This window comes from Kitasatospora sp. NPDC051170 (assembly GCF_044455705.1).
In the GTDB taxonomy this organism is placed as follows: Bacteria; Actinomycetota; Actinomycetes; order Streptomycetales; family Streptomycetaceae; genus Kitasatospora.
Genome location: NZ_JBITFA010000011.1, coordinates 240679 through 296814 on the forward strand (window position 1 = coordinate 240679; position 56136 = coordinate 296814).

Consider the following 56136-nt stretch of genomic DNA (forward strand, 5'->3'; position numbering starts at 1 on the left):
GCCTACCACCACCCACAACTCAATGTTGGACAGCACGTAATAGGCCGCCTCCCCCGGGCCTATCAGGGGGCCCGGGGGGGGTTGCCCTGGGGGGGGGGCCCCCCCCCCCGCCGGGGGGGGGGGGGCCCCACGTCCGTACGTCAAGATCCGAAAGTGAGGACCTAGGCCGCCAGCAGCGAGGTGAGCCGCCCGGCCAGCAGGTCCCAGCGCCAGGAGCGCTCCACCCAGCGCCGCCCGGCCTCGCCCATCCGCCGGCGCAGCTCCTCGTCCTTCAGCAGCCGCACGATCCGCTCCGCCGAGGCCGCCGCCGAGCCGCCGGGCACCACGTACCCGGTCTCGCCCTCCAGGACCGCGTCCGGCGCCCCGCCGGAGTCCCCCGCGACCACCGGCAGGCCCGTGGCCGAAGCCTCCAGGTAGACGATCCCCAGGCCCTCGACGTCCAGGCCCCCGCGCCGCGTCCGGCAGGGCATCGCGAAGACGTCCCCGGCGCCGTAGTGGGCGGGCAGCTCCTCCCAGGGCACCGAGCCGGTGAAGCGCACCGCGTCCCGTACGCCCCTGGCGTCCGCCAGCTTCTCCAGGTCCGCCCGGTACGGGCCGCCGCCCACGATCAGCAGCACGGCGTCCGGCACGTCGGCGAGGATCTGCGGCATCGCCTCGATCAGGGTGTCCTGGCCCTTGCGCGGCACCAGCCGGGAGACGCAGACCACCACGGGCCGCTCCGCCAGCCCGAGGCGGCGGCGCACCTCGGCGCCCCCGGAGCCCGGGTGGAAGGCCGTCTCGTCCACGCCCGGCGGCAGCTGCACCATCCTGGCCGCGGCCCGCGGCCCCACGGCGGAGGCGATCCGCGAGCGGGTGTACTCCCCCAGGTACGTCAGCACGTCGGTGCCCGCGCCGATCCGGCGCAGCAGCTGCCGGGAGCCGGGCAGCTGCGCCCAGGCGGCCTCGTGCCCGTGGGTCATGCCGAGCAGCCGCCCGGCCCCGGCGCGGCGCAGCGTGGGCGCCATCAGGCCCAGCGGGGCGGCGGCGCCGAACCAGACCGAGTCACACTTCTCGGCGCGCAGGATCTCGGCGGCCCGCCGGGTGACCCGCGGTGTGGGAACCATCACCTTCGTACGGTCCCGGATCACCGGGAACGGCTGCTCCGCGTCGAAGGCCCGGACCTCACTGCCGTCACGCCAGGTGGAGGCGTAGACCACGATGCTCCCGGCGGGCTGACGCACCGCCATGTTGTGTACGAACGCCTGGATGCCTCCCGGGCGCGGCGGGAAGTCGTTGGTGACGATCAAGGTTCTGTGCATCGGGCCACGGCTCGCTCGGTCGGGGGGTGCTCGGCGCACCGCTGGGTGATCCGTACGATAGGTCAACACCATGGCCCGCCGGGAACGGAACCGCACACGGCAACCGTTTGACCCCCGGGTCAGTCCTAGTACCTAGGCCGTCCTCGAGCTTTCGGGGCGCGGCCCGGGCGTCCGTCCTTACGACGCCTCCGGTGGGGACGTCGAGACGAACGAGGGAGCGCAGTGGAATTGGCCCCGGCCACCGAGCCCGGTTCTTCGCGCGGCCGACTCGGCCGCCCGCTCGGGGCCCTGGCGGCGCTCGGCGCGACCTGGGTCGCGGGCCGGACGCTGCTGGTCCTGCTGATGACCGGCGTGCTCAAGGCGCCCGGCGGGGACGTCACCGCCGACGTCTGGATGATCTACCACGCCTGGTACGGCGTGCTGCACACCGGCACCTTCCCCTTCGACGACGTCACCTGGCAGTACCCGCCGGGCGCCGCCCTGATCATCCTGCTGCCGGGCCTGCTGCCCTGGTCGTACCTGGTCTCCTTCTGGGTGATCGCCGGCATCGCCGACGCCGTCGCGCTCACCGTGCTGGTGCGCACGGGCCTGCGCAAGGGGCGCGCGCTGACCGGCGCCTGGCTCTGGGTGGTGGCCGTGCCGCTGCTCGGCCCGATGATCTACAACCGCTTCGACATCATCGTCACGGCCCTCGCGGTGGCCGGCCTGCTGGCGCTGGTCCGGCGCCCGTCGGTCGGCGGGCTGCTGCTGGGCCTGGGCGGCATCGTCAAGATCTGGCCGCTGCTGGGCCTGATCGGCACCCCGTCCGGCCGGCGCACCCGCCGGGCCTGGACCCTGGCGGCGGCCACCGCCGTCTCGGTGGGCTTCCTGCTCGCGGCCGGCATGAACGGCGCCTTCGGCTTCCTGGCCTTCCAGGGGGCCCGCGGCATCGAGGTGGAGTCGGTCGGCGCGCTGCCGCTGCACTACGCCCGGCTGGCCGGCGCCTGGGATGGCAAGGTCACCATGAACTACGGCTCCCCCGAGATGCTCGGGCCGTGGGTGCCGGTGATCAGCAAGGTGATGATGGCCTGCACGGTGCTGGGCTTCGCCTGGCTGCTGTTCTGGCGCTACACCGCCAAGCGCCGCAACGCGGCCACCATGTACGACGCGGCGCTGTGCGCGCTGCTGATCTTCATCGTGACCAGCCGGGTGATCAGCCCGCAGTACCTGGTCTGGCTGGTCGGCGTCGCGGCGGTCTGCCTGACGGTGCGCGGCACCAGCCAGCGGCCGGTGGCCCTGCTGATCCTGCTGGCCTGCCCGCTGACGGTGCTGGAGTTCCCGACGCTGTTCACCCAGGTCCTGGGCAGCGACGCACTGGCGATCACCGTGCTGAGCCTGCGCAACCTGCTGCTGGTGGCCGCCACCGTGCTCTCCTGCCTCCGCCTCTGGCGCTCCACCCGCGCCGCGGCCCCGCTGCCGGCCACGGTGGTGCTGGAGCAGGCCGAGCCGGTCCCGGCCGCCCCTGCCGGCCATGCCTGGCCGGTGCGTCCGGGCATCGCGTACGAGCAGGACCTGCTGGACGGCATCGAGCAGCCGGGCGCCCCCGCCAACCGGAGCTGATCAGGGCGCGGCCAGCGCCGCCACCTCGTCCCGCCAGAGCCGGGTGAACTCGGCCAGCCCGAGGCCCAGTTCGGCCCTGAGCAGCCGGTCGATGCGGTGGTCGCGATCCTCGCCCCGCCCGTCCTCGGCGCCGACCGCGCGGTAGAAGGAGACCAGCTTCGCGGGGCCGTGACGGCGGGCGATCAGGGCACAGGCGAGCCAGGACTGCTCGTACGCCTGGGAGATGCCCTCGGCCCCGGCGGCGAAGGCCCGGTCGGCGGGCAGTGCGGCGGGCAGGCGGCCGGCGGCGACGTCCCTGGTCAGCTCGGGGGCGATCTGCTGCGGGGTGCGGCCGGAGTCCCGGTAGGCCGTCCAGTCGGCGGCGCCCTCGGAGAGCCACAGCGGGGTCCAGGCGCGGGTGTCGGCCCTGGTCGCGACGTGGGTGGTCTCGTGGGTGATCACGACCTGCCGGCCGAAGTCGCTGAGCCTCCCGTAGGTGTCGGGGTTGACGACGACCCGGTCCGCCGGGGCGTGCCAGGGGGCGCCGGGGGCGGCGACGGTGACGGCCGCCATGCCCGCCCAGCTCGCCGGGTCGGACTCCATCAGCTGGGCGAACTGGTCCTGGGTGGCGGGCAGTTCGAAAAGCACCCGGCCCGGCCAGGCCGTGCCCCAGACCTCCCCGACGGACGCGACGGCGCGGTCCCCGAACGCGGTCACGGCCGCCATGACCTCCACGAGGCCGGGCACGGCGTCGAGGGCGAGGATCCGGCAGTGCGCGCCGGAGGCGGTCCGTACGGTGCCCAGGTCCCACAGGGGCGGGGGGCCGCCCGCCCTCTCCTCGCGTTCGACGCTCCAGCCGTCCCCGGCCCGGGCCACCTCGAGCCGGCGCGGGTACACCACCGGCTGCTCGTCGTACCCGTCGATCCGCACGGCCAGGTCGGCCGAGACGCTGAACCGCTGGGCGCGGTCCGCCTGAGCCCCGTCCGTCGCCGAGAGCACGATCCCGCGGTACTCCGCCGTCGCCCCGGGCACCGGCAGCGCCGACGCCCGGCCCCTCAGCAGCAGCTCCACGTCGGCCCGCCGGTCGTCCTCGGGAGGGGCGGGCGCCGCCGGGGAGGCGGGCGGCAGGGAGAGCTGGGCCAGCCCCGCGGCGGCGAGGAGCAGGGCCCCGCGCCGGGTGAGGGTGCCGCCGGCTATGGCGGACGGGTCGGAGGGCGGCGCGCTCAGAGCCGTACCACCCCGGAGACGGGCATCGCGTTGACGCTCTCGTACCGCACCCGGGCCCCGGGGTACGGCGCGTGCACGATCACCCCGCCGCCGGCGTACATGCCGACGTGGTGCATGTCCCGATAGAAGATCACCAGGTCTCCCGGCCGCGCTTCGGAGAGACTGATCCGCTGCCCGGCGTACGCCTGGGCCTGCGAGGTCCTCGGCAGGGTCACTCCGGCCTGCCGCCAGCTGTAGTACATCAGACCGGAGCAGTCGAACGCACGGGGCCCTGTGGAGCCGTAGACGTACGGGGAGCCGATCATCCGCACCGCGGCGGCCAGCGCGGCCGCCCCGCGCTCGGAGGCGGCCGGGGCGTCGCCCAGGTCGAGCCGGTCGGTGCCCCGGGTGGCGCGCTGCTCGGCGTCCCTGGCGTCCTGGGCGGTCATCCTGGCGCGCTCGGAGGCGCTCAGGCCGTTGAGCAGCTTCTGCGCCTTGGCCAGGCGCTGCTGGATGTCCTGCTTGCTGTCGGCCAGGGCGCGGCGGGTCTGCTCCAGCGCGTCGAGCTTGCCCGCCGCCTCGGCGCGGCGCTGGTCGAGCCGGCGCTGACGGGTGACCACCTCGTGCAGCGTCTCCTGCTGGCGGGTGGCGGCCTGGTCGAGCGTGCGGGCCCGGGCGAGGTAGCCCTCCGGGTCGCTGGAGAGCATCAGCTGGGCAGTCCTGGCCATCCCGCCGCCGCGGTACTCGGCGCCGGCCACGGCGGCGAGGTCCCCGCGCAGGTCGTTGAGCTGGTCCTGCGCGGTGGCGATCTCGCCCTGGAGGACGGTGGTCTCGCCCTGGAGCCGCTTCTGGGACTCCTGGGCGGCGTTGTACTTCTCCGAAGCCTGCTCGGCCTCGTCGTACAGCTGCTCCACCTGCGTCTTGACGTCCTTGCGGCTGGGCGCGTCCGGGCCACCGGGCGCGGCCTGGGCGCTGCCGCCGGTGGGGACGCCGATGGCGGTGGTGGCGGCCGCGGTCAGCACCAGCGCACGGGCGAGCAGTCGGGAACGGCGGTGCACGGGCATGGCGGCTGCGACTCCGATCCTGCGGCGCGGGCTCTCGCCGCCGCACCGGAACGGGCGGTCCTGGAGCGGGAGTCCGGTGGCAGACGTTAGCGAGTCCGGGCAATCGAGTCCAAACCCCCGCCGACCCGAATATTCGCCCCCTAATCGGACATCAGGACGACTGCCCGGCAAAGCCGCAGGCCCGGCCTCCCGCGAGGGGAGGCCGGGCCTGGAGGAGCCGGACGGGATCAGACCCGCACGACGGACACGAGCGGCATGTTGGAGACCGCCTCGTAGCGCACCGAGGCGCCCGGCTTGGGCGCGTGCAGCACCATGCCGTTGCCGGCGTAGATGCCGACGTGGTGGGCGTCGGTGTAGAAGATCAGGAGGTCGCCGGGCTGCGCCCCGGAGAGGTCGCCGCCGATCCGGGTGCCGGCGTGGGCCTGCTCCTGCGAGGTGCGCGGCAGCGAGACGTTGGCCTGGTTGAACGCCCAGACCATCAGGCCCGAGCAGTCGAAGGTGTCCGGGCCGCTGGCGCCGTAGACGTACGGGCTGCCGATCTTGGAGGCCGCGTACTGCAGGGCCGCGGCGCCGCGCGAGCTGCCGGGGGCGATCACGGGGGCCGCGGCGGCCGGGGCCGCCGGGTCCGTACGGGCGCTGTCGCGCGAGGCGCGCGAGGGCGCCGGCTGCGCGGCGTCGGCCTTGGCCTTGGCGTCGGCGGCGGCCTTCGCCTCGGCGGCGGCCATCTGCTGGCGCTCCTGCTCCGTCAGCGTGGCGAGGAGGTCCTGAGCCGCCTTCAGCTTGCCCTGGAGCGTTTCCTTGTCGGCCTTGAGCTGCTTGGTGGTGTTCTCCAGCTCGGTGAGCTTGCCCTGGGCCTCGCCCCGGTCCTGGTCGAGCTTGCGCTGCTCGGCCTGGAGCTCCTTGAGCTGGTTCTTCTGCGAGCCGCCGACCTGGTTCAGGGTGCCGGCCTGGTTCAGGAAGGTGTCCGGGCTGGAGTTGAACATCAGCTGGACGGTCGGGGATATGCCCCCGTTGCGGTACTGCTCGCCGGCGACCTCGGCGAGGCCGCTCTGGAGGTCGGTGACCTGGGACTGCTGCCGGGCGATCTTGTCCTGGAGGCCGGTGACCTGCTTCTGCAGCGTCTGCTGCTTCTCCTGCGAGGCGTTGAGCTTCTCGCTCGCCTGCTCGGCCTGCTCGTGGAGCTGGTCGACCTGCTCCTTGACCTGGTCCTTGCTCGGCGCCGGGTCGGCGTGGGCGCCGGACTGCGCGGAGAGGGCCACGGCCGCGGCGGCGACACCGGTCATGATCGAGACGCGGGCCCGACCGGCGGGCTTGGGACGACGATGGGACGCCACGAAGGCGGGCTCCTTCTTCACGTCCGCCTACCGGGTGAGCTGACGGGTTCGGGCCGGAAGCTGCCCTACGACGCCTCACGGCCGTTCCATTGGCCGACCTGGCGCCGATTCACCCCGGAGGAACGTGGTTCCCCGGCTCCGTTCCACAGCGCCCCCGACTACTGGGCTCCCCTGTCGGACAGTCGTGGTGACCTGCCCCGCTGCTTCGCGAACTCGGCGGGAACCACCGCCGCCACCCAGGCTGGGCGATCGACAGTGCGGTGGTCCGGGGCACGACCCTAGTAACTGAACCGTGATCGGTTCAAATCCTTGTCAGAAAAAAGACGGAAGATTACCCAAGTTCCTTTGTGAAAATGACCGATCGTGATCACGCCCACACGCATAGCTGATCTGATTTCATGAATCAGCCATCGGACGGTCGAAAACGAACACCACCCCCCGGAGCCGGGAGGTGGTGGACGTCACGGGATGGCGGGGCGTCAGAGCGCGCCAGAGCGCGCCAGACCGCGTCAGACCCGGCGGATGGTGTTGATCGACATCGCGTCGGCCTTCATCACCTTCACCACGTCACCGGTGTGCGGCGCGTGGACGACCATGCCGTTGCCGATGTACATCCCGACGTGGTGCCGGTCGGGGCCGTAGATCACCAGGTCGCCCGGCTGGGCCTGGTCCAGCGAGGGCACCCGGGTGCCGACGTTGCCCTGCTCCTGCGAGGTGCGCGGCAGCGAGATGCCGGCCTGGCCGTACGCCCAGACCATCAGGCCCGAGCAGTCGAAGTTCTTCGGGCCGGTCGCGCCCCACACGTACGGCGAGCCCTGCTTGCTCATCGCCATGTTGACCGCGACGCCCGCGTAGCCGCTCGCCTGCGGCAGCGGGCCGAGGTCCGCGCGGTCCGAGCCGCGCGAGGCGCGGTCGGCGGCGGCCTGCTGGGCCTTCAGCGCGGCGCGGTCGGAGGCGCTGAGGGAGTTCAGCAGGTCCTGCGCGGCCTTGAGCTTGGTGTTGACGTCCGCCTTGGCCTGGTTGAGGTCCTTGGTGGTGGTGTCCAGCGAGGTCAGCACGGCGGCCGCCTCGGACTTCTCCTGGTCCAGCTTGCGCTGCTGCTCCAGCAGCCCCTTGAGCGCCTCGCTCTGGCTGGCGCTGGCCTGCTGGACGCTGGACGCCTTCTGCAGGTACCCGGACGGGTCGGAGGAGAGCATCAGCTGGACGGACGGGTCGATGCCGCCGGTGCGGTACTGCTCGCCCGCCACGCCGGCCAGGCCGGTCTGCAGCTGCGTCATCTGCTCCTGGCTACGGGCCACCTGGTCCTGAAGCGTCGCGGCCTGCTTGCGCAGCTGGTCGGCCCGCTCCTTGGCGCCGTTGTACTTCTCGGCCGCCTGCTCCTGCTCCTCCTGGAGCTTGTCGATCTGCGTCTTGACGTCTTCCTTGTTCGGCTGGGGCGCGGCGTGCGCGGCCACCTGGGCCGAGAGGGCGACCGCGGTCGCAGCGGCAGCAGTGAACACGGAGACCCGCGCGCGACTCGGCTGCTTGGGACGGCGGTGGGAGGCCAAGAGACCTGCTCCTTCTTCCATCGAACTCACCACTCACCTGAACGAGTGAGAATCCGGAAAATAGGTTTGACGCCAGACCCTAGTAGACGATCGAAGCGTTCCGCCACTCCCCCGAAGGCGTGAACTCCGCTTCTCTCCCTGACTTCACCAGATCCGCACACCCGCGACCACCCGCGGCTGACCAGCGGTCATTGCGCCCGGCGGCCGGTCAGGGCCGCGCCAGCCGGTTCAGCAGCAGCACCGAGGCCACCGGGCGCGCGCCCGCCTTGCGCACGCCGTCCGCGACCTCCCGGTCGGCCGAGACCACCACCACCGGACGGCCCTGCGGCTCGGCCCGCACCAGACGCCGGATCAGCTCGTCCGCCGTCTCCCCGGTCCGGCTGAACCGCACCCGGACCCCGCGCGGAGGCGCCATCATCACCGGCACGTCCAGGTCCTGCCCGTCGAACACACAGGTGACCTCCGCCTGCGTGCGCTGCGCCAGCATCGCCAGCCCGCCCAGCAGCCGGATGCGCTGCTGCTCCAGTGGCAGCGTCGGGTACCCGGTCTTGGTCACGTTGTAGCCGTCCACCACCAGGTGCACCTGCGGGATCGCCAGCAGCTGGTCCAGCAGCGCCGGATCGTCCTCCGCCAGCCCGCGCCGGGCCACGTCGTGCGGCGAGGCCGCCCCGGGCACCACCGCCTCCACCAGGTCCGCCGGGCGGATCTGGGAGACGGGCAGCGCCAGCTCCCGCTGCAGGCCCTGCGCCGACTGCAGCACGGTGTCCAGCAGCAGCCGCAGCCTCATGTCCTCGACGCTGCGCCCCTCGCGGGCCGAGCGGCGGCCCTGCTCGGCGGCGGTCTCCAGCTCCGAGACCCGGTGCCGCAGCCGCCGCGCCTCGCTCTCGGCGGCGCTGCGCTCGGCCAGCGCCTGCGCCTTCGCCGCCTCCAGCTCCGCGGCCAGCTTGCGCGTCTCGGCCTGCGCCCGGCGGGTGTCGCTCTCCAGCGAGCGCACCTTCTTGCGCAGCGACTCCGTCTCCCGCCGGACCTCCTCGGCGTCGGCCCGCTGGCGGTCCAGGTCCGCCCGGGCCCCGGCCCGCAGCTCCGACAGCTCGGCCTGCAGCTTCTCCACCAGCCGGGAAGCCTCCGCGGCCGCGCCCTCGGCACCGGCCCGCTCGGCCTCCTCCCCCGCCTCGGCGACCAGCCGGCTCCAGCCGGCCGAGCGCACCAGGTAGGCGGCGGCGGCGACGTCCATCGGATCGGCGGCCCCGGGCACGGAACCGGACTCCAGCGCCTTCACCAGGTCCGGCTGCCCCAGCCGCAGCCTCTCCGCTATCCGCACCCGGAAGGCCGGCTCCGACTCCAGCGCGGCCGCCAGCGCGGTGGCCGCGTACTTGGCCCGCCGCGCGGGGGTGAACTTGGCGTACTGGCGCAGGCTCTGCGGCAGCTCGGCCGCCGGCAGCCCGCCGAGCGCGTCCGAGGCCAGACCGACGACGCGTCGGCGCACCCCCTCGGGCAGCGGCCGCTCCAGCTTCTCGACGGCCCGCTCCGCCTCGGCCCCGGACGGCTCGACCCCGGACGCCCCGGACTGCTCGACCCCGGACGGCTCGGACGGTGCGCGCTCGGACGGCTCCTGCCCCGCCCCCGGCACCCGCTCCGGCGCAGCGGGCCGAAGCCCCTGCTCTTCGCCGGGCTCCTTCGCTGCGTCCACCACGTCCTCGGCTCCGATCCTGGTCCTGCGGGGCGCGACCTCGGCCGCCCTGTCGTCACGCTCCGTGCGTCTTGTTCTGTATTGTCCCGTGCGGCGGACGGGCGTGCCGCACACCGCCCGCCGCACCGGCGGGGCTCAGCCCTGCGCGTCCCCGGCGGCGTCCGCCACGGCGTCCTCGGCACCCGGACGGGCCACCAGTTCGACCTGGTCCACGGCGTTGCACCAGCGGCACCGCACCGACTCGATCGTCTCGCTGTGGACCTGCGTCTCCTCGACCTTGGATTCGCCGGCCAGGTCGAAGTGCAGGAACTCGGTCACCCGCGCGGTGCGGGTCACGTCGAAGCGGGTGAGGTTGCCGCACAGCGTGCAGCGCCAGTGCGTCTCGGGCGTCAGGGCGGGGACGGTCATCGGGGGTCCTCTCGGGTGGTCCCTGGGTGGGCGCAGGCGCTCCCCCCGGAGCCCCGGCGTCGGCGGCGGGAGGCGGGATTGCCCGCCCCAAGCCTATTGCCTGGGGCAACCACCGGGGCCACCGGTTCAGGGGATGGAAAACGTTGCTCCACCTGCCGTACCCGACGGCGTCACCCCCCGCGCCGGGAGGGAGGCTTAGGGGCGTGTCTGACAATTCCCGCCGGGCGGTCGCCGCTCCCCCAGCCTTCGGCCGGGAGGTACCCCCAGGGCACAAGCGCACCTCGCCGGCTTCTCGTCAGTCGCCAATGCTCCGCAGTGGCTCCCTCCTCGGCGCCGCCGATGCACGCACCCCAACGACGCCCGCTGATCCGACGTGAGCCGAAAGACACGCCCCAGTCCCATGGCGCTCACGGCCCCCGACCACACCGGTGCCGCGGCCGGCCGCCCGGCCGTGCCCGTCCCGGCGGTCAGTTACGCCCTGATCGCGCTCAACACCCTGGTGTTCCTGATCGGCCCGGCGGCCGGGCTCAACCCGCTGTACGGCACCGGCCAGGCCCGGGTCTGCGCCGAGCAGCGCTACGAGCAGCGCTGGGGCGCCGTCCCGGCGGAGCTGCTGGCGGGCCGGCCGCTGAGCTCCGCCCAGCTCGCCGAGGCCCCCGACCCCGTGCCCGGCTGCCCGGCCTCGCCGACCCCGGGCAAGCATGCGGCGCTGTCGGTGCTCACCGGGCTCTTCCTCCACGCGGGCTGGCTGCACCTGCTGGGCAACCTGCTCTTCCTGCACGTGTTCGGCCCGACCGTCGAACAGCGCCTCGGCCGCGCCCGGTTCGCCCTCTTCTACCTGGCCGCCGGCAGCCTGGCCACGTACGGCTTCGCGCTCGCCGAGGCGCACTCGCCCGACTCCACCCGCGTCCTGATCGGCGCCTCGGGCGCGATCTCCGCCGTGCTCGGCGCCTACCTGCGCCTGCACCCCCGGGCCCGGGTGACGACGCTCGTGCCGCTGCTGCTGTTCCTGCCGCTGCGGTTCCCGGCCTGGCTGGTGCTCGGCCTCTGGTTCACCCTCCAGTGGTGGTCGGTGCACTCGGCCGGGCCGGGGGTGGCGTACCTGGTCCACGTCATCGGCTTCTCGGCGGGCTTCCTCTACGCCTGCACCGTCGTCGGCCACCCCCCGCGACGCCCCGGCTGACGCCCGATACGCTGGCGGCACCTCACGAAGGAGCCGAACAGTGATCACCGCCATCGTCCTGATCAAGACCAGCGTCGACCGCATCCCGGAGATCGCCGAGGCCATCGCCGCCCTCGAAGGCGTCAGCGAGGTGTACTCCGTGACGGGTGGCTACGACCTGGTGGCGATGGTCCGCGTCCGCCGGCACGACGACCTGGCCGACGTCATCCCCGGCCGGCTCAACAAGGTCCCGGGCGTGGCGCACACCGAGACCCAGATCGCCTTCCGCACCTACTCCCAGCACGACCTGGACGCGGCCTTCGCCCTGGGCCTGGACGAGTAGCGGTAGTAAGAGGTCTCAGCCGCGACGGGTGTCGGCGACGCAACGCCCGCCCTCGTTGCGGTAGTTCCAGGCCGCGCCGTCCGTGACCAGCTCGCGGACGGCGGTCAGGAACCGCTCGACGTGCTCGTCCGGAGTCCCCGCCCCGAAGCTCACCCGGATCGCGTTGAGGCTGCGCTCGCCCGGCAGCGAGGGCTCCGGTGCCCCGCACTCGGAGGGCGCCACGTCCTCGTCCCCGAGGAGGGTGCGCACCAGCGGGTGGGCGCAGAACAGCCCGTCGCGCACCCCGATGCCGTACTCGGCGGACAGCGCGGCCGAGAAGTGCGAGCTGTTCCAGCCCTGGACCACGAAGGACAGCACGCCCACCCGGGCCGAGCCCTCACCGAACAGGTTCAGCACCCGCACCTGCGGGATCTCCGCCAGCCCGTCCGTCAGCCGCTCCACCAGCTGCCGCTCGCGGGCCTCCAGCGCGTCAAAGCCGGCCTCGGTCAGCGCCCGGCAGGCCGAGGCGATGGCGTAGGCGCCGATGACGTTCGGCGAGCCGGCCTCGTGCCGCGCCGGGCCGGTGTGCCACTGGACGGCCACCGAGCCGTCCACCTCCCGGGCCACCGTCCGGGTCGCGCCGCCGCCGGCCAGGTACGGCTCGGCCGCGTCCAGCCAGTCCGCCCGGCCGGCCAGCACGCCGGCGCCGAACGGCGCGTAGATCTTGTGGCCGGAGAAGGCGATCCAGTCCACGTCCAGCTCGCTCACCGACACCCGGTGGTGCGGGGCCAGCTGCGCGGCGTCCAGCACGACCCGGGCGCCGTGCCGGTGCGCGGTCCCGGTCAGCTCGGCGACCGGCCACAGCTCGCCGGTGACGTTGGAGGCGCCGGTGACGCAGAGCAGCTTGGGGCCCTCGGGGGCCTCGGCGAGCGCGGCGTCCAGCGCGGCCACCGCCTCGGCGCGGGAGCGCGGCGCCCGCAGGTAGCTGACGTCCAGTCCGGCGTGCGCCCACGGCAGCAGTGAGGCGTGGTGCTCGGTCTCGAAGGCGAACACCCGGGTGCCGGCGGGCAGGGCCGAGGCCAGCAGGTTGAGGGAGTCGGTGGTGGCGCGGGTGAAGACCACCTGGTCGCCCTCGCGCAGGCCGAGGAACTCGGCGACGGTGCGCCGGCTCTGCTCGAACAGGTCGGTGGACAGCTGCGAGAGGTACCCGGCGCCGCGGTGCACGCTGCCGTAGTACGGCGCGTACGCGGCGACGTCGTCCCACACCCGCTGGAGCGCCGGGGAGCTGGCCGCGTAGTCCAGCGCCGCGTAGCCGACCTTCTCACCGCTGGCGAGCGGGACCTGGACGTCGGCGCCGAGGACGGCGAGGGGGGCGCAGATTTCGGTGGCAATCGACATGAGGATGCACTCCTTCTACGGGTGAGGGACCCCGGGAGTGCTAGTCGTCCGGTGTCCGCGCTTGCCGCACGGACGATGCGCCGTACGACCCGGTCCTCACCCAGGGCACCCCGCCACGGACGGAGGGTTGCCGGACAGCAAGCTGGGGCTTGACGCTGTCACTCATGACCTGGCGAAGACTCTAGGTCGCGTACGTCGAGTGGTCAAACGAAGGTCCACCATCCGGACACACCGGGGGCCCGTGCCGGCGCACCGGCACGGGCCCCCAACTCCCCTCTCAGATCCGGGTGGTGGCCGCCGACCAGCGGCGCAGCTTCTCCTCCGCCGCGCCCGAGTCGATCGCCTCCGCGGCCCGCGCCATGCCCGCCGCCAGCTGTTCGGTGAGCGGCGCCTCGCCCAGGTCGAGCGCCACCAGCGCCGAGGCGGTGTTCAGCAGGACGGCGTCCCGCACCGGCCCGCGCTCCCCGGCGAGCAGCCGGCGCGCGACCTCGGCGTTGAACGACGGGTCCCCGCCGCGCAGTGCCTCGATGCCGACCAGCTCGATGCCCAGGTCCCGGGGGTCGAGGGTCATCTCGGTGACGCCGCCGTCGCGCACGATCCACACCCGCGAGGTGGTGCTGATGGTCAGCTCGTCCAGGCCGTCGTCGCCGCGGAAGACCAGCGCGGTGGAGCCGCGCCGGGCGAGCACCCCGGCGATCAGCCCGGAGAGCCGGGTGTCGAAGCAGCCGATGGCGTGCGCGGTGACCTTCGCCGGGTTGGTCAGCGGGCCGAGGATGTTGAAGGAGGTCGGCACCCCCAGCCCGCTGCGGGCGGGGGCGGCGTGCCGCATCGAGGGGTGGAACCTGGCCGCGAAGGCGAAGGTGAGCCCGACCTCCTCGGCCACCTCGGCCACCCGGCGGGAGGAGAGGTCGAGCCTGACCCCGAGCTTCTCCAGCACGTCCGAGGACCCGCTCGCCGAGGAGGCGGACCGGTTGCCGTGCTTGACCACCTTCGCGCCCGCGGCGGCCGCGACGATCGCGGACATGGTGGAGATGTTGACGGTCTTCGCCCGGTCCCCGCCGGTGCCGACGATGTCCACCGCCGGCCCGGGGATCTCCAGCGGCTCGGCGTGCGCGTACATCGCGTCGACCAGACCGGTGATCTCGTCGACGGTCTCGCCCTTGGCCCGCAGCGCGACCATGAAGCCGGCCACCTGGACCGGGGTGGCCTCGCCGCTCATGATCCGGTCCATCGCCCACGCGGTGGCCGAGCGGTCGAGGTCCTCCCCGTTCAGCAGCGCCGACAGGAGGTCCGGCCAGGTGCGGACCACCTGCGCGGGGTCGCTACCGCCGTTCGCAGGGTTCACGTTCACCATGGCTGACTCCAACTGTCATCGGTTCCCCCTCCGCGGGGGACGTCCGTTCGGTTGAAGTCAGCCTATCGAGCGGCGGGTCGCCCGCGACGGTGTCTTCTCCAGTACTGAGACGGCTCTGGAAACAGGGCTGGCGCCGGGGCGCGCTCAGCGCGCGGCCGGGGTCCTCTTCGCCACCCGGGCCCGCAGCAGCACGGAGGCCGCCTCGGCCAGCGCCACCGGGTCCACCGGGCGGGAGATCGCCGCGTCGGCCCGGCTCCAGGCGGCCAGCCAGGAGTCCTGCGGCCGGCCGATCAGCACCAGCACCGGCGGGCAGCCGTAGATCTCGTCCTTCAGCTGCCGCGCGAGCCCCAGCCCGCCGGCCGGCACGGCCTCGCCGTCCAGCACGCAGAGGTCCACCCCGCCCTTCTCCAGCGCCTTGAGCACCGCGGGGGTGGTCGCGCACTCCAGGTAGGAGATCTCCGGAAGATCCTCGGCGGGCCGGCGGCCGAGTGCCGTCAGCACCTGCTCACGGGTGTTGCGGTCGTCGCTGTAGACCAGGACGGTGAGCGTCTCGGAGGTCGTGTACGCCATGGGACCCTGCTCCCTCAAGATGTGATCCGGACCACGTTCGCCTGATCCGGATGCTACTCCGCTTTACCTCCTCACCGACTCCCCCGCGCACACCTTCCTCCTCAGCCCGCCGCGCCCGCCGCTCGCCCGCCTGGAGGACACCCCGTCACCCGCCCCGGCCCGGTCCACCCGAACGGTGCAACGACCCCTGCGAGGAACCGTCAGAAAAGGGACACCCGCCTGCTCAGCCGCCGTCGGCACCCCCCGCGCACCCCCGGTTCACCCTCAAGCGGGCATACCGCACGCACCGGACACTCCGAGGGACACCCCCCGGCGTGAAGACGGAATAAGGGACCGACATAATGTCCGTCGTGGCGACAGCAACAGCAACAGAAACCGGGCACGCGCATGGATCGGTCAATCGACCGAACATGGTCAGCGTCGGAACGATCGTCTGGCTCAGTTCCGAGCTGATGTTCTTCGCGGCCCTCTTCGCGATGTACTTCACGCTCCGCTCCGTCAAGGGGGCCGAGTTCTGGACCGAGAAGGCCCACGCCCTCAACGTCCCCTTCTCCGCGGGAAACACCACGATCCTGGTGCTCTCCTCGCTGACCTGCCAGCTCGGCGTGTTCGCCGCCGAGCGCGGGGACGTGAAGAAGCTCCGCGCGTGGTTCATCCTGACGTTCTTCATGGGCGCGATCTTCATCGGCGGTCAGATCTTCGAGTACACCGAGCTGGTGAAGAAGGACGGCCTCTCGCTGTCCTCCGACCCGTACGGCACGGTGTTCTACCTGACCACCGGCTTCCACGGTCTTCACGTGACGGGCGGTCTGATCGCGTTCCTGCTGGTCCTGGGACGGACGTACGCAGCCAAGCGCTTCACGCACGAGCAGGCCACCGCGGCGATCGTCGTGTCGTACTACTGGCACTTCGTCGACGTCGTGTGGATCGGCCTGTTCGCGACCATCTACCTGATCAAGTAACCAGCTGATCAGGTCGCTGGCCACCGGCTGCGGCCCCCGCCCTCACCGGCGCAGGGCCGCTTCTGCCGGTGCCGACGCTCCCACCGACCGACCGCGCGCGCAGCCCTAGAGAGGCAGCCTCGTGCCGGCCAGACCGGCCGCCGGGTGCACCCACCAGTCGACCAGATCCTGACACCGGGGTTATTCCGTGAAAAAGCTCTCCGCACGACGGCGCCACCCATTGGCGGCGCTGGTCGTCCTACTCTTCGCCCTGGCGGCAACCGGGGGGCTGTACGCCGCGTTCGCGCCCGCCGACAAGGCGCAGGCCGAGGTCGCCGCGCAGTCGCTCGACATCGAAGAGGGCAAGAAGCTCTTCGCCGTCGGCTGCTCCTCCTGCCACGGTCTGAACGGCCAGGGCAGCAGCGACGGCCCGAGCCTGGTCGGCGTCGGCACCGCCTCCGTCGACTTCCAGGTCGGCACCGGCCGCATGCCCGCCCAGCAGCCCGGCGCCCAGGTGCCGCGCAAGAAGAACATCTACTCGCAGGCCGAGATCGACCAGCTCGCCGCGTTCATCGGCTCGCTCGGCCCCGGCCCGGTCACGCCGAAGCCGGCGCAGTACAACTCGACCAACCCGGAGGACATCTCCAAGGGTGGCGAGCTGTTCCGCACCAACTGCGCCCAGTGCCACAACTTCGCGGGCCAGGGCGGTGCCCTGACCAAGGGCAAGTACGCGCCGTCGCTCGAGGGCGTGGACGCCAAGCACATCTACGAGGCCATGCAGACCGGCCCGCAGAACATGCCGTCGTTCCCGGACACCACCATGCCCGAGGAGCAGAAGAAGCAGATCGTGGCCTTCGTCCGCCACACCACCAGCGAGGAGCCCAACCCCGGTGGTCTCACGCTCGGCAGCCTCGGTCCGGTGACCGAGGGTCTGTTCGGCTGGATCTTCGGGCTCGGCACGCTCATCGCGGTCGCGATCTGGGTCGCCGCCCACACCACCAAGGCCAAGAAGTCATGAGCCACGACATGTCAGAAGAGAACCTGCCGGAGTCCCACGGCTCCGCCGGCGAGGTCGCCGAGCACGGCAACCCGTTCGCCGACCCGGGCCTGCCGGCCCACGAGCCGCGCCGCACGGACATCGACGAGAAGGCGGCCTCGCGCGCCGAGCGCCAGGTCTCGCTGATGTTCCTGGTGTCGATGGTCGCCACCGTCGGTTTCATCGTCTCGTACGTGGCCATCGACCCGGACAAGATCGTCTACATCTTCCCGCTGGGTCACGTCAGCGCGCTGAACTTCGCGCTGGGCCTGACCCTGGGCGTCGCGCTGTTCATGATCGGCGCCGGTGCGGTCCACTGGGCCCGCACCCTGATGTCGGACGTCGAGATCCCGGCCGAGCGCCACCCGATCGAGGCCGACGACGAGGTCCGCGCGGACGTCATCGGGCAGTTCAGGACCGGTGCCGCGGAGTCCGGCTTCGGCCGCCGCAAGATGATCCGCAACACCCTCATCGGCTCGATGGCGCTGGTCCCGCTCTCCGGTGTGGTCCTGCTGCGCGACCTGGGCCCGCTGCCCGAGAAGAAGCTGGCCGAGACCGGCTGGAAGAAGGCCACCGAGGCCCAGCCGCTGGCGCTCGTCAACATGAGCACCATGCAGCCGCTGAAGCCCGAGGACATCACCGTCGGCTCGCTGACCTTCGCCATGCCGAAGGGTCTGACCACGCACGACGAGGACTTCCAGCAGCGGATCGCCAAGGACGCCCTGATGCTGGTGCGCATCGCGCCCGAGGACATCAAGGACGAGAAGTCCAAGGGCCTCGGCTTCGAGGGCATCCTCGCCTACTCGAAGATCTGCACCCACGTCGGCTGCCCGATCAGCCTCTACGAGCAGCAGACCCACCACGCGCTCTGCCCCTGCCACCAGTCGACCTTCGACCTGGCGGACGGCGCGCGCGTCATCTTCGGCCCGGCCGGCCACCCGCTGCCGCAGCTGAAGATCACCACTGACGAGAAGGGCAACCTGGTCGCCACCGGCGACTTCGCTGAGCCCGTCGGCCCGAGCTACTGGGAGCGTGCTCGATGAGTAGCGCGAGCAGCACCACGACCGGTGCCGCCAAGCCCTCCAGCACGCGCGAAAAGCCCGCCAACAAGTGGGAAGCCGCAGCTGACTGGACGGACGGCCGGCTGGGGATCTACTCCCTCGCCAAGGCCAACCTGCGCAAGATCTTCCCGGACCACTGGTCCTTCATGCTGGGCGAGATCTGCCTCTACACCTTCATCATCATCATCCTGACCGGCGTCTACCTGACGCTGTTCTTCAAGCCGTCGATGGCCGAGGTCGTCTACAACGGCTCGTACGTGCCCCTCAAGGGCATCGGGATGTCCGAGGCGTACAAGTCGACGGTCGACATCAGCTTCGAGATCCGCGGCGGCCTGCTGATCCGTCAGATCCACCACTGGGCCGCGCTGGTCTTCGTGGCCGCGATGCTCGTGCACATGATGCGCGTGTTCTTCACCGGCGCGTTCCGCAAGCCGCGTGAGATCAACTGGGTCTTCGGCTTCCTGCTGCTGGTCCTGGGCATGTTCGACGGCTTCTTCGGCTACTCGCTGCCGGACGACCTGCTGTCGGGCACCGGTATCCGCTTCATGGAGGGCGCGGTCCTCGCGACCCCGCTGATCGGCACCTACGTCCAGATGTTCCTGTTCGGGGGCGAGTTCCCCGGCACCGACATCGTGCCGCGGTTCTTCACGATCCACGTGCTGCTGATCCCGGGCATCATGCTGGGCCTGCTGGTGGCGCACCTGATCCTGGTCTTCTACCACAAGCACACCCAGTGGGCGGGCCCGGGCAAGACCGAGAAGAACGTCGTCGGCATGCCGCTGATGCCGGTCTACATGGCCAAGGCCGGTGGCTTCTTCTTCCTGGTGTTCGGCATCATCGCCGCCATGTCGGCGATCGCCTCGATCAACCCGATCTGGGCGTACGGCCCGTACCGCCCCGACCAGGTGTCCACCGACGCCCAGCCGGACTGGTACATGGGCTTCTCCGAGGGCCTGATCCGTGTCATGCCGGGCTGGGAGATCAGCGTCTGGGGTGGCCACACCCTGAACCTGGGCGTCTTCATCCCGCTGATGGTGGTCTTCCCGCTGGTCCTGGTCTCGATCGCGCTCTACCCGTTCATCGAGGGCTGGATCACCGGCGACAAGCGCGAGCACCACATCCTGGACCGCCCGCGCAACGCCCCGGTCCGCACGGCCCTGGGCGCCGCCTGGATCAGCCTGTACCTGGTGCTGCTGGTCGGTGGTGGCAACGACCTGTTCGCCACCCACCTGCACCTGTCGCTGAACACCATCACCTACTTCGTCCGCGCCGGCTTCTTCGTCGTCCCGGTCGTCACCTTCATCGTCACCAAGCGCTGGTGCCTCGGCCTTCAGCGCCGTGACAAGGAGAAGGTGCTGCACGGCCGCGAGACGGGCGTCATCAAGCGCCTGCCGCACGGCGAGTTCGTCGAGGTGCACGCCCAGCTGCCGCAGGGCGACCTGCACAAGCTCACCGCCCACGAGCAGATCGAGCCGGTCCTGCTCCCGGCCCAGACGGACGAGAACGGCGTGGCCCGCAAGGCCGGCATCCTCACCCGTACCCGGGCCAAGCTCTCCCGCGGCTTCTACGGCGAGGGCAGCCAGATCCCCAAGCCGACCGCCGAGGAGCACCACGAGATCACCAGCGGCCACGGCCACCACTGATCCCGTACGCGCCACAGCGTCACCCCGAGGGCCGCTGACCAGAGTTCATCTGGTCGGCGGCCCTCGGGCCTTTCCGTCCCCGCACCGTGTCTGGAGGCCCCCGTGCAGCTGTCCGTCGACCCCGCCGCCGCCACTCCCCCGTACGAGCAGATCCGCGCCCAGATCGCCGACCGGGCGCGCTCCGGCGAGCTGCCCACCGGGCTGAGGCTGCCGACCGTACGGGCCCTCGCCGAGGAGCTGGGCCTGGCCGCCGGGACGGTCGCCCGGGCCTACAAGGAGCTGGAGGCGGACGGGGTGGTGGAGACCCACGGGCGGCGCGGGACGCTGATCGCCGCCACCGGGGACACCGCGCACCGGCTGGCCGCCGCGGCCGCCGCCGAGTTCGCCGAGCGGGCCGCCCGGCTGGGGCTCACCCGGGCCGAGGCCCTGGCCGCGGTGGACGGCGCCCTGCGGGCGGCCCTGCCGGGGGCCTAGGAGGGCGCAGGAGGGCGCAGGAGGGCCGGAGAAGCCCCGTCAGACCTCGGGGCGGATCATCCCGGCGGCCGGGGCCTGGGCGGCGGGTCCCGTGGTGCTGAGGGGCTCGCCCAGGGCGCTGTGCTTGACCCAGGACGCCCAGGCGACGTTCCAGTCCCCGAAGCCGTTGCCGAAGGGCTCCATCGTGGCGCCGTGGCTGTTGACCACCGTCACCAGGTCCCCCACCCGGGTGTTGTCGTAGAACCACTTGGCGTTGTCGGTGCTCATGCCCGTACAGCCGTGGCTGACGTTCTCGTAGCCCTGCGCGTCCACCGACCAGGGCGCCGCATGGACGTACTCCCCGCTCCACGTCACCCGGGTGGCCCACAGGACGTCGAGGTCGTAGGACTCGGTGCTGCCGGCGGCTATGCCGATCGTCTCGCCGTTCATCCGGACGGAGCGTTCCTGGCCGAGCACCACCTTGACGCCGTTGCGGGTGTCGAAGCCGGGCTTGCCGGTGGTGACCGGGATCGTCCGGACCACCTCGCCGTCGCGCTTGAGGGTGAGCTCGTGGGTGGCCGCGTCGACCACCGACTCGACGCGCTCGCCGATCCTCAGCCGCAGCGCGCCGCGGTCGCCGCCGTACAGCCCGTCGGAGATCCGGCTGCCGGTGCCCTCGAAGGCCAGGGAGACGGTCGTCCCGGCGGGCCAGTACTCCTCGGGCCGGAAGTGCAGGTCCTTGTCGTCCACCCAGTACCAGGCGCCCGTGACGGCCGGCTGGGAGGTGACGCTGAGGGCCCGCTCGACCTCCTGACGGGCCTGCGGGTCCTTGACGGCCTCGGAGAGCTGCACGGTGAGCGGCTGGCCCACGCCGTAGACGCCGCTGCCGGAGGAGTCCGGGCCGAGCTTGGCGGTGAGCAGGCGCTGGGCGGCGAGGGTGGTGAACTTCGCGGTGGTGTCGCCGCGGCCGTTCCTCCCGTCGTCGGCGGAGATCCGCACGGCGTACGCGGTGCCGGCCTTGAGGTGGCCGGTGGTCTGCCAGCTGCGCTGGTCCTCGGCGAGCTTCCCGGCGACCACCCGGCCGTCCGGGCCGACCACGGTGACGTCGGTGAGCCTGCTGCCGTCCACGGCGGTCACGGTGACCGGCTTGGACGGGTCGGCCTTGCCCTCGGCCGAGAGGTGCACCAGCGGGGCCGCGTCGATCCGGTGCGGCGCGCTGGGATCGTCCTCGCCGCCGGAGGAGCAGGCGGCCAGCGGGGTCAGCAGTGCCAGGGCCAGCGAGATGCCGCCGATACCCGCTATTGCGCGCTTGTCGGCCATGACCGCCTCCGAGGGTTCGCACGATTGATCAGATCGTAGGAACATCCCTCGGTCGAGCGACATCCGAGCGTCCCCTCGTTCGCCCGGGCGGGTGAGTCCCTCACTCCCGGGAGCGCACGGGAACGCACGGGAACGCACGGAAACGCCGAAGGGCCGGCCCTCCCGTGCGGGAGGGCCGGCCCTCGTGGGGTGAGCCGGAACCTACTGGTTCTGGTTCTCGCCCCGGTAGAACTCGAAGACCCATCCGAAGATGCCGATCAGGATGATCGGGGCGGCCCAGAACATCAGCCACCAGCCGAAGATCACGCCCAGGAAGGCGAGGGCGCCACCGAGCGCCAGCGAGAGCGGCTGCCAGCTGTGCGGGGCGAAGAAGCCCAGCTCGCCGGAGTCGTCCGCGACCTCGGCCTCGGGGTTGTCACCCGCGCCGCTGTCCACCCGGCGGGCGGTGAAGGCGAGGTAGTACCCGATGAACGCGCACAGCGAGAAGGCCAGGAACAGCGCGGTCGTACCGGCTGCCTCGATGCCCGTGTCGGAGTTGTTCGTCCACAGGCCGTAGGTGATGGCCATGGCCAGGACGAAGACCGACAGGCCCAGGAAGATCTTTCCCTGTTCCTTCATCAGACGTCACCCTCCGTCTTGCCCTTGCCCAGCTTCGGGGCGTCGTACTTCGCGGGGGTCACACCGGCGAGGTGCTTGGCCGGCTCACCGTGGTTCTCCAGGTAGTCCAGCGCGGCGATCTCCGGGTGGTGGAGGTCGAAGGCCGGGGATTCGGAGCGGATGCGCGGCAGCGTGAGGAAGTTGTGCCGCGGCGGCGGGCAGGAGGTCGCCCACTCGAGCGAGCGGCCGAAGCCCCACGGGTCGTCGACCTCGACCTTCTCGCCGTACTTGGCGGTCTTCCACACGTTGTAGAGGAACGGGAGGATCGACAGGCCGAGCACGAAGGAGCCGATGGTCGAGACGGTGTTCAGCGTGGTGAAGCCGTCCGAGGCCAGGTAGTCGGCGTAGCGGCGGGGCATGCCCTCCGCGCCGAGCCAGTGCTGCACCAGGAAGGTCGCGTGGAAGCCGAAGAACAGCGTCCAGAAGGTGATCTTGCCGAGGCGCTCGTCCAGCATCTTGCCGGTCATCTTCGGCCACCAGAAGTGGAAGCCGGCGAACATCGCGAAGACGACGGTGCCGAAGACCACGTAGTGGAAGTGGGCGACGACGAAGTACGAGTCCGAGACGTGGAAGTCGATCGGCGGGGAGGCCAGCAGAACACCGGTCAGACCACCGAAGAGGAAGGTGACCAGGAAGCCGACCGTCCACAGCATCGGCGTCTCGAAGCTCAGCGAGCCCTTCCACATCGTGCCGACCCAGTTGAAGAACTTCACACCGGTCGGAACGGCGATCAGGAAGGTCATGAACGAGAAGAACGGCAGCAGCACCTGGCCGGTGACGTACATGTGGTGCGCCCACACCGTCACGGACAGACCGGCGATCGCGATGGTGGCCGCGATCAGGCCGGAGTAGCCGAACATCGGCTTGCGGCTGAAGACCGGGATGATCTCCGAGATGATGCCGAAGAACGGCAGCGCGATGATGTACACCTCGGGGTGGCCGAAGAACCAGAAGAGGTGCTGCCACAGCATCGCCCCGCCGTTGGCCGGGTCGAAGACGTGGGCACCGAACTTGCGGTCGGCCTCGAGGGCGAACAGCGCGGCGGCCAGGACCGGGAAGGCCAGCAGGACCAGCACGGCGGTCAGCAGGGTGTTCCAGACGAAGATCGACATCCGGAACATCGTCATGCCGGGGGCGCGCATGCAGATGATCGTGGTGATGAAGTTGACCGCACCGAGGATCGTGCCGAAGCCCGAGAAGGCCAGACCCATGATCCACATGTCGCCGCCGATGCCGGGCGAGTGAACCGCGTCCGACAGCGGGGAGTAGGCAAACCAACCGAAGTTGGCGGCGCCGTTCGGGGTCACGAAGCCGGCGACGGCGATGATCGAGCCGAACAGGTACAGCCAGTACGCGAACATGTTCAGACGCGGGAAGGCCACGTCCGGGGCACCGATCTGCAGCGGCATGATCCAGTTCGCGAAGCCCGCGAACAGCGGCGTCGCGAACATCAGCAGCATGATCGTGCCGTGCATCGTGAACGCCTGGTTGAACTGCTCGTTCGACAGGATCTGGGTCCCGGGGCGAGCGAGTTCGGCGCGCATGACCAGGGCGAGGATGCCGCCGATCAGGAAGAAGGCGAACGACGTGCCCAGGTAGAGGGTGCCGATCGTCTTGTGGTCCGTGGTGGTGAGCCACTTGATGATGGTCGAACCCGGCTTCCGGGTCCGCTGCGCCCCGACCGTGACGGCCTCGGCGCCCCCGCCGGCCGCGGCGGGCTCGTTGAGGATGGTCACTTCTCTTCACTTCCCATGGTGATCAGGCCCGAGGGCACCGCACCCTTCTGGCCCTTGTCACGAAGCTCGGCCAGGTGCTTGTCGTAATCAACGCGGTCGACGACCTTGACGTTGAACAGCATGCGCGAGTGGTCCGTGCCGCAGAGCTCGGCGCACTTGCCCATGTAGTCACCCTTGACGGTCGGGGTGACCTCGAACTTGTTCACCACGCCCGGGACGACGTCCATCTTCATCATGAAGTTGACGGGCCAGAAGTCGTGGATGACGTCACGCGAGGTGAGCCGGAACTGCACCGACTCGTTGACCGGCAGCCAGAGCGTCGGCACGTCCTTGGGGGTGCCCACCTCGTACGCCGCGGTCGAGTTGGCCGGGTCCGGGGTCTCGGTGTTCTCGTAGTTGAACGCCCAGCTCCACTGGAAGCCGACCACGTTGACCATGTGCTGCGGCTTCTCGGACACCTTGATCAGCTTCGACTCGTCGCGGGCGACGAAGTAGAAGAGGACCGAGACGATGATGATGGGGACCGCGGTGTAGAGCGCCTCGATGGGCACGTTGTACCGGGTCTGCGGGGGGACCTCCACGCCGGTGCGGCTGCGCCGGTGGAAGATCACGCTCCAGATGATCAGACCCCACATCAGTACGCCGACCACCAGCGCCGCGATCCAGGACCCCTGCCACATCTGGAGGACCATCGGCCCTTCCTTGGTGACGGGGCTCGGGAGGCCAAGCCTGGGGAGGTCGTTGGCCGAGCAGCCGGTGGCGGTAGCGATGACGAGGCCCAGTGCCAGCGCCTGAGGCAGCTTCCGCCGCATCGTGCGCCGCGGCGAGCGGTCGGAGCCGTTGGGACTCACGTAGCGCCTTCCCGAAGTCTCGCCCGCCTTCGCGTCGCCCCGAGGAAGGTGGTGAGCCTCCCCGGCGACCCGTCCACGGGCACGGTTTGAATGCTTATGCGGGCCAAACCCTACTCCAGCCTTATGCGCTCCTGACGGGCAGCCCCCGGTAACGCGCCGCCCGGTCGCCCGATCAGGCCCGGCAGGCACTGCACCGCAGGTCATCCCAGGCATTCGAGGTCCGTACGCCCGATCGGGGGATGAGCTCGAACAACGTGGGTGACGGCCCGTCGGAGGCGGATGAAGCGGACATTCGGGATGATCGACTGACGGACGGTGAGGCGGGGAATCGACCCGCCCGGCCTCCCCGGTGTGTCGTTAAATGTGACCGTGTACTTCGACGTGGCCTCGACGGCCCCTCTGCACCCCGTCGCCCGGCAGGCGCTGACCGCCGCCCTGGACGAGGGCTGGGCCGATCCGGCCCGGCTGTACCGCTCCGGCCGGCAGGCCCGGATGCTGCTCGACGCGGCCCGCGAGAGCGTCGCCGCCGAACTCGGCGCCCGGCCGGACGAGGTCTCCTTCACCGCCAGCGGCACCCAGGCCGTGCAGCTCGGCATGCTCGGCGCCCTCGCCGGCAACCGGCGCCGCGGCTCCCACCTGGTGCACTCCGCCGTGGAGCACTCCAGCGTGCTGCACGTCGCCGAACGCCTGGAACTGGGCGGCGGCGAGGTCACGGTGGCGCCGGTGGACCGCACCGGCCGGGTCGACCCGCGGGCGTTCGGCGCACTGCTGCGCCCGGACACCGCACTGGCCGCGCTGCAGAGCGCCAACCACGAGGTGGGCACGCTCCAGCCCGTCGCCGAGACGGCCGGACTGTGCGCGGAGGCCGGGGTCCCGCTGCTGGTGGACGCGGCGCAGAGCGCCGGGCGGGTGGACGTCCCCGGGGGCTGGTCCCTGCTGACGGCCAGTGCGCACAAGTGGGGCGGCCCGCCCGGGGTAGGCGTGCTGGCGGTGCGCAAGGGCGTGCGCTACTCCTCCCCGCTGCCGGCCGACGAGCGCGAGGGCGGCCGGGTGCCCGGCTACGTCAACGTCCCGGCGATCGTGGCGGCCGCCGCCTCGCTGCGCGCCGTACGGGCCGAGGCGCAGCGGGAGAACGCGCGGCTGCACGCGCTGGTGGAGCGGATCAGGGCGCGGGTGCCGCAGCTGGTGCCCGAGGTCGAGGTGGTCGGCGACCCGGTGCGCCGGCTCCCCCACCTCGTCACCTTCTCCTGCCTGTACGTGGACGGGGAGGTGCTGCTCACCGAGCTGGACCGGGCGGGCTTCGCCGTCTCCTCCGGCTCCTCCTGCACCTCCTCCACGCTGACGCCCAGCCATGTGCTGGCGGCGATGGGGGTACTCACCGAGGGGAACGTCCGGGTCTCGCTGCCCTACGGGACGGCCGAGGCGGACGTGGACCGCTTCCTGGCGGTGCTGCCGGAGCTGGTCGCCGGGATCAGGGCGCCGCTCGGGCTCGACCTGGCGCAGCCGCAGGGGAGTTCGGAGAGCATCCCGAGCGGGCGAGTCACAGTCATCGACGCGCTGGGCAAGCGCTGCCCGCTACCGGTGATCGAGCTGGCCAAGCGGATCGGCGAGGTGCCGCTGGGCGGCACGGTCGCCGTGCTGGCGGACGACGAGGCGGCGCGGCTGGACATCCCGGCCTGGTGCGGGATGCGCGACCAGGAGTACGCGGGCGAGGCCCCGGCCGCCGACTACGGCGGCGACCGGGGCTCGGCCTACCTCGTGCGGCGCACTACCTGACCAGGCGGGCGCGGATCTCCGCGGTGGCCTCGGCGCCGTAGGCGGCCTCGAAGCGGGTGAGGAAGGCGGCCGGGCGCAGCTCGTACTCCTGGGTGCCGACGGTCTCGATCACCAGGGTGGCGAGCATGCAGCCGAGCTGGGCGGAGCGCTCCAGGTCGAGGTCCCAGGACAGGCCCGCCAGGAAGCCGGCGCGGAAGGCGTCGCCGACGCCGGTCGGGTCGACCTTGGCCTCCTCCTTGGCGCAGCCGACCAGGATCGGGGCCTCGCCCTTGCGCTCGATCCGCACGCCCTTGCTGCCCAGGGTGGTGATGCGGGTGCCGACGCGGGTGAGCACCTCCTCGGCGTCCCAGCCGGTCTTGGTCTCGATCAGCGCGGCCTCGTACTCGTTGGTGAACAGGTACGCGGCGCCGTCGACGATCTCGCGGATGTCCTCGCCGTCGAGGCGGGCCAGCTGCTGGGAGGGGTCGGCGGCGAAGGCGTAGCCGCGGGTGCGGCACTCCTGGGTGTGGCGGACCATGCCCTGCGGGTCGTCGGCGCCGATCAGGACGAGGTCGAGGCCCCCGACGCGGTCGGCGATCGGCTTGAGCTCGATGTTGCGGGCCTCGGCCATGGCACCGGTGTAGAACGAGGCGATCTGGTTGTGGTCCTCGTCGGTGGTGCACATGAAGCGGGCGGTGTGCCGGGTCTCGGAGATGTGGACGGAGTCGCAGTCCACGTTGTTGCGCTCCAGCCAGCTGCGGTACTCGGCGAAGTCCGCGCCGGCCGCGCCGACGAGGACGGGGCGCAGGCCCAGGACGCCCATGCCGAAGGCGATGTTGGGGGCGACGCCGCCACGGCGGATGTCGAGGGTGTCGACCAGGAAGGACAGCGACACGGTGTGCAACTGTTCGGCGACGAGCTGGTCGGCGAAACGACCGGGGAACGTCATCAGGTGGTCGGTGGCGATCGAGCCGGCGACGGCGATACGCACGAATGGTCTCCTCAGTGTGGCGGCGGGGCCGGCGAGCAGGTGTGGTGAACCCGCCTACGGTACCCGGCGGCACGCGGGCCCCAGCAAGAGCGCCTCGGATCGGCACCCCGCACGGACATGGTGACACCCTGCGCCGTCGAACGTGTACTACCTCCGGGTAGCACTGGTGGGCCACGCGGACCGCGGCCTAGGGTCGGCCCCAGGGAGCCCCGCCGATCCCGGCGGGCCCCGTCGTCGGCCGTGGCGATGAGGCCACGGCCCTGGATCGGAGCGATGCCCGATGGTCACCCACCCCTCCTCCCCGCCCGTACTGCGCGCCGACGCGGACGAGACCCTCGATGCCCTGGTGAACTCCTCCCGGCGGCTGCGGCGCTTCTGGCCGCTGCCGGCCGCGGCCGACCCGCAGCCCGCCGCCCCGGCGCCGACCGGGGCCGGGGTCCGGGTGTCGTCGGGGGCGCAGCGCGTGGTGGCGGGGATGGCCGAGTACGGACTCTGAGCACGGACTCTGAATACGGACTCCGGATACTGACTCCGAGAGGGCGGGAACCGGATTCGCCCGGTTCACGTCACATCCGCGCGGAGCGGCCGAGGAGCGGCGCCGCTGAGCCCTCGGGAGGATGTGCAGATGGATCTGGAGACGATGCCCCGGCGCCGTCGCCGGGCGGTGGCCCTGGCCGGTGTGGCGCTGGCGGCGGTGATGGCGGTGGCCGGGTGCGACGGCGGCGGCAAGAGCGCCTCGGACGCGGCGGCGAGCGGCACTCCCAGCGCCTCGGCGTCCGCTTCGGCCTCGGGGAGCCCCTCCCCCACCGACGCGTCCTCGGCGGCCGCGCCGAGCGCCCCGGCGCAGCCGCCGTCCGCCGTCACCCCCACCCCGGTCGCGCCCGCGCCCGGGCGGCCGTCCTCGCCGGGCACCCCGCCGCCCAACGGCATCGCCCCCGGTGAGCCCAACCCGGCCGGGACCTCCCGCCCGGCGATCGCCTACCGCCTGGACGGCACCACGCACCTGACCGTCTACTTCTACGGCGGGGTCTGCACCACGTACGCGGTGAAGGCGGACGAGTCCACCCAGGGCAGGGTCGAGGTGATGGTGATCCCGGGCCGGCCCGTCACCCAGCCCGGGCAGGTGTGCACCGCGCTGGCCAAGCGGCAGGCGGTGGCCGTCGACCTGCGCTCCCCGCTGGCCGGGCGGACGGTGATCGACAAGGAGAGCGGCCAGGACGTGCCGCTGGAGGGCGACGCGCACGCCGGGCCGGACCCGGTGACGCCGGACGGCGCCCAGTAGGCATGACGCAACGGCGGCGGCCCCGGGGATCCCCCGGGGGCCGCCGCCGTCGTTCGCGTCAGGCTTAGCTGAACGAGTCGCCGCAGGCGCAGGAGCCGGTGGCGTTCGGGTTGTCGATCGTGAAGCCCTGCTTCTCGATGGTGTCGACGAAGTCGACGGTGGCGCCGCCCAGGTACGGGGCGCTCATGCGGTCGGTGACGACCTTGACGCCGCCGAAGTCCTTGAGCACGTCGCCGTCGAGCGAGCGCTCGTCGAAGAACAGCTGGTAACGCAGGCCCGAGCAGCCACCGGGCTGGACGGCGACGCGCAGCGCCAGGTCCTCGCGGCCTTCCTGCTCCAGCAGGGCCTTGACCTTGGCCGCGGCGGCCTCGGTGAGGAGGATGCCACTCTCTACGGTGGTCTCGTCCTGGACGGTCATCTGCTTTCTCCCGGTCTTGGCGACGGTCTTCCGTCAGTGCCAACCAACGGCCGTCCGGTTTCAATTCCCGGGCGGCGAACGTTTTCGGCGCTCTGTCGGCGGCGGTCTTCCGTGGGCCAGGCGTGTCACCCGAACCCCATACGTCCTCCATGCTCGCACAACCGCGGAGGACCGGGCACCGCCGCGGAACCCGATCCCGGCGAACCAGCCCCGCGGCGGCGGCCCGGGCAGCAGGATGGTGTCCATGATCCTTCGCCAGGTCAGGGACACCGCCGAGGACGCGGAGACCGTCCAGGAGCTGTCCTTCGCCGCCTTCGCCGAGCCGTCCGCCGACGCGGCCCCGCCCCGGGCGACGCCCCTGCAACTGGCCAGGACCAGACACCTGGCGCGCACCGATCCCGGGGGCTGCTGGCTGGCCTCGATCGACGGGGAGGCGGTCGGGGTGGTGCTGTCGCTGCGCCGGGAGGGGCTGTGGATGCCCTCGCTGTTCGCGGTGCGGCCCTCCGCGCGGGGCCAGGGCGTCGGGCGGCTGCTGCTGGAGCAGGCGGGCGGGCACGCCCGGGGCTGCCTGCGCGGGATGGTCTGCGCCTCCTCCTCGGCCGCGGCGGCCCGGCGCTACCGGCTGGCGGGGTTCACCCTGCACCCGGCGATGCGGATGACGGGGACGGTGAACCGGGAGGGGCTGGTCGATCCCGGGGACATCCCGGTGCACCGGGGCAACGCCACCCACCGGCACCTGCTGGACTCGGTGGACCGGCGGCTGCGCGGCTCGGCCCACGGCGAGGACCACGAGCTGATGCTCGGGCACTTCGAGGAGCTGCTGATCGCGGACGCGCTGGCCGGCAGCGGCTACTGCTACCGGGACGGCGGCACGATCCGGCTGCTGGCGGCCACCTCCAAGCGGATCGCCGCCCGGCTGCTGCGCGAGGCGCTGGCCCGGGTGCCGGACGGGGTGGAGGCGCAGGTGGAGTACCTGACCGCCGAGCAGGAGTGGGCGCTGGACGTGGGGCTGGAGGTCGGGCTGACGCCGCAGACCCGGGGGTTCGTCGGGTTGCGCGGGATGCGGCCGCCGACGCCGTACCTGCCGAGCGGGGCGTTCCTGTGACGACGCCCGTCGTGCGACTACGTCCGTAGTGCCACTACTGCGGTAGTGGCACTACGGACGTAGTTCCGGCCCTGGATCAGGCCCGGGATCAGGCCCGGGATCAGGCCCGGGATCAGGTTCGGGATCAGGCCATGGTGTCGAGGATCTCGCGGACCATGTCCATCGTGGTGCCCGGGTGCAGGAAGGCGAAGCGGGCGACGGTCTCGCCGTCCCAGCCGGTGGGGGTGACGAAGCCGATCTGGTCGGCGAGCAGCTGCTGCGACCAGCGGTAGTAGTCGTCGTTGGTCCAGCCCTTGCGCTTGAAGCAGACGGCCGAGAGCTGCGGGTCGAACAGCAGCTCCAGGTGCTCGGTGTCGCGGATGAGCTGCGCGGTCTCCCGGGCCAGGGTGAGGCCCGCCTCGATGGCGTCGGTGTACGCCTGGACGCCGTGGACGGCGAGGGAGAACCACAGCGGCAGGCCCCGGGCCCGGCGGGTGAGGTGGTAGGCGTAGTCGGTGGGGTTCCACTCGTCGCCCTCGGTGTGCAGGACGTCCAGGTAGGAGGCGTCCTGGGTGTGCACCGCGCGGGCGAGCTGCGGGTTGCGGTAGATCAGCGCGGCGCAGTCGAAGGGGGCGAAGAGCCACTTGTGCGGGTCGACCACGAAGGAGTCGGCGTGCTCGATGCCGTTGTAGCGCTCGCGCACGGAGGGGGCGAACAGGCCCGCGCCGCCGTAGGCGCCGTCCACGTGGAACCAGAGGTCGCGCTCGCGGGCGACCTCGGCCAGGCCCGCGAGGTCGTCGACGATGCCCTCGTTGGTGGTGCCGCCGGTGCCGACCACGGCGATGACCGGCGAGCCAGAAGGATCAGTCGCAGTGGGGTCGGCGGCCAGGGCGGCGCGCAGGGCCTCGCCGGTGAAGCGGCGGTTCACGGTCGGGACCTTGAACGCCTCGACGCCGATGATGTTGAAGGTGTTCTTGACCGAGGAGTGCACCTGGTCGGCCACGGCTATCCGCAGCCGGGCCTCGGCTCCGACGCCCAGCTTGCGGCGGGCGGTGTCGCGGGCGACGACCAGGGCGGAGAGGTTGCCCGCCGAGCCGCCGGAGACGAAGCAGCCGCCGGCCGTCTCGGGCATGCCCGCCCGGTCGGCTATCAGGCGCAGCACCTGGTTCTCGGCGGCGATGGCACCGGCGGCCTCCAGCCAGGAGATGCCCTGGAGGGAGGCGCAGGAGACGACCATGTCGAACAGCAGCGCGGCCTTGGTGGGGGCGCACGGGATGAAGGACAGGTAGCGCGGGCTGTCGGCGGAGATGACCGCGCGGGAGAGCTCGTGGTCGTAGAGCTTGAGCACGTCGGCGGGGTTGTTGCCGTCCTGGTTGAGCAGGCCGGACAGCTGGGCGCGCAGGTGCTCGCCGTCGCCGGGGTGGTCGAGCGGGACGGGGTCGTACTGCAGCCGCTCCCGCATGTAGTCGAAGACCAGGTCGACCAGGTCGTTGTCGGGCCGGTGCATGCGGTCGGGTGCTGCGGACACGGCTGTCCCTCTCGGCGTCGGGGTGAAGGGGGCCGTCCGGTTTCGGCGGGACGCTTCACCGCGTGGACCGGACGTGATCAGCGTAGGCAGCGGTGGGGCTTCCCCGCGCGTCGGAACGCGGCTGGTCAGGCAGCTTTCGGGCGTCTTCGGGGCACCCGGCGCACGAATCCTGCGTACGGCCGTTCGAGGCGCGTTCGAGCCGGGGAACGGCCTAGCCGATGAGCTGGGAGAGGACGACGGAGGAGCGGCTGCGCTGGACGCCGGGCTCGCGGCGGATGCGCTCGATGACGGCCTCGAGGTGGCGCATGTCGGCGGCGCGCAGGTGGACCAGGGCGTCCGGGTCGCCGGTGACCGTCCAGGCGGCGACGACCTCGGGGAACTGGCGCAGGCTGGCGAGGATCTCCTCGGGGGCGGTGCGCTCGCGGCAGTAGACCTCGACGAAGGCCTCGGTCCGCCAGCCGAGCACGCCCGGGTCGAGGACCACGGTGAAGCCGCGCACCACGCCCCGGGCCCTCAGCCGGTCGATCCGGCGGCGCACGGCGGTGGCGGAGAGGTTCACCTGCAGACCGATCTCGGCGTACGAGGCGCGGCCGTCGCTGCCGAGCCGGGCGAGGAGGAGACGGTCGGTCTCGTCCAGATCGGCCCCGACCACCTCGTGCGCTCGGCTGCTGGTCATCGGTGCGGGCTCCACGGGGCGTACGAGCACCGACGGGCGCCATTGCCCGGCCGGCACGTGCTGAAACGGTTCGCCACCCATTCTGGCCGATGCCGGGTGCGAGGTCACCGCCGACAGATGACGGGAAGGGAGCATCCTTCGAAATATCGAGCCGGCCGCGGCGGAACCCCCGGGATACCGGGCTCCGGGCCGCGCGGGCACGCCATTGCGTCGAGCGGTTCTCGTCACATCGACGGGATGGCCATCGTCACTCTGACGCTAACCGGTTAGAATAGATAGTGTCAGTTAGACGAGAAGGCCCCTCCGCTGGATCGGCCGCACAGAAGGGCACCCGCCCGTGACCACCACCATCACCGAGACCCACGGCGTCGACCCCACTCCGACGCCGCTCGCTCTGCTGCTGCTCGGCCGCGAGGCCGACCCGAACAGCGAGCGCGGCGTCGACTGCCCCGGTGACCTCCCGCCGGCCTCGGACCCGAACCTCGTCGAGCGCGCCCGGGCGGCCAAGGCCGCCCTCGGCGACCGCGTCTTCATCCTCGGCCACCACTACCAGCGCGACGAGGTCATCGAGTTCGCCGACGTCACCGGCGACTCCTTCAAGCTCGCCCGCGACGCCGCGGCCCGCCCCGAAGCCGAGTACATCGTCTTCTGCGGCGTGCACTTCATGGCCGAGTCCGCGGACATCCTCACCAGCGAGCGGCAGCAGGTCGTCCTGCCCGACCTCGCCGCCGGCTGCTCCATGGCCGACATGGCCACCGCCGAGCAGGTCGCCGAGTGCTGGGACGTGCTGACCGACGCCGGCATAGCCGACGTCACCGTGCCCGTCTCGTACATGAACTCCTCCGCCGACATCAAGGCGTTCACCGGCAAGCACGGCGGCACCATCTGCACCTCCTCCAACGCCCAGCGCGCCCTGGAGTGGGCCTTCGAGCAGGGACAGAAGGTGCTCTTCCTGCCCGACCAGCACCTCGGCCGCAACACCGCCGTACGCGACCTGGGCCTCTCCCTGGACGACTGCGTCCTGTACAACCCGCACAAGCCGAACGGCGGGCTGACCGTCGAGCAGCTGCGCGACGCCAAGATGATCCTCTGGCGCGGCCACTGCTCGGTGCACGGCCGCTTCAGCCTGGACTCGGTGGCCGACGTGCGCGAGCGCATCCCCGGCGTCACCGTCCTGGTGCACCCCGAGTGCAAGCACGAGGTCGTCGCGGCCGCCGACATGGTCGGCTCGACGGAGTACATCATCAAGGCGCTGGACGCCGCCGAGCCCGGCTCCAAGTGGGCCATCGGCACCGAGCTGAACCTGGTCCGCCGCCTGGCCAAGGCGCACCCGGACAAGGAGATCGTCTTCCTCGACCGCACGGTCTGCTTCTGCTCGACCATGAACCGCATCGACCTGCCGCACCTGGTCTGGGCGCTGGAGTCCCTGGTCGAGGGCCGGGTGCCGAACGTGATCACCGTCGACCCGGAGACCGAGAAGTACGCCAAGGCCGCGCTGGACCGGATGCTCGCCCTGCCGTAACCGCGGGCACGACCGGGCCACAAGCCGAAGGGCGGGCCCCCTCCGATCGGAGGGGGCCCGCCCTTTCGTCCGGCAGCGTCCGCAGGAGGTGCTACTCCGGGAAACCCGGGATCACACCCTCACCGTCGGCCATCAGCAGCTCGCGGACCTCTTCGATGGTCGCGTCCGCGCTCGGCAGGATCAGCTCGGACGGCTCCAGCGAATCCAGCGGCACCGGGGTGCCGAACTGCTTCACCGCGTCGAGCAGCTTGCCGTAAGCCTGGCGGAACAGCGCCTCGTCACCCGACTCGACGGCGGTGACGAGGTCGGAGTCGAGCTGGTTGAGCAGGCTCAGGTGGTCCTCCCCCACCACGAACTGCCCTTCACCCATGACCCTCATGATCATGCCGTGCATCTCCCTGGTCCTCGGGGTCGGGCTCAGCCCTTGTTGTAGTTGATGCGCGGGGTGTCCTGCGGGTGCGCGTCCTGCGGCGCCTGCTGCGGCTTGCCCTGCTCGATGGCGGCCGGCCCGGAGGGGGACCCGCCGGACAGCTCTGCCTTCATCCGGGCCAGCTCCAGCTCGACGTCGGACCCGCCGGCGACGCGCTCCAGCTCGGCCTCGATGTCGTCCTTGCGGCCGAGACCGCTCGCGTCGTCGAGCGCGCCGGAGGCCAGCAGCTCGTCGATCGCGCCCGCCCGGGCCTGCATCTGGGCGGTCTTGTCCTCCGCCCGCTGGATGGCCAGGCCGACATCGCCCATCTCCTCGGAGATGCCGGAGAAGGACTCCGCGATGCGTGTCTGCGCCTGGGCGGCGGTGTAGGTCGCCTTGATGGTCTCCTTCTTGGTGCGGAAGGCGTCCACCTTGGCCTGCAGCCGCTGGGAGGCCAGCGTGAGCTTCTCCTCCTCGGCCTGCAGCTGCTGGTACTGCGTCTCCAGGTCGTTGATCTGGGACTGCATGTTGGCCTTGCGGGTCAGCGCCTCGCGGGCCAGGTCCTCCCGGCCGAGGGAGAGCGCCTTGCGGCCCTGGTCCTCGTACTTCGCCGACTGCTGCTGGAGCTGGGTCAGCTGCAGCTCCAGGCGCTTGCGCGAGGTCGCGACGTCCGCGACACCACGCCGTACCTTCTGCAGCAGCTCGAGCTGCTTCTGGTAGGAGTAGTCGAGCGTCTCACGTGGGTCTTCCGCCCGGTCCAAGGCTTTGTTCGCCTTGGAGCGGAAGATCAGCCCCATACGCTTCATGATTCCGTCGCTCATGGGCCTCGGGTGCCCCCTTCTCCGGCCTGCGGTCTCAAATCTCGTTACCAGACACGACGAGTGTATGTGCAGCGAGCCGTCCGCCGCAGTGCACCTGCCTGCAACAAGACTGCTACAGCGACCAGCGGCATCACCTCATCCCCCGGGTGGATCTGCCACTCGTCCCTCCTATCCTCCATCCGACTGATCCCCTACGGGAAGGGCTCCGGAAACCCCCAGACGGCGGCGGACCGGCCGATCGATATGCGTTTGGGTCCGATCGGACCGGTGGAAGCACCGCCGCACCCCGTACGCTGGTGGTGTGTTCCGACGCCGTTCAGATGATGCCGCCGCCTCCTCCTCCGTGCTGGAGAAGCAGGACGAGACGCCCCAGGCCCGCCACCCCGAGGCCAAGAAGGGCCGCCCCACCCCCAAGCGCAGCGAGGCCGAGGCCACGCGACGCACCCGGGTGACGGTCCCCAAGGACCGCAAGGAGGCCAGCCGCCAGGCGCGCGACCGGATGCGCACCGAGCGCGAGAAGGAGCGCCAGGCGCTGCTCAACGGCGACGAGCGCCACCTGCCCGTCCGCGACAAGGGCCCGGTGCGCAAGTTCGCCCGCGACTTCGTGGACGCCCGCTGGTCGCTCGCCGAGTTCTTCCTGCCGGCCGCCGTGGTCATCCTGGTGCTGAGCATCGTCAAGGTCGGCGCGATCCAGCAGCTCTCCACCCTGCTGTTCCTGCTGTTCTTCGTCTTCGTGATCCTGGACTTCTTCCGGCTCGGCTTCGGCCTGCGCAAGCAGCTGGCCGCCCGCTTCCCCGGTGAGAACACCCGCGGCGTCGTCGCCTACGGCATCATGCGCACCCTGCAGATGCGCCGCCTGCGCCTGCCCAAGCCGCAGGTGCGGCGCGGAGAGAAGCCCTGACCGCGGAACCGGTGGACTCCGGCTGGGCCCCGCCCTCCTGGGAGGGGCCCGGCCTCTACGCACTTCCCGGGACGGCTCTGCCCGGGCAGGGCGGTGGCGGCCACGACCGGCTCGCCCAGGAGCGGCGGCTGCCCTCCCGCAGCGGCTCCTTCGCCGGCGCCGGCGCCTGGCTCGAGCGGCTCGGGGGCCTGCGCAACTTCGTCCGGCAGGAGCTCGTCACCCGTCAGCTCGCCGAGCAGCTGAACGGCCGGCACGGGCAGCGCGTCCTGGACATCGGCTGCGGCCAGGGCACCCAGGCCCTGCGGCTGGCCCGGGCCGGGCACTACGTCACCGGCATCGATGCCGACCCCGTCGCGCTCGGCGTCGCCCAGGGGGCGCTCGCCGAGGAGCCGGAGGAGGTCCGCGGCCGGCTCCAGCTGCTCAGCGGAGACGGCCACCAGTGCGGGCGCTGGTTCGGCCCGCGCAGCTTCGACGTGGTGCTCTGCCACGGCGTCCTGATGTACTTGCCCGACCCGGACCCGATGATCGCCTCGCTGGCCCGGCTGCTGGCACCCGGCGGACTGCTCTCGCTCCTGGTGCGCAACCGCGACGCGCTGGCGCTGCGGCCCGCCGCCGCCGGGGACTGGCGGGCCGCCCTGCACGCCTTCGAGAGCGACCGGTACTACAACCGGCTCGGGCTGGCGGCCCGCGCCGACCGGCTCTCCGACCTCACCGTCACCCTGTCCGAGGTGTCCGTGCCGCTGCGGCACTGGTACGGCGTGCGCGTCTTCACCGACAACGCCCCCGACGACGCCGCCCCGCCGGTGGACGGGCGGCAGCTGGCCCAGCTCCTCGAGGCCGAGGACCGGGCCGCCCGCACCGACCCCTACCGGCAGGTCGCCGCGCTGCTGCACGTCATCGGGGCGAAGTAGCACCGCTACTCGCCCGCCCGCCTCCGGCGCGACGGCTCGGGGCGGGGCTCAGCTCTCGTGCAGGCTCATCGAGTAGATGACCTTCTCGTCCTCGAGCAGCACCGCGTTGTCCACGCCGTCCTCGGCGAGCTGCTTCCAGGTCTCGCCGATCCACGTCTCGGCGTCGCCCTGGCCCGCGAACTCCTCCTGGCCGCCGGCCGGCGTCACCACGCTGCCGTCCGCCTTTTCGTACCGCCACGTCCAGACCATGCCCGGCTCCTCCCGCCGCTCGTGTGCTGCGCACCCTAGCCTGCCCTTCCGGATCTCCCGTAAGCCTGATCGGCCTGATCGGGCAGGATGGTCGCCATGGCGACCCTCCTCCCCCGCACGCTGCTGCTCGGCGGCGCGCGCTCCGGCAAGTCCACCCGCGCCGAACAGCTGCTCGCCGGCCACGGCGACGTCCTGTACGTGGCCACCGGCGGCACCCGGGACGGGGACGCCGAGTGGGCCCAGCGGGTCGCGCTGCACCGGGAGCGGCGTCCGGCGAGCTGGCGCACCGCGGAGACCTGTGACCTGGAGGCCGTCCTCGCCGACACCGCGGACCCGGCGCCGGTGCTGGTGGACTGCCTGGCGCTGTGGCTGACCGCCGTCATGGACGAGTGCGACGCCTGGGACGACGAGGCCTGGGCGGCCGGCGGCGAGGAGGCGGTGCAGCGGCGCTGCGAGGCGCTGGCCGGAGCCTGGGCGGCCACCGGGCGCACCGTCGTCGCGGTGAGCAACGAGGTCGGCATGGGCGTCGTCCCGGCGACCGCCGCGGGCCGCCGCTTCCGGGACACCCTGGGCCGGCTCAACATGGCGGTGGCGGACGCCTCGGAGCGGGTGCTGCTGGTGGTGGCCGGTCAGGTGCTGGCCGTCAAGGATGTGCGCCGAGTGTCCTGAGCCAGCGCTTGTGTGACCATCTGCTGCGTGTAGCCTTCGGCTCGATGGACACGACCGTGGATCTCGATATGTTCTCCTCGCTCGTCGAGCGCCCCGACGAGAGCGCCCGGCGGGCTGCCGAGGAACGCTGGCAGGCGGCGGAGCGGCCGCGCGGCGGGCTCGGGAGGCTGGAGGAGCTGGGCAGCTGGCTGTCCTCCGTGCAGGGACTCTCCCCGGTGCGGCCGGTCACGGCCCCCAAGGTGCTGCTCTTCGCCGGTGACCACGGCGTCGCCTCGCTCGGGGTCTCCCGGCTGCCCGCGCAGGGCGGGACCGCGGCCCGGGTGCGGGCGGTGCTGGACGGCAGTGCGCCGGTCGCCCGCCTGGCCTCGCGCTACGGCGCCGGGGTGCGGGTCGTCGACGTCGCGGTGGACGTCGATCCGGCCGACTTCCCGGACGAGGTGGTCGCCCACCGCGTGCGGCGCGGGTCGGGTCGCATCGACGTCGAGGACGCACTCACCCCGGAGGAGACCGTCCGGGCCTTCCGGGCCGGGATGGCCGTCGCCGACGAGGAGGCCGACGCCGGCACCGACCTGGTGCTGCTCGGCGACCTCGGGGTCGGCTCCACCACCGTGGCCGGTGTGCTGATCGGCGCGCTGTGCGGGACGGACGCGGCCGCGGTGTGCGGGCGCGGCTCCGGCATCGACGACCGCGTGTGGATGGTCAAGTGCGCCACCATCAGGGACTCGCTGCGCCGGGCCCGTCCGGTGCTCGGCGACCAGCTGGCGCTGCTCGGCGCCACCGGCGGCGCCGACTTCGCCGCGATCACCGGCTTCCTGCTGCAGGCCGCCGTCCGCCGGCTGCCCGTGGTGCTCGACGGCGTGGTCTCCGCGGCCTGCGCGCTCGTCGCCCAGCGGATCGCCTTCCGGGCGCCGGAGTGGTGGCGGGCCGGGCAGGCCAACGGCGAGCCCGCGCAGGCGAAGGCGTACGACCGGCTCACCCTGACGCCCGTGCAGGAGCAGGGCATCACCATGGGCGAGGGCGTCGGCGCGCTGCTGGCGCTGCCGCTGCTCCAGGCCGCCGGGGACACCCTCGCGGAGGAGGCGCCGGAGCCGAACGCGGCGCAGGCGCCCCGCGAGCCGAAGCCGCAGCCGAAGCTGCCCTCGGCGGCGGACCTGCTGCGCCGGCTGTAGCCCCCGGTGCGCGAACGGGCCACGTGGGCCGAGGGGTTGAGGTTCGCGTTCGGGACGCTGTCGGTGCTGCGGGTGCGCGTGGAGCGCTGGGACCGGGCGGCGGGGGCGCGGGCGATGGCGGCGGCCCCCGTGGTCGGGCTGGTGCTGGGCGCACTGGCCGCCGGGGCGGGCGCCCTGGTGGCCTGGCGGGCCGGTGGGCTGCTGGGGGCGGTGGCCTCCGTCGGCGTGCTGGCCGCGCTGACCCGGGGGCTGCACCTGGACGGCCTGGCGGACGTGGCGGACGGGCTGGGCAGCGGCAAGCCCGCCGAGGACGCGCTGCGGATCATGAAGCAGTCCGACATCGGCCCGTTCGGGGTGCTGACCCTCGTCCTGGTGCTGCTGGCCCAGGTGGCCGCGCTGGCCGGGCAGTTCGGGCACTCGCCGCTGCGCGGCGCGCTCGCCGTGCTCGCCTCGGCGACGGCCGCGCGGTGCGCACTCGCCTGGGGATGCCTGCGCTCGGTGCCGGCCGCCCGGCCCGGCGGGCTCGGGGCGATGGTGGCGAGCACCGTCTCCCCCGCCGAGGCGGCGGTCTCGACGGGAGCCGCGGCGCTCGCCCTGGCACTGCTCGGACTGTTCGACGGGACGTCAGCCCTGCGCCTCCCGCTGGCCGTTGTGCTCGGCGCCGCCTGCGCCCGTCCGCTGCTCAGCCGGTGTGTGGGCCGCCTCGGCGGGATCACCGGGGACGTGCTCGGCGCGACGGCCGAAACCGCCGCCACCGGCACGCTGTTCGCCCTGGCGTTGCTCGGCTGACACCGGACGGCGCGTGATCCCACCATGCGGACTACCATGCGGGGAGCACCGCAGCCCTGCACCGTGGCAGGTCCTGCCCGCCCGGCGCGTACCGAGGAGCCGGGGCCTCCGGTGTGCGCGGCCGCGACGACGGGTGCGCGCGCCAGGGGGCCCGGACCAGGCGACGCGCCGGCGGACCGGCCTGCCACGGCGGGTTGCGCCGGTGCGGCAGCCTCGCCGCGACCGGCCGTGGACCGCGAAAGAACAGGACGCATTACGTGACTGCATTGTCTGTGAGCACCTCCTCCGCCGCCTCGCTGCGCGCGGACGCGCTGGTGATCGGTGTCGCGAAGGGCCCCAAGGGCATCGTGCCGGCCCCCGGCTCCGAGACCGTGAACGAGGCGTTCGAGGGCAAGCTGGCCGAGGTCCTCACCACCCTGGGCGCCACCGGCGCCGAGGGCGAGGCCGTCAAGGTGCCCGCCCCCGCCGGCCTGAAGGCCGCGCTCGTGCTCGCGGTCGGCCTCGGCGAGGCCGCCGAGGGCGGTTACGCGCTGGAGACGCTGCGCCGCGCCGCCGGTGTCGCCGCCCGCACCCTGGCCGGCACCAAGAAGGCCGCGCTGGCCCTGCCGGCCGAGTCCGCCGAGGAGGTCGAGGCCCTGGCGCTCGGCGGCCTGCTCGGCTCGTACGCCTTCGGTGCCTACAAGGGCGAGGGCGGCAAGGAGCCGGTCGGCGAGCTGATCCTGCTGACCGCCCGCAAGGGCAGCAAGGACGCCAAGGCCGCCGCGGAGCGCGCCACCGCGATCGCGGAGGAGATGAACCGCGCCCGCGACCTGGTCAACACCGCGCCGAACGACCTGAACCCGAAGTCCTTCGCCGCGATCGCGGTGGCCGCCGGCAAGGAGCACGGCCTCAAGGTCGAGGTGCTGGACGAGAAGGCGCTGACCAAGGGCGGCTTCGGCGGCCTGCTGGGCGTCGGCAACGGCTCGGAGAACCCGCCCCGCCTGGTGAAGGTGGCCTACACCCACCCGAAGGCCAAGGCCACCCTCGCCTTCATCGGCAAGGGCATCACCTACGACTCGGGCGGCATCTCGCTGAAGCCGGCCGGCCACAACGAGACCATGAAGTGCGACATGGCCGGCGCCGCCGCCGTGTTCGCCGCCGTGGTCGCCGCCAAGCGCCTGGGCCTGCAGGTCAACGTCACCGCCTGGCTGGCGCTGGCCGAGAACATGCCCTCGGGCTCGGCCACCCGCCCCGGCGACGTGCTGCGGATGTACGGCGGCAAGACCGTCGAGGTCCTGAACACCGACGCCGAGGGCCGCCTGGTGCTGGCCGACGCGATCGTGCGCGCCGGCGAGGAGCAGCCGGACGTCATCGTCGACGTGGCGACCCTGACCGGCGCCATGGTGCTGGCCCTGGGCAACCGCACCTTCAGCGTGATGTCCAACAACGAGGAGCTGCGGGAGAACCTGCACACCCTCGCGGGCGAGGTCGGCGAGCAGTCCTGGCCGATGCCGCTGCCGGCCGAGCTCAAGAAGGGCATGACCGAGTCGACCATCGCCGACCTCGCCAACATGGGCGAGCGGATGGGCGGCGGCCTGGTGGCCGGTCTGTTCCTGAAGGAGTTCGTGGCCGAGGGCATCGACTGGGCGCACCTGGACATCGCCGGCCCGGCGTTCCACGAGAGCGCCCCGTACGGCTACACCCCCAAGGGCGGCACCGCCAGCGCGGTGCGCACCCTGGTCGCCTTCGCCGAGCAGACGGCCGCCAACGGCAAGGGCTGATCCGGCACACCGCCTCGTGACGGGGCCCGGCGCATCGTGCGCCGGGCCCCGTTTCGCGCTCGTGGGGGTTACTCGCGAGTAGTGCGGGAACGCGGCCCGCACCTCTGTTCGCTGCGGGCGAAACTTTGTTCCACAGTGCGGAAGAGGTGGCGGCGCGACCCCCGGAAGACGCCCGTCCGGCGGCTGTCAAGGCCGCCTTGAGCTGCGATGATGCCCTTCCGGCGGGGGTGTTCCCGCCCCGGCGACCACTCCGTGGGACGCCCGTGGGGCGGGCCCCGACATCAGCCACCGCGAACAAGTGCGAAGATGTATTTCCGGCACGACTGGGCGCCCCACAAGGGCTTCCGACCCACCGGACCGCGACCGGCCCGGCGACCCACCCCATGCATGGAGGACGTGACGTGGCGAACGACGCCAGCACCGTTTTCGACGTAGTCATTCTCGGAGGCGGAAGCGGCGGTTACGCCGCGGCGCTCCGCGGCGCTCAGCTGGGTCTGAGCGTCGCCCTGATCGAGAAGGGTGAGCTGGGCGGCACCTGCCTGCACCGCGGCTGCATCCCGACCAAGGCGCTCCTGCACGCCGCGGAGATCGCGGACGAGACGAAGGAGGCCGCCGAGTTCGGCGTCCTGGCCACCTTCCAGGGCATCGACATCAACGGCGTCCACAAGTACAAGGACGACGTCATCGCAGGCCTGTACAAGGGCCTCCAGGGCCTGGTGGCGTCCCGCAAGGTCACCTTCATCCAGGGCGAGGGCAAGCTCTCCTCGCAGACCTCGGTCGACGTCAACGGCCAGCGCATCGAAGGCCGCCACATCATCCTGGCCACCGGTTCGGTGCCGCGCTCGATCCCGGGCCTGGAGATCGACGGCAACCGCGTGATCTCCTCGGACCACGCCCTCAAGCTCGACCGCATCCCGAAGTCGGCCGTGATCCTGGGCGGCGGCGTCATCGGCGTCGAGTTCGCCTCGGTCTGGAAGTCCTTCGGCGTCGAGGTCACCATCGTCGAGGGGCTGCCGCACCTCGTCCCGCTGGAGGACGAGAACTCCTCCAAGCTGCTGGAGCGCGCTTTCCGCAAGCGCGGCATCAAGTTCGAGCTCAAGGCCCGCTTCTCGGGCGTGGAGTACACCGAGACCGGTGTGCGCGTCTCCACCGAGAACGGCAAGCAGATCGAGGCCGACCTGCTGCTCGTCGCCATCGGCCGCGGCCCGGTCTCGGCCGGCCTCGGCTACGAGGAGAACGGCGTCGCGATGGACCGCGGCTACGTCCTGGTCGACGAGTACATGCGCACCAACGTGCCCACCATCTCGGCCGTCGGCGACCTCGCCCCGACCCTGCAGCTGGCTCACGTCGGCTTCGCCGAGGGCATCCTCGTCGCCGAGCGCCTGGCCGGCCTCAAGCCGGTGCCGATCGACTACGACGGCGTCCCGCGCGTGACCTACTCCAACCCCGAGGTGGCCTCCGTCGGCATCTCCGAGGCCAAGGCCGTCGAGCTGTACGGCAAGGAGAAGGTCGTCACCCTGAAGTACAACCTGGCCGGCAACGGCAAGAGCAAGATCCTGAAGACCGCCGGCGAGATCAAGCTCGTCCAGGTCAAGGACGGCGCCGTGGTCGGCGTCCACATGGTCGGCGCCCGCATGGGCGAGCAGGTCGGCGAAGCCCAGCTGATCTACAACTGGGAGGCCCTGCCGGCCGAGGTCGCGCAGCTCATCCACGCGCACCCGACCCAGTCCGAGGCCCTGGGCGAGGCGCACCTGGCGCTGGCCGGCAAGCCGCTGCACGCGCACGACTGATCGCGGCCACCACCCCGTTTTTCCAGTACTTCCGAGTGCTTCCCGAGTACTTCCCGTACGCAAGACTTGATAGGAGTCGCTGAAACCATGGCGGTCTCAGTAACACTGCCCGCGCTGGGCGAGAGCGTTTCCGAGGGCACGGTCACCCGCTGGCTCAAGGCCGAGGGCGAGCGCGTCGAGGTCGACGAGCCGCTGCTCGAGGTCTCGACCGACAAGGTCGACACCGAGATCCCGGCGCCGGCCTCCGGCATCCTTGCCGTCATCAAGGTCGGCGAGGACGAGACCGTCGAGGTCGGTGCCGAGCTGGCGATCATCCACGACGGCACCGAGGCCGCCGCGGCCGCCCCGGCCCCCGTCGTCGAGGCCGCGCCCGTCGCCGCCCCGGCCCCGGCTGCCGCTCCGGCCCCGGTCTACGAGGCCCCGGTCGCCACCCCGGCCGCCGCTCCGGCCCCGGTCGCCGCCGCTCCCGCCGCCGACGCCACCCCGGTCCTGCTGCCCGCGCTGGGCGAGTCGGTCACCGAGGGCACCGTCACCCGCTGGCTCAAGGCCGAGGGTGAGACCGTCGAGGTCGACGAGCCGCTGCTCGAGGTCTCCACGGACAAGGTCGACACCGAGATCCCGTCGCCGGTCGCCGGCACGCTGGTGAAGATCCTGGTCGGCGAGGACGAGACCGCCGAGGTCGGCGCCCAGCTCGCGCTGATCGGTGCCGCCGGTGCCGCCGGTGCCGTCGCCGCCGCTCCGGCTCCCGTGGCCGCTCCGGCTCCGGTCGCCGCTGCCCCGGCCCCGGCCCCGGTCGCTGCCCCGGCTCCGGTCGCTGCCCCGGCCCCCGTCGCCGCCGCCCCGGCTCCGGTCGCCGCCCCGGCCCCCGTGGCCGCTCCGGCTCCCGCTGCCCCGGCTCCGGCTCCGGTCGCCGCCGCTCCGGCCGCCCCGGCCGCTCCGGTGGCCGACGCCGGTGACGCCTACGTCACCCCGCTGGTGCGCAAGCTCGCCGCCGAGCACGGTGTGGAGCTCTCCTCCGTCGCCGGCACCGGCGTCGGCGGCCGCATCCGCAAGCAGGACGTCATCGCCGCCGCGGAGGCCGCCAAGGCCGCCCCGGCCCCGGTCGCCGCCGCTCCCGCCGCCGCGCCGAAGGCCGCCGCCGCTCCGTCCGCCCTGCGCGGCCAGACGGTCAAGATGACCCGCATGCGCAAGGTCATCGGCGACAACATGCTGAAGGCCCTGCACGAGCAGGCCCAGCTGACCAGCGTGGTCGAGGTGGACGTCACCAAGATCATGTCGCTGCGCGGCAAGGCCAAGGACTCCTTCCTCGCCCGCGAGGGCGTCAAGCTGTCCCCGATGCCGTTCTTCGTGAAGGCCGCCGCCCAGGCGCTGAAGGCCCACGCGGTCATCAACGCCCGGATCAACGAGGCCGAGGGCACCATCACCTACTTCGACACCGAGAACATCGGTATCGCGGTGGACTCGGAGAAGGGTCTGATGACCCCGGTCATCAAGGGTGCGGGCGACCTCAACATCGCCGGCATCTCGAAGAAGACCGCCGAGCTGGCCCAGAAGGTCCGCGGCAACAAGATCACCCCGGACGAGCTGTCCGGCGCGACCTTCACCATCAGCAACACCGGCTCGCGCGGTGCGCTGTTCGACACCGTGATCGTGCCGCCGAACCAGGTCGCGATCCTGGGCATCGGCGCCACCGTCAAGCGCCCGGTGGTCATCGAGGCCGACGGCGGCACCGCCATCGGCATCCGCGACATGACCTACCTGTCGCTCTCCTACGACCACCGCCTGGTGGACGGCGCCGACGCCGCCCGCTACCTGGTCGCGGTCAAGGAGATCCTGGAAGCCGGCGAGTTCGAGGTCGAGCTCGGCCTGTAAGGCGGAACGGCTGCTGTGTGCGGAACCCCGCGTCGTCCTCGGACGACGCGGGGTTCCGCCGTCATCGCGGCCGCGCCGTGCCGGGTCGTGGCATGCGCGCGGACGCCCGAACGGGGATGCTGGAGCGGTGATGGACGAGACGGACTTCTGGCAGATCATCGACGAGACCCGGGACGCCTCCGACGGCGATCCCGACGAGCAGGCCGACCTGCTGGTGGAACGGCTGGTGCAGCTCACCCCTGACGACGTGATCGACTTCGCCCGGCTGTTCGAGGCCCGCTTCCAGCGCGCCTACCGCCACGACCTCTGGGGCGCCGCCTACCTGTTGCTCGACGGCGCCTCCGAGGACACCTTCGACTACTTCCGCTGCTGGCTCATCGGCCAGGGCCGCGAGGTGTTCGAGGGCGGCGTGGCCGAGCCGGACGACCTGGCGGACCTGCTCCCGGAGTTCGACGAGGAGGAGGACGGCGAGGCCGAGGACCTCGGCTACGCCGCCGACGAGGCGTACGAGCGGCTCACGGGCCTGCCGCTGCCCGAGGTGGGCGGCCGTCAGCCGGCCCAGCCGTACGGGGCGCCGATGGACTTCGACGACCCGGACGCGATGGCCAAGCGCTTCCCCAAGCTGTGGGAGCGCTACGGGGATTGAGCCCCGGACCCGCCGCCCCGGTCAGACCGTGCTGCCGGACGAGCCGTCCTTGGCGATGCCCTTGAGGATCTGGTCCAGCGAGGACGGGTCCGGCGCCTGCGGGTCGTCGTCCACCCCGCCCTCGAAGACGACGTAGCCGCCGCCCTTCGCCGGGACGGCGGCCAGCAGCACGTAGCCCTGGGTGCCGTCCGAGGTGCGTACGTGCCAGCGGGTGGCGTAGGCGGAGAACCCGGCGATGGTGACCGGCCCGGAACCGTTGTCGGTGTGGGTGGTGATGCCGGTGAAGATCTGCCCGGCGTACGTGGGCATCGCGGCGTCGGCGGCGGCCTTGGCGGTGGCGCCCTGGATGAGGTCCTTCTCGACGGAGAACTGGCCGCGGATGCAGGCGCCGCCGCTCGGGCAGGTGTAGCGGCCGCTGCCGAGGTAGACGGTGGAGTGCGCCGAGTTGGTGTTCGCGTCCCAGCCCTCGAGGACGGGCACGGTGATCGAGTGCTGGGCGTCCGGGACGCTCGACTTGATGGTGGGCACCGGCTTGGGCGGCACCACCGTGGTCGTCGGGTTGGGCTTGGGGAGGCGGGTCTGCGTGGTGACGACGGGGTTGGGCGTCGGGCCGACGACCGGATCGCCGCCGTCGTCGCCTATGAGGAGGTACGCGGCGAGCGAGCCCACGAGGACCACGCCGGCGGTGATGCCGGCGACCAGGCCCGGCCGCACCCGGCGGGGGGCCTGCGGCTGGTAGCCCGGGCCGGGGTAGCCGTAGCCCGGGGCGGGCGCCGGGTAGCCGTAGCCGGGGGTGGTGGCGCCCGGGTAGCCGTAGCCGGCGTCCTGCGGGCCGCCGTAGCCGTAGCCGGGCTGCGGGGCGGGCGGGGCCGGCTGGACGCCCGGGGGCTGCCAGGGCTGGGTCGGGGCGTCGGCGAGCGGGGCGACGCCGCCGTGCGGGAGCGGGCGCACCTGGTCCGTCCAGCTGTGACCGTCCCACCAGCGCTCGTGACCGGGGGTGCCGTCCGCACCGGGGACCGGGTACCACCCGGGAGGCGTCGAGTTGCTCACGGACCGTACGCTACCCGGCGCGGTGCGGGTCGAGACAGCGCGGTTGTGTCACGACTCTGCACCACCGGGACAGGGCCCCTGACGCTCCGTCAGATTCGCGCGGCCGTGAGGCTGCGGGCCATCCACACGTCGTCCACGTACTGTCCGTCGATCAGGAACTCCTCGGCGAGGGTGCCCTCGACGGTGAAGCCGCAGCTCTCGTAGAGGCGGCGGGCGGGGGCGTTCCAGCCGAGCACGCGCAGGGTCAGCTTGCGGGCGCCCTCGGCGCGGGCCGCCTCGCAGGCCGCCTCGACGAGGCGGCGGCCGATGCCCCGGCCGCGGACGGTGCCGTCCACGGCGAGGCCCTGGATCTGGCGGACGTGCCGGTTGCAGGCCAGCGGGGTCGCGGGCACCTGGCGGACGTAGCCGACGATCCTGTCGTCCAGGACGGCCACCACGTAGTGCTCGGGGAGGTGTTCCTCGTCGAAGACCGTGTCGCCCTCGCGCGGCCCGGGGCTGACGTCGGAGAGGGTGGACCACGCGGCGCGGTCGAGGGTGGCGAGGCCCTGGCCGTCCTCGGGGCGGGCGGGTCGGATGATCGGTTCGTCGTCGGACATGCGCGTCAGCCTAATGAGAGCGTGTGCGGGCGTGACCTGAATAAAGGACTGCGAGGATGGGGCGCATGCGCATCGCTGTCACGGGCTCCACGGGATTGATCGGCTCCGCACTCGTCCGCTCCCTGCTGGCGGACGGCCACGAGGTGGTGCGGCTCGTCAGGCGCCGCTCCCGCACCGGGCCGCAGCCCGACGGCAGTACGGCCGTCGGCTGGAACCCGCTGCTCGGCCAGGTCGAGCGCGAGGGGCTGGCCGGGGTCGAGGCGGTGGTGAACCTGGCGGGCGCCCCGATCGGGGACCGGCGGTGGTCGGAGTCGTACAAGCGGGAGATCCGCGAGAGCCGCGTTCTGGGCACCGAGACGCTGGCCGTGGCGCTGGCCGGGCTCGAGGAGCCGCCGAAGGTGCTGGTCAGCGCCTCCGCCGTCGGCTGGTACGGGCAGACCGGGGACGAGGTGATCGACGAGGACTCCCCCGCCGGGGACGACTTCCTGGCCGAGGTGTGCGTGGAGTGGGAGGCCGCGGCCCGGCCGGCCGAGCGGGCCGGGATCCGGGTCGTCCACCCGCGCACCGGGCTGGTGGTCTCCCCTGCGGGCGGCGCCGGGGCGAAGCTGTTCCCGCTGTTCCGGCTGGGCCTGGGCGGGCGGCTCGGCAGCGGGCGGCAGTACTGGAGCTACATCTCGCTGGCCGACGAGGTCGCCGCGCTGCGGTTCCTGATCGACCGGGAGGACCTGTCGGGCGCGTTCAACCTGACGGCTCCCGAGCCGGTGACCAACGCCGAGCTGACGGCGGCGCTCGGGCGGGCACTGCGGCGGCCGACCCCGTTCCCGGTGCCGGAGGCGGTGCTGCGGGCGGTGCTCGGGGACCTGTCGGTGGAGGTGATCGGCAGTCACCGGGTGGTGCCGCGGCGGCTGCTGGAGGCCGGGTTCCGCTTCGCGCACCCGGACGTGGACTCGGCGGTGCGGGCGGCGCTGTAGTCACGGGCGTACGGCCCGTACGACGTGTGCCCTGGCCAGGGGCATATGCGGATCGGGGGCGGGATGCGGCCGCGGTGGGGCTCCGGAGGGGGGCGCACGGGAGCACACGGCGGGCGCGTCGCACGCCCCCGGTGACCGTGCGCGCCCGCCCGCCCCGGAACCCGGCTGCCAGGGCGCACTGTCCGTGACCGCGCCCCCACCCGGCGCCGCACGACCCCTCCTGACCCCTGGATCGAGTCCGATGCGTCTGTCTGATGCTCACATCGACTGGGCATCACATCGTCGGACCGTGCCCGGCACCCCGCTGCCCGCGTAGGCCGGAGCCCCGGGAACCCCAGGGAGGGAGCACCCCAGTGCCCACGTACGACTTCACCCGCCGTGCCCGCCGACCGTCCGACCCGGACGTCGTCGTGGTCGGCGCCGGACTCGCGGGGCTGGCCGCCGCCCGCGCGCTGACCGGCCACGGACTCGCCGTCCAGGTCCTGGAGGCCACCGAGCGCATCGGCGGCCGCATGGCCACCCGCGAACAGGACGGGTTCCGGCTCGACGACGGCAGTCACCTCCTGAACACCGCCTACCCCGAGCTGCGCCGCTCGCTCGACCTCGACCGCCTGGACCTGCGCCTGCTCGCGCCCGGCGTGCTCGTCCACAGCTCCGGACGCCGCTACCGCGCCGGCGACCCCCAGCTCACCACCGCCCGGCAGGCCGCCACCCGCGCCCCGCTCGGCAGCCCGCTCGACAAGGCCCGGCTCGGCAGCCGCCTCGGCCGCCTCGCCGCCACCCCGGCCGCCCGGCTGCGGGCCCGGCCGGAGACCACCGCCGCCCGCGCGCTCGCCGGCCACGGGCTCGCCCCGCGCACCGTCGCCGGATTCCTGCGCCCCCTGCTCAGCGCGCTGCTCGGCGATCCGGCCCTCGGGACCAGCAGCCGCGTCGCCGACCTGGTGCTGCGCTCCTACGCGCGCGGCCGGCTCTGTCTGCCCGCCGGCGGGATCGCGGCCGTCCCGGCCCAGCTGGCCGACGCGCTGCCCGCCGGCACCGTACGCACCGGGGTACGGGTCACCTCGATCGCCGCCGACGGCGTGGAGACCGCCGAGCACGGGCGGATCGGCGCGCAGGCCGTCGTGGTCGCCACCGACGCCCGCTCCGCCGCCGACCTGCTGCCCGGGCTACGGGTGCCGGACTTCCACCCCGTCACCACCTTCTTCCACGCCGCCGACCGCTCGCCGCTGGGCGAGGCCGTGCTGCTGCTGGACGGCGACCGGCCCGGCGGGCACCCGCCGCTGGTGTCGCACTCGCTGGTGCTCAGCGAACTGCACGCCTCGTACGCGCCGGAGGGCCAGGCGCTGATCGCCACCACCGTGCTCGGGCGGCGCGCCTTCGACGCGGGCGGGCCCGCCGGGCTGGAGCCCGCCGTCCGGGCCCGGCTCTCGGAGCTGTACGGCACCTCGGCGGCGGGCTGGCAGTTCCTGAGCGTGCGGCACGTCCCGGACGCGCTGCCCGCGATGCCGCCGCCGCACAACCTGCGCCGGCCCGTGCGGCTGCTGGCCGGCCTGTACGTCGCCGGGGACCACCGGGACAGCAGCACCGTGCAGGGCGCGCTGGTCTCCGGACGGCGGGCGGCGCGCGCGGTCCTGGGCGACCTGGGGCTCCCGGCCTCCGCCCGGGAGGCGGAGGCGGCGGCCTGAGACCCGCCCGGCGGCCGGTTGCGGCCTCAAGGGGTTCGGCCTGCGGGGTTGCGGGCGGGCGGCGTGTCAGGATGCCGGACATGACCGTTCTGACCGCCCATCGGATGATTCTGATGATTTCGCCTCCTCCGATGACCCGCAGGGCCCTGGCCGTTCGGCCGGTATCCCGATGAGCGCCGGGGCCTCCCAGCCGCTGGCGCTGGTCCTGATCCCCGCGGCGGCCGTGGCCGCGCCGCTCCTCGCGGACCGGCTGCTGCGGTGGATCGCCGTGCCGACGGTCGTGTTCGAGATCGTGCTCGGCGTCCTCATCGGCCCGGACGTCCTGGACTGGGCGCACGTCGACGGCCTGGTCGACTCGCTCTCCCAGTTCGGCCTGGCCATGCTGATGTTCCTGGCCGGCTACGAGATCGACTTCGCCAGGCTGCGCGGCGGCCCGCTCAAACGGGCGGGCGCCGCGTGGCTGGTCTCGCTGGTGCTGGCGCTCGGCGTGGGCGCGCTCGTCAACGACGTCCCCCTCGACGGCGCCTTCGCCGGGCTCGCGCTCACCACCACCGCGCTCGGCACGATCCTGCCGATCCTGCGCGACTCCGGCGAACTGTCCACGCCCTTCGGCTCGTTGGTGATGGCCACCGGGGCGGTGGGCGAGTTCGCGCCGATCATCGCGGTCGCCGCCCTGCTCAGCGGCAACTCCCCCGCCCGCACGGCCGTCATCCTCGGCGCCTTCGCCGTGATCACCGCCGTGGCCGTGCTCGGGGCACGCCGGCCGCGCCCCGCCTGGGTGACCCGGCTGATCGAGCGCACGCTCCGTACGTCCGGACAGTTCGCGATCCGGACGGTGATCCTGGTGCTCGCCACGATGGTCGCCGCGGCGCTCTGGCTCGACCTGGACATGCTGCTCGGCGCCTTCACCGCCGGGATCGTCTCCCGGCTGCTGCTCTCGGACATCCGGCAGGCCGAGGAGGAGGTGATCGAGGCCAAGCTGGAGAGCATCGGCTTCGGCTTCCTGGTGCCGGTGTTCTTCGTGGTCAGCGGGATGAAGTTCGACCTGGACGCGCTGCTGGACGACCCGGGCACGCTGCTGCTCGTCCCGGTGTTCCTGCTCCTGCTGCTCGCCGTTCGCGGGGTGCCGGCCGCGCTGCTGGCCCCGGCGGGGCTCGGGCCGGGGGAGCGCGCGGCGCTCGGGCTGTACGGGGCGACGGCGCTGCCGCTGGTCGTGGTGATCACCACCATCGAGGTGGACGCCGGGCACCTGCGCTCCTCGACGGCGGCGGCGCTGGTGGGCGCCGGGATGCTGTCCGTGCTGGCGTTCCCGCTGGCGGCGCAGCGGGTGCGCGGCGGCGCCCGGCCCTCGGCGCCCGCCGGGGACGGGCGGGCGAGGGTCCGGGCCGAGAGCTGGTGATCCCGGCCCGGTGTCGGATCCTGCGGGGGTCGCGCCCCGTCAGATGATGCCCGCCTGACGGGCCGTCTCCTCGAAGGCCCGTGCCACCTGGCTGCCCCGGTACGGGGTGAGGCGGCGGTGGAAGTCGCGGACGTACTCCAGCGAGCGGGCCGAGCGCATCTCCCCCGCCGCCCGCAGCGCGTCGGTGGCCATGGTGCAGGCTTCGTCGAGGTCCCCCATGCCGAGCCGGGCGGTGGCCAGCACCAGCCGGCAGAAGATCCGGCTGCGGGCGTAGGCGGGCGAGCGCAGCCGCAGCGACTTCTCGGCGTGCTGGGCGCAGGTGCGCCACTGCTGGAGGTCGCGGTAGCAGTGGGCGAACTCGTCGGAGAGCTGCGCCTCGTCGAAGTACCGTGCCCAGGAGGAGAGTTCGTCGCCGCTGCGGGCGGCCGCGAGGGCCCGCTCGGAGCGGACGAGGGCGGTGGTGCAGGAGCGGACGTCGCCCAGCAGGCCGTGTCCGCGCGCCTCGGCGGCGTGCATCAGCGCCTGGACGGTGGGCGGCACGGTGGTGCCCACGCCCTGCTGGGCGACCCTGGCGAGCTGGACGGCCTCGCGGCCGTGGCCGAGGTGGACGGCCTGCTGGCTCATCGTCACCAGCACGTAGCCGCCGAGGGCGCGGTCCCCCGCGGCCTGGGACAGGCGCAGGGCCTGGACGAAGTAGCGCTGGGCGAGGCCGTGGGCGGCGATGTCGAAGGACGTCCAGCCGGCGAGCCGGGTGAGGTCGGCGACCGCCCCGAACAGGGCCCGGCCGATCTGTTCGCCGTAGCGGCCGCGCAGCATCGGCTCGGCCTCGCTCTCCAGGTAGCGGACCAGGGCCTGGCGGGCGTGGCCGCCGCCGTAGGCGTGGTCGAGCGCGCGAAAGAGGTCGCCGACGGCGCGGATGGCGGCGATGTCGCCGCGGCCGACGCGCAGGGCGGGGCGGGTCTCGCGGGCGGCCGGGTCGGAGTACGGGGGCTCGACGGCGGCGGGCGGGCGGCGGCTCTGGGTGGGGACCCGGCCGATGGCGGCGGCGGTGCCGGTGGTGCGGGCGGTGGTGGCCGGGGTGGGCGGCGCGCCCGGGGCCTGGCCGCGCGGCGGGCCGGTGGGGGAAGGGCCGGGCTGCGCTGCTCCGGGCGCGGTCGTGGCCGCCGTCGCGTCCGGGCGGACCAGGGTGGAGCCGTCCCGGGCGACCCGCTCGTCGGTGCGGCCGATCAGCCAGTCCCGGCTGGGGACGACCAGGCCGGCCGGGGTGAAGGCGATCCGGCGCAGCTCGGACTGCGGGCCGTTGTCCTTGCGCCACATGCTCGCGACGATGTCCACCGCCTCCTGCGGGGTCTCGGCGAACTCCAGCCCGGCGTACACCGGGGCGCAGGCGTCCAGACCGAGGTCCTGGGCGGTGAGGCGGCGGCCGAGGCGGCGGGTGAAGACCTCGGCGATCAGGGCCGGGGTGGCGCCGCGGGGCTGCTGGCCGCGCAGCCAGCGGGTGACCGAGGTCTTGTCGTAGCGCAGGTCGAGGCCGTGTTCGAGGCCGAGCTGGTCCACGCGGCGGGCGAGGCCCGCGTGAGAGAAGCCGGCCTCCTCGATCAGGGCGGCGAGCTGGGCGTTCTGCGGCGTCGGGCCGGTGTGCTTCGCGGGGGCCGCGGGCGCGGTGGGGTCGTGCCGGTCCTCGGGCGTGGCCTGCACCGGAAGCCGCAGCTCGTCGGCGGTCAGCGCGTCCTCGGTCAGCGCGTCCTCGTCCAGGACGTCGTCGGCCAGGACCTCGTCGGCCAGGACGTCTTTGGTCAGGACGTCATTGGTCAGGGCGCCGGTGGTCAGGGCGTCGGGGGCGTCCGGAAGGGCCCGGCCGACCGGACCTCGGTGCTGGCCGAGCGGGTCGAGCGGTCCGTACGCCGGGCTGTCGGTAGCAGGCCGTTGGGGCATGTCAGTCAACACCTCTCGGACGTCGCACCGGGCTCTACCAGCGCTTCGGCTGCCTGGGGCGGCGCCCCCTGTCGGGAATCGGCGTGAATGTAGCGAGCATTCGGGCGCTATGGGTGGATCTGACCGAGCAATCCTCCGAACGGGTGAAGCAACCGCGCCCATTGTGGGGAAGCGAGGTCAGCGCGGGTTTGGCCATCCGGGCGCGAACCGTCCCGCGCCCCTCATGGGGCTCACCGCCACAGTCCCAAGGGCTGCTGTGGCGCTCCGCCACATGGGAGCCGGGCCGCCGGATTCCTACCGTTCTCGACCATGGACACCACTACTGCGCGCCCGCTGGACGGCCGTACGGCCCTGGTCACCGGCGCCGCCTCCGGAATCGGCCGGGCCTGCGCCGAGGCCCTCGCGGAGGCCGGCGCCCGGGTCTACGTCGTCGACCTCGCCGCCGACCCCGCCAAGGAGGTCGCCGAGCGGATCGGCGGGCAGGCGATCGTCGCCGACCTCGCCGACCCGGCGGCCGTGGACGCCCTGCCGGACGACGCCGACATCGTCGTCAACAACGCGGGCCTGCAACACGTCGCTCCCGTCCACGAGTTCCCGCCCGAGCGGTTCGTCCTCATCCAGCGCGTCATGGTCGAGGCCCCCTTCCGCATCCTGCGCCGCACCCTGCCCCACATGTACGCCCAGGAGTGGGGACGCGTCGTCAACATCTCCTCCGTCCACGGCCTGCGCGCCAGCGCCTTCAAGTCCGCGTACGTCACCGCCAAGCACGCCCTGGAGGGCCTCAGCAAGACCGTGGCCCTGGAAGGCGCCCCCCACGGCGTCACCAGCAACTGCGTCAACCCCGGCTACGTCCGCACCCCCCTCGTCGAGAAGCAGATCGCCGCCCAGGCGCTCACCCACGGCATCCCCGAATCCGAGGTCGTCGAACGCGTCATGCTCGACCGCCCCGCGATGAAGCGCCTCATCGAGCCCGCCGAGGTCGCCGCCCTCGCCCTCTTCCTCTGCACCCCCGCCGCCTCCTACCTCACCGGCGCCAGCCTCCCCCTCGACGGCGCCTGGACGGCCCACTGACACGGGCCGCCACCGCCCGGCGCAAGGTAGGGCGGAGGGACATGGGCGGGGGTGGGACTGTGTGGGTCGGGCACATGGGCCCGGAGGCCGGGGGTTCCTACCTTGTGGCGACATCGTCTCCGCTGGAAGGAATGTGGTGGGCATGGGTGCGCCTGGAACGCGGGGGTCACTCCCGCGGGTGGTGGCCGCGAGTCTGATCGGGACCACGATCGAGTGGTACGACTACTTCTTGTACGGAACAGCGGCGGCGCTGGTGTTCGGGAAGCTGTTCTTCCCGAACACCGACCCGCTGACGGGGACGCTGCTGTCGTTCCTCACCTATGCGATCGGGTTCGCCGCGCGGCCCGTCGGGGCGCTGGTGTTCGGGCACTTCGGGGACCGGATCGGCCGCAAGCGGCTGCTGGTGGTGAGCCTGCTGCTGATGGGCGGGTCGACGACGGCGATCGGGCTGCTGCCGACGTACTCGTCGATCGGGGCGGCGGCGCCGGTGCTGCTGACGGCCCTGCGGCTGGTGCAGGGGTTCGCGCTCGGCGGGGAGTGGGGCGGGGCGGTGCTGCTGGTCTCGGAGCACGGGGACCGGCGCCGGCGCGGGTTCTGGGCCTCCTGGCCGCAGGGCGGGGCGCCGGCCGGGAACCTCCTGGCGGCCGGGGTGCTGTCGCTGATGACCTCCTCGCTGTCGGACGAGGCGTTCCTGTCCTGGGGCTGGCGGGTGCCGTTCCTGCTGTCGGCGGTGCTGGTCGCGGTCGGGCTGTGGATCCGGCTGGCCGTGGAGGAGTCTCCGCTGTTCCAGCAGGCGGTGGCGAACCGGCCCACGCACGAACAGCCGCCGCTGGTCGGGGTGTTGAAGTACCACTGGCGCGAGGTGCTGGTCGCCATGGGCGCGCGGATGGCGGAGAACATCTCGTACTACGTGATGACGACCTTCGTCCTCACCTACGCCGTCAGCCACGCCCACTTCGGCAAACAGAGCGCGCTGAACGCCGTCCTGATCGGCTCGGCGATCCAGTTCACGCTGATCCCGCTGTTCGGCGCCCTCTCGGACCGGGTCGGCCGCAAACCCGTGTACCTGACGGGCGCGGTCGGCGTCGGGGTGTGGGCGTTCGTGTTCTTCGGACTGGTCGACACCCACTCGTTCACCCAGCTCGCCCTGGCCGTCACCGTCGGACTGGTCTTCCACAGCGCCATGTACGCGCCCCAGGCGGCCTTCTTCTCCGAACTGTTCGCGACCAGGCTGCGCTACTCCGGCGCCTCGATCGGTGCCCAGTTCGCCTCGGTGGCCGCCGGCGCCCCCGCGCCGCTGATCGCCACCGCCCTGCTCAAGGACTACGGCAGCTCCACCCCCATCGCGGTGTACGTGGCGATCGCGGCGGCGATCACCGTCCTGGCCGTGCTCTGCGGCCGGGAGACCCGGGGGCAGGACCTCGCCGAGGTCGAGGAACAGCCGCAGGCGGAGGGCGCGGTGGTCGGAAAGCCCGCTGTGGCGTAGGGGGTTGAACAGCTAACATCGCGATCTCGCGCACCCGTCGGACGGACGCAGATTGGCGGCACGCACCATGAA

General features: G+C 72.6%; 51 protein-coding genes, 1 pseudogene and 2 riboswitches (1 of these 54 only partly in view). Of the genes and pseudogenes, 28 read left to right on the forward strand and 24 right to left on the reverse strand.

Annotated features, from left to right (window positions below):
* Positions 1-161: 161 nt before the first annotated feature.
* Positions 162-1298: a glycosyltransferase family 4 protein gene (locus ACIBCA_RS23710; protein WP_396284951.1), complete on the reverse strand. Its 1137-nt coding sequence runs from the start codon at positions 1296-1298 to the stop codon at positions 162-164.
* 222 nt (positions 1299-1520) lie between these two features.
* On the opposite strand from ACIBCA_RS23710, the gene ACIBCA_RS23715 reads away from it, so the two are divergent.
* Positions 1521-2897, forward strand: coding sequence for a glycosyltransferase 87 family protein (locus ACIBCA_RS23715; protein WP_396284952.1), 1377 nt, complete (start codon positions 1521-1523; stop codon positions 2895-2897).
* On the opposite strand, the gene ACIBCA_RS23720 is transcribed toward ACIBCA_RS23715, so the two are convergent.
* The 6 genes from ACIBCA_RS23720 to ACIBCA_RS23745 form a co-directional block, all read right to left on the reverse strand.
* A complete protein-coding gene (locus ACIBCA_RS23720; protein WP_396284953.1) occupies positions 2898-3947 on the reverse strand; it encodes a hypothetical protein in 1050 nt (349 codons plus the stop codon).
* Positions 3948-4099: 152 nt separating this feature from the next.
* Positions 4100-5146, reverse strand: a complete 1047-nt coding sequence (locus ACIBCA_RS23725) for an NlpC/P60 family protein (protein WP_396284954.1) — start codon at positions 5144-5146, stop codon at positions 4100-4102.
* Positions 5147-5373: 227 nt separating this feature from the next.
* Entirely contained in the window at positions 5374-6480 is a 1107-nt protein-coding gene (locus ACIBCA_RS23730; RefSeq protein ID WP_396284955.1) for an NlpC/P60 family protein, read from the reverse strand.
* Between the two features lie 10 nt (positions 6481-6490).
* Positions 6491-6641: riboswitch (cyclic di-AMP (ydaO/yuaA leader) on the reverse strand.
* Between the two features lie 348 nt (positions 6642-6989).
* Positions 6990-8027 carry an NlpC/P60 family protein gene (locus ACIBCA_RS23735; protein WP_396284956.1) on the reverse strand — a complete coding sequence of 346 codons (1038 nt, stop codon included), beginning with the start codon at positions 8025-8027 and terminating at the stop codon, positions 6990-6992.
* Positions 8028-8235: 208 nt separating this feature from the next.
* A complete protein-coding gene (locus ACIBCA_RS23740) occupies positions 8236-9720 on the reverse strand; it encodes an NYN domain-containing protein (RefSeq protein WP_396284957.1) in 1485 nt (494 codons plus the stop codon).
* Positions 9721-9852: 132 nt separating this feature from the next.
* Positions 9853-10125 carry a hypothetical protein gene (locus tag ACIBCA_RS23745; protein WP_396284958.1) on the reverse strand — a complete coding sequence of 91 codons (273 nt, stop codon included), beginning with the start codon at positions 10123-10125 and terminating at the stop codon, positions 9853-9855.
* Positions 10126-10525: 400 nt separating this feature from the next.
* On the opposite strand from ACIBCA_RS23745, the gene ACIBCA_RS23750 reads away from it, so the two are divergent.
* Complete coding sequence (locus ACIBCA_RS23750; protein WP_396284960.1) at positions 10526-11308, forward strand: rhomboid family intramembrane serine protease; 783 nt, start codon at positions 10526-10528, stop codon at positions 11306-11308.
* Between the two features lie 40 nt (positions 11309-11348).
* A complete protein-coding gene (locus ACIBCA_RS23755; protein ID WP_031071922.1) occupies positions 11349-11630 on the forward strand; it encodes an Lrp/AsnC family transcriptional regulator in 282 nt (93 codons plus the stop codon).
* Positions 11631-11645: 15 nt separating this feature from the next.
* Here ACIBCA_RS23755 and ACIBCA_RS23760 read toward each other — a convergent pair whose 3' ends face one another.
* The 3 genes from ACIBCA_RS23760 to ACIBCA_RS23770 all read right to left on the reverse strand — a co-directional run bounded on the left by ACIBCA_RS23760 (position 11646) and on the right by ACIBCA_RS23770 (position 14931).
* A complete protein-coding gene (locus ACIBCA_RS23760; RefSeq protein ID WP_396284962.1) occupies positions 11646-13007 on the reverse strand; it encodes an aminotransferase class V-fold PLP-dependent enzyme in 1362 nt (453 codons plus the stop codon).
* A gap of 52 nt (positions 13008-13059) precedes the next feature.
* Positions 13060-13177: riboswitch (SAM riboswitch) on the reverse strand.
* 107 nt (positions 13178-13284) lie between these two features.
* Positions 13285-14361 carry an anthranilate phosphoribosyltransferase gene (gene trpD, locus ACIBCA_RS23765; protein ID WP_396284963.1) on the reverse strand — a complete coding sequence of 359 codons (1077 nt, stop codon included), beginning with the start codon at positions 14359-14361 and terminating at the stop codon, positions 13285-13287.
* Between the two features lie 144 nt (positions 14362-14505).
* Entirely contained in the window at positions 14506-14931 is a 426-nt protein-coding gene (locus tag ACIBCA_RS23770; protein WP_396284964.1) for a hypothetical protein, read from the reverse strand.
* A gap of 341 nt (positions 14932-15272) precedes the next feature.
* On the opposite strand from ACIBCA_RS23770, the gene ACIBCA_RS23775 reads away from it, so the two are divergent.
* The 5 genes from ACIBCA_RS23775 to ACIBCA_RS23795 all read left to right on the forward strand — a co-directional run bounded on the left by ACIBCA_RS23775 (position 15273) and on the right by ACIBCA_RS23795 (position 20086).
* Entirely contained in the window at positions 15273-15893 is a 621-nt protein-coding gene (locus ACIBCA_RS23775; RefSeq protein WP_396284965.1) for a heme-copper oxidase subunit III, read from the forward strand.
* Between the two features lie 187 nt (positions 15894-16080).
* Complete coding sequence (locus ACIBCA_RS23780) at positions 16081-16890, forward strand: c-type cytochrome (RefSeq protein ID WP_396284966.1); 810 nt, start codon at positions 16081-16083, stop codon at positions 16888-16890.
* An 8-nt stretch (positions 16891-16898) separates the two neighbouring features.
* On the forward strand, positions 16899-17951 hold the full coding sequence (locus ACIBCA_RS23785; RefSeq protein ID WP_396284967.1) for a Rieske 2Fe-2S domain-containing protein: 1053 nt from the start codon (positions 16899-16901) through the stop codon (positions 17949-17951).
* Positions 17948-19612 carry a cytochrome bc complex cytochrome b subunit gene (locus ACIBCA_RS23790; RefSeq protein WP_396284968.1) on the forward strand — a complete coding sequence of 555 codons (1665 nt, stop codon included), beginning with the start codon at positions 17948-17950 and terminating at the stop codon, positions 19610-19612. The genes ACIBCA_RS23785 and ACIBCA_RS23790 overlap by 4 nt, the downstream gene beginning before the upstream one ends.
* Positions 19613-19714: 102 nt before the next feature.
* The gene (locus ACIBCA_RS23795) at positions 19715-20086 is read left to right on the forward strand and encodes a GntR family transcriptional regulator (protein ID WP_396284969.1); all 372 of its coding nucleotides are present in this window, start codon (positions 19715-19717) and stop codon (positions 20084-20086) included.
* A 39-nt stretch (positions 20087-20125) separates the two neighbouring features.
* Here the strand turns inward: ACIBCA_RS23795 and ACIBCA_RS23800 are convergent, their stop codons facing one another.
* The 4 genes from ACIBCA_RS23800 to coxB form a co-directional block, all read right to left on the reverse strand.
* A complete protein-coding gene (locus ACIBCA_RS23800; protein WP_396284970.1) occupies positions 20126-21385 on the reverse strand; it encodes an Ig-like domain-containing protein in 1260 nt (419 codons plus the stop codon).
* A 201-nt stretch (positions 21386-21586) separates the two neighbouring features.
* Positions 21587-22003: a cytochrome c oxidase subunit 4 gene (locus tag ACIBCA_RS23805; protein WP_396284971.1), complete on the reverse strand. Its 417-nt coding sequence runs from the start codon at positions 22001-22003 to the stop codon at positions 21587-21589.
* Positions 22003-23778: a cytochrome c oxidase subunit I gene (ctaD, locus tag ACIBCA_RS23810; protein ID WP_031071943.1), complete on the reverse strand. Its 1776-nt coding sequence runs from the start codon at positions 23776-23778 to the stop codon at positions 22003-22005. Before ctaD ends, ACIBCA_RS23805 begins: the two co-directional genes overlap by 1 nt.
* Positions 23775-24629, reverse strand: a complete 855-nt coding sequence (gene coxB / locus ACIBCA_RS23815) for a cytochrome c oxidase subunit II (protein ID WP_396284972.1) — start codon at positions 24627-24629, stop codon at positions 23775-23777. The genes ctaD and coxB overlap by 4 nt, the downstream gene beginning before the upstream one ends.
* A gap of 369 nt (positions 24630-24998) precedes the next feature.
* On the opposite strand from coxB, the gene ACIBCA_RS23820 reads away from it, so the two are divergent.
* On the forward strand, positions 24999-26405 hold the full coding sequence (locus tag ACIBCA_RS23820; RefSeq protein WP_396284973.1) for a cysteine desulfurase/sulfurtransferase TusA family protein: 1407 nt from the start codon (positions 24999-25001) through the stop codon (positions 26403-26405).
* Here the strand turns inward: ACIBCA_RS23820 and ACIBCA_RS23825 are convergent.
* Entirely contained in the window at positions 26398-27375 is a 978-nt protein-coding gene (locus ACIBCA_RS23825) for a carbohydrate kinase family protein (protein WP_396284974.1), read from the reverse strand. The genes ACIBCA_RS23820 and ACIBCA_RS23825 overlap by 8 nt on opposite strands.
* Before the next feature lie 280 nt (positions 27376-27655).
* Between ACIBCA_RS23825 and ACIBCA_RS23830 the strand changes: the two genes are divergently transcribed.
* Positions 27656-27871, forward strand: coding sequence for a hypothetical protein (locus ACIBCA_RS23830; protein WP_396284975.1), 216 nt, complete (start codon positions 27656-27658; stop codon positions 27869-27871).
* A 129-nt stretch (positions 27872-28000) separates the two neighbouring features.
* Positions 28001-28657 (forward strand): hypothetical protein, encoded by a 657-nt coding sequence (locus tag ACIBCA_RS23835; protein ID WP_396284976.1) that lies wholly within the window; start codon positions 28001-28003, stop codon positions 28655-28657.
* 64 nt (positions 28658-28721) lie between these two features.
* On the opposite strand, the gene ACIBCA_RS23840 is transcribed toward ACIBCA_RS23835, so the two are convergent.
* Positions 28722-29075, reverse strand: a complete 354-nt coding sequence (locus ACIBCA_RS23840; RefSeq protein ID WP_396284977.1) for an iron-sulfur cluster assembly accessory protein — start codon at positions 29073-29075, stop codon at positions 28722-28724.
* Positions 29076-29319: 244 nt separating this feature from the next.
* Between ACIBCA_RS23840 and ACIBCA_RS23845 the strand changes: the two genes are divergently transcribed.
* Entirely contained in the window at positions 29320-30180 is an 861-nt protein-coding gene (locus ACIBCA_RS23845) for a GNAT family N-acetyltransferase (RefSeq protein ID WP_396284978.1), read from the forward strand.
* 124 nt (positions 30181-30304) lie between these two features.
* Here the strand turns inward: ACIBCA_RS23845 and ACIBCA_RS23850 are convergent, their stop codons facing one another.
* Both ACIBCA_RS23850 and ACIBCA_RS23855 read right to left on the reverse strand, forming a co-directional pair.
* Complete coding sequence (locus tag ACIBCA_RS23850) at positions 30305-31687, reverse strand: pyridoxal phosphate-dependent decarboxylase family protein (RefSeq protein ID WP_396284979.1); 1383 nt, start codon at positions 31685-31687, stop codon at positions 30305-30307.
* A 211-nt stretch (positions 31688-31898) separates the two neighbouring features.
* A complete protein-coding gene (locus tag ACIBCA_RS23855; protein ID WP_396284980.1) occupies positions 31899-32363 on the reverse strand; it encodes an Lrp/AsnC family transcriptional regulator in 465 nt (154 codons plus the stop codon).
* A gap of 337 nt (positions 32364-32700) precedes the next feature.
* On the opposite strand from ACIBCA_RS23855, the gene nadA reads away from it, so the two are divergent.
* Entirely contained in the window at positions 32701-33885 is a 1185-nt protein-coding gene (nadA, locus tag ACIBCA_RS23860; RefSeq protein ID WP_396284981.1) for a quinolinate synthase NadA, read from the forward strand.
* A 91-nt stretch (positions 33886-33976) separates the two neighbouring features.
* Here the strand turns inward: nadA and ACIBCA_RS23865 are convergent, their stop codons facing one another.
* Positions 33977-34270, reverse strand: coding sequence for a hypothetical protein (locus tag ACIBCA_RS23865; protein WP_396285023.1), 294 nt, complete (start codon positions 34268-34270; stop codon positions 33977-33979).
* Between the two features lie 32 nt (positions 34271-34302).
* Positions 34303-35115 (reverse strand): PspA/IM30 family protein, encoded by an 813-nt coding sequence (locus ACIBCA_RS23870; protein ID WP_078911275.1) that lies wholly within the window; start codon positions 35113-35115, stop codon positions 34303-34305.
* Positions 35116-35416: 301 nt separating this feature from the next.
* Between ACIBCA_RS23870 and ACIBCA_RS23875 the strand changes: the two genes are divergently transcribed.
* The gene (locus tag ACIBCA_RS23875) at positions 35417-36016 is read left to right on the forward strand and encodes a DUF3043 domain-containing protein (protein WP_396284982.1); all 600 of its coding nucleotides are present in this window, start codon (positions 35417-35419) and stop codon (positions 36014-36016) included.
* Positions 36017-36204: 188 nt separating this feature from the next.
* Entirely contained in the window at positions 36205-36927 is a 723-nt protein-coding gene (locus ACIBCA_RS23880) for a class I SAM-dependent methyltransferase (protein WP_396285024.1), read from the forward strand.
* Between the two features lie 48 nt (positions 36928-36975).
* On the opposite strand, the gene ACIBCA_RS23885 is transcribed toward ACIBCA_RS23880, so the two are convergent.
* Entirely contained in the window at positions 36976-37176 is a 201-nt protein-coding gene (locus ACIBCA_RS23885) for a hypothetical protein (RefSeq protein WP_396284983.1), read from the reverse strand.
* Positions 37177-37281: 105 nt separating this feature from the next.
* Between ACIBCA_RS23885 and cobU the strand changes: the two are divergent.
* The 7 genes and pseudogenes from cobU to ACIBCA_RS23920 all read left to right on the forward strand — a co-directional run.
* Positions 37282-37845, forward strand: a pseudogene (cobU, locus tag ACIBCA_RS23890) (bifunctional adenosylcobinamide kinase/adenosylcobinamide-phosphate guanylyltransferase); the annotation flags it as partial.
* 44 nt (positions 37846-37889) lie between these two features.
* On the forward strand, positions 37890-39014 hold the full coding sequence (locus ACIBCA_RS23895) for a nicotinate-nucleotide--dimethylbenzimidazole phosphoribosyltransferase (protein WP_396284984.1): 1125 nt from the start codon (positions 37890-37892) through the stop codon (positions 39012-39014).
* Positions 39015-39050: 36 nt separating this feature from the next.
* The gene (locus tag ACIBCA_RS23900) at positions 39051-39803 is read left to right on the forward strand and encodes an adenosylcobinamide-GDP ribazoletransferase (RefSeq protein WP_396284985.1); all 753 of its coding nucleotides are present in this window, start codon (positions 39051-39053) and stop codon (positions 39801-39803) included.
* A gap of 257 nt (positions 39804-40060) precedes the next feature.
* Positions 40061-41563 (forward strand): leucyl aminopeptidase, encoded by a 1503-nt coding sequence (locus tag ACIBCA_RS23905; protein WP_396284986.1) that lies wholly within the window; start codon positions 40061-40063, stop codon positions 41561-41563.
* Positions 41564-41946: 383 nt separating this feature from the next.
* On the forward strand, positions 41947-43353 hold the full coding sequence (gene lpdA, locus ACIBCA_RS23910) for a dihydrolipoyl dehydrogenase (protein ID WP_078911276.1): 1407 nt from the start codon (positions 41947-41949) through the stop codon (positions 43351-43353).
* A gap of 87 nt (positions 43354-43440) precedes the next feature.
* Positions 43441-45225, forward strand: a complete 1785-nt coding sequence (gene sucB, locus ACIBCA_RS23915; RefSeq protein ID WP_396284987.1) for a 2-oxoglutarate dehydrogenase, E2 component, dihydrolipoamide succinyltransferase — start codon at positions 43441-43443, stop codon at positions 45223-45225.
* A gap of 130 nt (positions 45226-45355) precedes the next feature.
* The gene (locus tag ACIBCA_RS23920) at positions 45356-45871 is read left to right on the forward strand and encodes a DUF4240 domain-containing protein (RefSeq protein WP_396284988.1); all 516 of its coding nucleotides are present in this window, start codon (positions 45356-45358) and stop codon (positions 45869-45871) included.
* Between the two features lie 21 nt (positions 45872-45892).
* Here ACIBCA_RS23920 and ACIBCA_RS23925 read toward each other — a convergent pair whose 3' ends face one another.
* Both ACIBCA_RS23925 and ACIBCA_RS23930 read right to left on the reverse strand, forming a co-directional pair.
* The gene (locus ACIBCA_RS23925) at positions 45893-46921 is read right to left on the reverse strand and encodes a DUF2510 domain-containing protein (protein WP_396284989.1); all 1029 of its coding nucleotides are present in this window, start codon (positions 46919-46921) and stop codon (positions 45893-45895) included.
* A gap of 89 nt (positions 46922-47010) precedes the next feature.
* Entirely contained in the window at positions 47011-47517 is a 507-nt protein-coding gene (locus ACIBCA_RS23930; protein ID WP_396284990.1) for a GNAT family N-acetyltransferase, read from the reverse strand.
* A gap of 65 nt (positions 47518-47582) precedes the next feature.
* On the opposite strand from ACIBCA_RS23930, the gene ACIBCA_RS23935 reads away from it, so the two are divergent.
* The 3 genes from ACIBCA_RS23935 to ACIBCA_RS23945 all read left to right on the forward strand — a co-directional run bounded on the left by ACIBCA_RS23935 (position 47583) and on the right by ACIBCA_RS23945 (position 51572).
* On the forward strand, positions 47583-48488 hold the full coding sequence (locus ACIBCA_RS23935; protein ID WP_396284991.1) for a TIGR01777 family oxidoreductase: 906 nt from the start codon (positions 47583-47585) through the stop codon (positions 48486-48488).
* Positions 48489-48841: 353 nt separating this feature from the next.
* A complete protein-coding gene (locus tag ACIBCA_RS23940; protein WP_396284992.1) occupies positions 48842-50173 on the forward strand; it encodes an NAD(P)/FAD-dependent oxidoreductase in 1332 nt (443 codons plus the stop codon).
* A 169-nt stretch (positions 50174-50342) separates the two neighbouring features.
* On the forward strand, positions 50343-51572 hold the full coding sequence (locus ACIBCA_RS23945) for a cation:proton antiporter (protein WP_396284993.1): 1230 nt from the start codon (positions 50343-50345) through the stop codon (positions 51570-51572).
* Positions 51573-51611: 39 nt separating this feature from the next.
* Here ACIBCA_RS23945 and ACIBCA_RS23950 read toward each other — a convergent pair whose 3' ends face one another.
* On the reverse strand, positions 51612-53507 hold the full coding sequence (locus tag ACIBCA_RS23950; RefSeq protein ID WP_396284994.1) for a regulator: 1896 nt from the start codon (positions 53505-53507) through the stop codon (positions 51612-51614).
* 309 nt (positions 53508-53816) lie between these two features.
* On the opposite strand from ACIBCA_RS23950, the gene ACIBCA_RS23955 reads away from it, so the two are divergent.
* The 3 genes from ACIBCA_RS23955 to ACIBCA_RS23965 all read left to right on the forward strand — a co-directional run.
* Complete coding sequence (locus ACIBCA_RS23955; RefSeq protein WP_396284995.1) at positions 53817-54578, forward strand: 3-hydroxybutyrate dehydrogenase; 762 nt, start codon at positions 53817-53819, stop codon at positions 54576-54578.
* Positions 54579-54720: 142 nt separating this feature from the next.
* Positions 54721-56064, forward strand: a complete 1344-nt coding sequence (locus tag ACIBCA_RS23960; protein WP_396284996.1) for an MFS transporter — start codon at positions 54721-54723, stop codon at positions 56062-56064.
* Between the two features lie 67 nt (positions 56065-56131).
* Positions 56132-56136, forward strand: the 5' end (the start) of a protein-coding gene (locus tag ACIBCA_RS23965; protein WP_396284997.1) for a helix-turn-helix domain-containing protein. It continues 1906 nt past the right edge of the window; 5 of the gene's 1911 nt are visible here — the first part of the coding sequence; it begins with the start codon at positions 56132-56134; its stop codon lies beyond the right edge, outside the window.

Excerpts from the sequence above, each read along its gene's own strand:
- ACIBCA_RS23710 (WP_396284951.1), bottom strand. The coding sequence starts at position 1,298 with ATGCACAGAACCTTGATCGTCACCAACGACTTCCCGCCGCGCCCGGGA.
- ACIBCA_RS23725 (WP_396284954.1), bottom strand. The coding sequence starts at position 5,146 with ATGCCCGTGCACCGCCGTTCCCGACTGCTCGCCCGTGCGCTGGTGCTG.
- ACIBCA_RS23745 (WP_396284958.1), bottom strand. The coding sequence starts at position 10,125 with ATGACCGTCCCCGCCCTGACGCCCGAGACGCACTGGCGCTGCACGCTG.
- ACIBCA_RS23750 (WP_396284960.1), top strand. The coding sequence starts at position 10,526 with ATGGCGCTCACGGCCCCCGACCACACCGGTGCCGCGGCCGGCCGCCCG.
- ACIBCA_RS23760 (WP_396284962.1), bottom strand. The coding sequence starts at position 13,007 with ATGTCGATTGCCACCGAAATCTGCGCCCCCCTCGCCGTCCTCGGCGCC.
- trpD (WP_396284963.1), bottom strand. The coding sequence starts at position 14,361 with ATGGTGAACGTGAACCCTGCGAACGGCGGTAGCGACCCCGCGCAGGTG.
- ACIBCA_RS23770 (WP_396284964.1), bottom strand. The coding sequence starts at position 14,931 with ATGGCGTACACGACCTCCGAGACGCTCACCGTCCTGGTCTACAGCGAC.
- ACIBCA_RS23775 (WP_396284965.1), top strand. The coding sequence starts at position 15,273 with ATGTCCGTCGTGGCGACAGCAACAGCAACAGAAACCGGGCACGCGCAT.
- ACIBCA_RS23785 (WP_396284967.1), top strand. The coding sequence starts at position 16,899 with ATGTCAGAAGAGAACCTGCCGGAGTCCCACGGCTCCGCCGGCGAGGTC.
- ACIBCA_RS23790 (WP_396284968.1), top strand. The coding sequence starts at position 17,948 with ATGAGTAGCGCGAGCAGCACCACGACCGGTGCCGCCAAGCCCTCCAGC.
- ACIBCA_RS23800 (WP_396284970.1), bottom strand. The coding sequence starts at position 21,385 with ATGGCCGACAAGCGCGCAATAGCGGGTATCGGCGGCATCTCGCTGGCC.
- ACIBCA_RS23805 (WP_396284971.1), bottom strand. The coding sequence starts at position 22,003 with ATGAAGGAACAGGGAAAGATCTTCCTGGGCCTGTCGGTCTTCGTCCTG.
- ACIBCA_RS23830 (WP_396284975.1), top strand. The coding sequence starts at position 27,656 with ATGGTCACCCACCCCTCCTCCCCGCCCGTACTGCGCGCCGACGCGGAC.
- ACIBCA_RS23835 (WP_396284976.1), top strand. The coding sequence starts at position 28,001 with ATGGATCTGGAGACGATGCCCCGGCGCCGTCGCCGGGCGGTGGCCCTG.
- ACIBCA_RS23840 (WP_396284977.1), bottom strand. The coding sequence starts at position 29,075 with ATGACCGTCCAGGACGAGACCACCGTAGAGAGTGGCATCCTCCTCACC.
- ACIBCA_RS23845 (WP_396284978.1), top strand. The coding sequence starts at position 29,320 with ATGATCCTTCGCCAGGTCAGGGACACCGCCGAGGACGCGGAGACCGTC.
- ACIBCA_RS23855 (WP_396284980.1), bottom strand. The coding sequence starts at position 32,363 with ATGACCAGCAGCCGAGCGCACGAGGTGGTCGGGGCCGATCTGGACGAG.
- ACIBCA_RS23865 (WP_396285023.1), bottom strand. The coding sequence starts at position 34,270 with ATGATCATGAGGGTCATGGGTGAAGGGCAGTTCGTGGTGGGGGAGGAC.
- ACIBCA_RS23870 (WP_078911275.1), bottom strand. The coding sequence starts at position 35,115 with ATGAGCGACGGAATCATGAAGCGTATGGGGCTGATCTTCCGCTCCAAG.
- ACIBCA_RS23885 (WP_396284983.1), bottom strand. The coding sequence starts at position 37,176 with ATGGTCTGGACGTGGCGGTACGAAAAGGCGGACGGCAGCGTGGTGACG.
- ACIBCA_RS23895 (WP_396284984.1), top strand. The coding sequence starts at position 37,890 with ATGGACACGACCGTGGATCTCGATATGTTCTCCTCGCTCGTCGAGCGC.
- lpdA (WP_078911276.1), top strand. The coding sequence starts at position 41,947 with ATGCATGGAGGACGTGACGTGGCGAACGACGCCAGCACCGTTTTCGAC.
- sucB (WP_396284987.1), top strand. The coding sequence starts at position 43,441 with ATGGCGGTCTCAGTAACACTGCCCGCGCTGGGCGAGAGCGTTTCCGAG.
- ACIBCA_RS23920 (WP_396284988.1), top strand. The coding sequence starts at position 45,356 with ATGGACGAGACGGACTTCTGGCAGATCATCGACGAGACCCGGGACGCC.
- ACIBCA_RS23930 (WP_396284990.1), bottom strand. The coding sequence starts at position 47,517 with ATGTCCGACGACGAACCGATCATCCGACCCGCCCGCCCCGAGGACGGC.
- ACIBCA_RS23935 (WP_396284991.1), top strand. The coding sequence starts at position 47,583 with ATGCGCATCGCTGTCACGGGCTCCACGGGATTGATCGGCTCCGCACTC.
- ACIBCA_RS23945 (WP_396284993.1), top strand. The coding sequence starts at position 50,343 with ATGAGCGCCGGGGCCTCCCAGCCGCTGGCGCTGGTCCTGATCCCCGCG.
- ACIBCA_RS23950 (WP_396284994.1), bottom strand. The coding sequence starts at position 53,507 with ATGCCCCAACGGCCTGCTACCGACAGCCCGGCGTACGGACCGCTCGAC.
- ACIBCA_RS23955 (WP_396284995.1), top strand. The coding sequence starts at position 53,817 with ATGGACACCACTACTGCGCGCCCGCTGGACGGCCGTACGGCCCTGGTC.
- ACIBCA_RS23960 (WP_396284996.1), top strand. The coding sequence starts at position 54,721 with ATGGGTGCGCCTGGAACGCGGGGGTCACTCCCGCGGGTGGTGGCCGCG.